Genomic DNA, 57,671 nt, shown 5'->3' with positions numbered 1-57,671 from the left:
CGAGGACGTAAACGGGGACTTGCTGGTGTTATTGCAACACAACGTTTGGCTAAGCTTGCCAAAAATGTTGCTGCTGAAGCTTCAAATTTTTTAATAGGTCGGACTTTTTTAGATATTGATATGATGCGTGCGGCTGATCTTTTGGGGATGGAGCGTCGTCAAGCGGAAATGTTTAGAAATCTTGAGCGGGGACATTTTATTGCTTTAGGTCCTGCTTTATCACGACGTCCCTTGCCAATTATCATTGGTTCGGTTGAAACTTTAGCACGCTCTTCTAGCCCTAAATTAATGCCACTTCCAACAGAGCACATAGATGCAAAAGAACTCGTTTTTACGGCTTCACCAGAGGAAATTTTAACGCCATTTAAACAAATACGAGAGCCTGTGAGAGAAAAATCAATGCACGAGATGTTAGAGGAGGTGGTGCATAAAAAACAAGAGGACTTAGAAGAAAATCTAAGTTTATTTCCTGAACTTTCTGATGTTGAGCGTAATAGTCAAGCAGAACATGTTATTCGGGAAATTCTTGAGGATCCTGAGGCTTTTTATCGTTCAACAGCGGTGCTTTATCAAGATTTTTCGGTTCGTTGCCGTATCCATGGTATCTCTAAGGTTCCTTTTAATCTCTCACAATTTCGGCGTAAATTGGCGATTGCTCAAGCTTTTGTTGATGAACAAACAGCTGTAAGTGAACATTGGAAACATATTTTGCAGATATCAGAAAGTCTGGAAGATGATGTTCAAGGAGTCTTCTTAAATGTGGCACAGGCCGCATTGGACGGAAAGCCATGCCCATCCGATGCATTTTTAGCCCGTCTTTATGGGACACACTCTTTAAGCCGCGCACGTCGGCTTTTAACCTATTTTGAAGAGCGTGGCCTCATTGTTATCCATACACATTTTAGTGGTCAACGCATCGTTGCATTCCCTGATCTTGGCGTCGAAACGGCACCAGGGGATCCTAAAGCACCCCTTTAACCAAATAGGCTTGAGACAGATTGTTCTGCTGCTGTTCTAGCGATTGCCTCGCCAATCAGGTCGGAAATCGGTAAAACACGAATATTATGGGCTTTTTCAATGGCCCCTGTCGGCATAATCGAATCTGTAATAACCAATTCTTTCATTTCTGAGTTAGTAATACGCTCAATAGCATTTCCAGAAAGAACACCATGTGTGATGTAAGCTGTGACACTATTAGCACCGTGTTTTAGGAGAGCACTTGCTGCATTGCATAGTGTTCCACCGGAATCAACAATATCATCAAGCAAAAGACAATCTTTTCCAGAGACATCTCCGATGATATTCATAACTTCTGATTCACCAGGACGTTCGCGACGTTTATCAACAATAGCGAGCAAACTATTTAAGCGCTTAGCAAGAGAGCGAGCGCGTACAACCCCCCCAACATCTGGTGAAACAACAATAACATTTTCAAGCGAGTAATGCATTTTGACATCGCGAGAAATAACTGGAACAGCATAGAGATTATCTGTGGGAATATCAAAAAAACCTTGAATTTGTCCGGCATGAAGATCCAATGTTAAAACACGGTGGGCTCCTGCTTCGGTAATCAGGTTGGCAACAAGTTTTGCAGAAATCGGGGTGCGTGGTCCAGGTTTACGATCTTGGCGCGCGTAACCAAAATAGGGGATGACGGCTGTAATACGACGCGCCGAAGAGCGGCGAAGCGCATCAATCATAATGAGCAATTCCATCAAATGATCGTTGGCTGGATAGGATGTGGATTGTAAAACAAACACATCTTGTCCACGGACATTTTCATGTAATTCTACAAAAATTTCTTGATCAGCAAAGCGTTTCACGGTTGCTTTGCCTAAGGGAATATTTAAATAATTTGTAACATCTTCAGCAAGGCGTGGATTAGAATTGCCGCAGAAAAGCTTCATAGTGGAACCTCTGAGTCGTCACGGTAGAATATGATAAGTTTTTTAACTTCTTATTATCAGATTGCAAGGATAACAATTACAAAAACTTTACAATTTTATCTTTATCTTATAAAAGAGCTCTGTGTTTTATTTTTTCTTTTATTCTATAAAACAATGTGGATATAGTTTTCTGTATAAAAGGAATAAAGCAAAGTTCATGTTTAAAATTGTTTTAATTTTAGCCATCACAGACAAATTTTGGAGAATAAGAATAGTTAGTTCTTTCATACTTTAGTTTGTTAAGAAAATATTTTTGATAAAAAGCACAATGTTTGAGAGTGTTTTTTGTTTCACTGTGAGCAAAAATTTTGCTTTGCAGTTTTGCTATTCTCTTTAGATGAAAAAAGCCCTATTCATCTCGTTAACATAATCGCAGAAAATTGTCGTCCATCATCCGGTTCATTTCGGAGCGTTGCACGCCGATAGGAGAAAAAACGCTGTTCATCTTGGTAGGTGCAAAGTTCTAAACAAGAAGCACTAACCCCTGCTTCTTTGAGTTGATTGAGATTGAATGCCCACAGGTTAAAGTGAAAGTGATTAACTTTATCTGTTTTTAAAAAATATTTTTGAAATTTACTCTCGCACTTAATAAATTGGTGGTAAAATTCGTCTGTGACTTCGTAGTGGCAAGGACCAATACAAGGACCAAGAACTGCTGTTATTGATTGTCTTTTGGCGCCTTGTTTTTCCATAACAGTAATTGTTTTTTCTATAATTCCCTTTAAGCTTCCTTGCCAGCCAGCATGTGCTGCAGCGATGACACCGGTTTGTGGATCTGCCAATAAAACGGGGCCACAATCTGCTGTAAGAATGCCGATGACGAGTCCTGGTATGGTGGTAACGAGAGCATCTGCTTTGGGAACTTCACCCATAAAAGGTTGATTCACTACGATAACTTCAGAAGAGTGTATTTGATTGACAATGATTAAATTTTGTACCTCAACACTAAAGTAATCGGCGATCAAAAGGTAATTTTGCGCAGATTGATCATTTAAATTTTGTCCAACATGAAGGCTTGGAAAGAGACTTTTTGAAATACCGCATTGGCGTGTGAAAAAACCATGTTTTATCCCGTGTATGTGTAAGGCAGAAAGCTCTTTTGCAAGGATAGGAGGTGAGATAGGCTTCATTAAACTTCCTCATAAAGATGGTCATTTCCAAGGAGAGAATGGTGTATGAAATGCGCGTATTTGTCAATATTTATGGGCATCAAAATCTGGGAGGTACAGGTATGTTTTTATCACTCATATGTAAGACTTTAAATAATTTTCCCATTTGATCTGGGCCAGCTAATCGCTCGACATCTTGGCGGATTTTGTGTTGCAATGGAGCATTTTTATTCGACCCAAGCTGTTGTGCGCGTTCTAGAAGTCCCATTTTTAAAAGAAAGTCTCCTTGTTCTGATATTTCAGCAAAACAACCTTCTTTAAGCGCTATTTTTTTTAAAAAGGAAAAGCCAACATGGGATGTTAAATCATGTTGACCTGGAGCCTCAAAAATATCACGAAATTTATGTCTTGAGAGTGCTTGTAGTGTATCGCCAAAGGCAAGATCTCGAGCACCATAATCGATGAGCAAAGCAGAACCTTGTACTTGTACTAAACGCTTGCTGATTTGTTGTATCAATTGATGGCGTGAGGGTGCATGTTCAAAAATTGTGCCATCAGGCATTTCAGAACAATAGGATTGTAAGCAAGAAGAGGAAAGTTTATGTGGGGCGGCAATAAAGATGAAATCTCCCTCTTCATTGACTGTAATGCGGCGTTCTCTCCATTCTCCATTGATTTTAATATATTGATTGATGGGGAGTGTGTCTAAAAACTCATTCGCAATTAAAAAAAGTGGTTTTGAAGGAATTTGGTCAAAACTCTTAATGCTATGGATTTTTTTTTGATAAGGTGAGAGACATTTCTTTTGTTCTTTTTTGAGCTTTTCACTTACTTCAATAAGAAAGATTTCAGCTGCATTAAATGCGGTTGAGGATAATTTTTGCATGGTACGCAAAATGTCACTCATTAAAGTTCCACGTCCTGGGCCTATTTCAGCAATAATGAAGGGGTGAGGGCAACCATGAGCTTTCCAATTTGCAAGAAGCCAAATGCCAATCATTTCTCCAAATAATTGGCTTATTTCAGGGGCTGTTATGAAGTCACCAGCGCGTCCAAAGGGCTTTTGTGTTTGATAATAGCCAAACTGAGGGTCTGTGAGCGCTAACGTCATATATTGACTAACAGGGATTGGACCATGAAGGGCAATGATTTTCTTAATTTTTTCTTTCAGGGTGGACATTTTCTGTAGATTTGTCTTTGCAAGCTTGAAAAAGGAGATAGCCCCCTAAAAGGAGCATAGGAAGGGATAGAGCCATACCATAGGTGAAGCCAGTAGAATGAAAAAGGCTGGAAAACCATTCTGGATCTTCTTGGGGAGCACGGTAAATTTCTGAAACACTACGTGCTATTGCGTAACCTATAATAAATATTCCTGATACGGTGCCAGAGCGTTTTAATGCTTTGAAAGCAAAAATCACAGTGGATAAGATGACAAAAAGAAGAAATCCTTCCATGAAGGCTTCATAAAGTTGGCTTGGATGGCGTGGTAAATAGTAAGGGTCTAGGGGAAAACAAACTGCCCAAGGCTGGGCGGTAACATTGCCCCATAATTCTTGGTTAATGAAGTTGCATATCCGTACAATACCGATACCAATAGGGGCACCGGAAGCAATGATATCAAACATTGCGCGTATCTTGATATTATTTTTACGGGCAAACCAAATCATTGCAATGATGATGCCAATGAGTCCGCCATGAAAGGACATTCCTCCATCCCATACTGCGATGATAGCGCTTGGATGGCTAAAATAATAAAGGGGGTCCCATACAAGCACTTGTCCTAAGCGTCCACCAACAACAACACTGATCGCAGACCAAACAACAAAATCCCCTATCTTTTGCTTATCCATAGGAGGTTGTTTAGCGGACCATAGAGATTGTTTTTCTAATAACTTCTGTGCATACCACCAAGCAAAAAGAATGCCCACTACATAACCAAGTCCATACCAATGAAGAGATAAGGGACCTAAACGGACAATTACCGGATTAAAAAAATCTGGAAAAGCAATGGCTGGACAGACAAGATTGTTCATGAGTTAAGCATTTTTTCTTTTAGGTTATATGATGGTCAGGAATGACAGATGAATGTATAATGGTCAAGCGGGGAGAGTGGTAGATTTCCACTGGTTTCTCCTGTTAAAATTTTATGATGGTAAAAAGAGTGTAAAAGACTTAAAACGAAATCTGCATGGAAAAATCTGGATGGTAGGGCAAAATCTACAGGGCAAAAGGAACAAATACAGTATCTAAATGTTATGAAAATACGCTATAATGCGTGCGTCAATAATTTAAATTTAAGGAAAAACATTATGCGTAATGGATCAAACCGTATTCTTGATGAATTGGCAAAATTAGCAACAGATGCTGCTGATATTGTGCAAGGTATACGACGTGAAGCTGGAACGGCTTTTCGTTTGCAGGCTGAAAAAATAGCAAATAAACTTGATCTTGTTTCACGCGAAGAATTTGAAACTTTTAAAGAAATGGTGCTCAAAGTAAATGCTGAAAATGCGGATGTAAAAAAACGTCTTGATGATCTGGAAAAAAACACAGACACGAAAGAAGTAAAATAATTTTTATTAGAAAAAATATCCCCAATTTTTCAGTAGGATTCCTGAAACTAAAAAATGCTTAATCTTGAGTCTGTTAGAGAAAAGTATCCATTTATTTTTGTTTGTTTTTTGTAAAAAAAGACATTTTTTTAGATTGGGGGATTGGCGCTGTAAAATTGTATCAATACACTGAAAAAGCTTGATGATTCGTTTTATGATTATCAGGTTCACTTTTGAAGCGTGATTGAGTTTCGAGTACTTGTGTACTGTCGATGTTTTTAATGTGTATTTGTTTGGTGTAAAGGCTTTGATTGTAACAAAATGTTGTTACAGTTGAGGTGGTTTGTATTCTGTTGAAATGTTTTAATATGATTGAGGATTATAATGAGGCTTGCATTTTGCGCCACAGAAAGAGAAGAGCATCCTGTTGACTTTATTGAACAGATTGCTTGTAAATATGATTGGTCGTTTGAGCGTGATGCACAAGATGAAATTCGTGTTTGTGTAGAAGGAAAACGGACCAATTATCGCCTTGCGTTTTCATGGATGGAAGAGCAGGAAGCGCTTCATTTGGCTTGTGCATTTGATCTTTCTATTGAAAATGCTCAAACGGCAGAAATACATCGCTTATTGCTGGCAATTAATGAAAAATTGTTACTGGGGCATTTTGATTATTGGCGAAGTAATAATTCGGTTATTTATCGGCAAGGGCTTTTATTGGCTGGAGGGGTTCATCCATCTCATATACAAGTTGAGACATTGTTGATACACGCACTAAAGGTCTGTGAAAGCCATTATGTTGCATTTCAGATGGTTGCTTGGCGTGGCGAAAGTGCTTACAAGGCACTGCAATATACTTTGTTTGAAACTGTGGGAAATGCCTAAATTACGACAGTTTGTTAAGCGTTTTTTTTAACGATTTGTGAAGTTTTGCTTATAGGGGGATATCAATAATAGCGCGCAAGCCCCCTAGTGGGCTATCTTCTAGTTGAATGTTTCCTCCATGGCTACGGGCTATATCTTGGGCAATAGAAAGGCCAAGTCCCGTTCCACTTGCATCTTGGTTCCTTGCTTTGTCGAGTCTAAAAAATGGTTTAAAGACTTCTGTACGCATATTTTTATGAATTCCAGGTCCATCATCGTCTATCATTAATATAAATGATTCTTGGTAAGATATAGCTGTCAGTTTGATAGTGTTGGCGTAGTAAAATGCATTTGAGACAAGATTGCTTACAAGGCGTGTGAAGGCGCGGGGACGTACTTGTATTTGTGTAGGACCTTCAATGGTGTAGGAAAATTGACGTTTGTGAAGATGTGCATCGGTGGAAAATTTTTGCATGAGAGTGTTTAAATCAAAGGTTTTAACGCTTTCATTTCCTTCACCACGAGCAAAAGCAAAATAATCTTCTAACATGTTTTGCATGTCGCTTATATCTTGCTCAAGGGGTTTAATATCAAAGTCAGTATTTGCTAGGGCGAGCTGAAGTTTAAAACGTGTGAGAATCGTTCTTAAATCATGGCTTACACCTGAAAGCATCATGGTACGTTGTTCAATTTGGCGTTCAATACGTTCACGCATGCGTAAAAAAGCAATGCCAGCACGACGGACTTCATCTGCTCCTTGTGGTTGAAAGCCCTCAGGTAAAGGGCGACCACGTCCAAAACTTTCTGCTGCTTCAGCCAATTGTTGAATTGGCTTGATTTGGTTGCGCAGAAAATAAATTGCTATCAGTAATAAAAAAAGCGCTGTTCCTACCATCCAGCTTAAAAAAATAGCAGTATTGGAAGCATAGGCTTGGCTACGTGGTGCAAATACTCGTAAGATACCGTGTCCAAGGTGGATGCGGATTTCGACAAGATCAGAATCGCCTACTGTATCAATCCAGAAGGGACGATTAATTTGACGGGTGATTTCTTCACTGAGAAAATAATCAAGAATTGCGAAAAATGGTTTCGGACCTGGTGGAGGAAGAGGCGAAGGAGGTAGGAGAGCTATGTTTAATCCCATACGTTGTTGTGCAATACGTTTGATGTCTTCGTAGTTATCTTGTTGCGGATATGTTTCAATGATATCGATAATAGCTGAAATATCATGGACAACAGCGGTAGAAAGGCGCTCGGTCACCATTTGCCAGTGACGTTCCATAAAAACATAAGCAATCACTGTTTGTAGGAGGACCATGGGAGCAATAATGATGATCAAAGAGCGCACATAAAGCCGTTTGGGCATCTTCTTTGTCAGCCAGCGGACAAATTCTCTTACAGGTATGATCATACTATGCTTGTTCAATTGAAAGTTTATAACCTATTCCTCGTACGGTTTGGAGCCATATCGGGAGTGCTGGATTTTCTTCGATCTTACGGCGAAGGCGGTTGATTTGTACATCAATTGCACGTTCGCCAATATTTTTATCATCCATTGCAAATTTATGGCGTGGAATGATATCTCCTGCATTTTCGGCAAAAATAACCATCATTTTTTGTTCGTTATCTGTCAATTTAATAATTTCTCGTCCTTTCTTGAGTTCGCGCCTTGCAATGGAAAAGATATAGGGTCCAAAAACAATTTGCTCGATTTTAGGCTGTTGTAGTGGAAAACCACGTCGTAAAATGGCGTTAATGCGAAGGAGAAGCTCACGAGGGTCAAATGGCTTAGCAAGATAGTCATCAGCCCCTGCTTCTAGTCCATGGATGCGATTGTCTGTTTCTGACAAAGCTGTGAGCATGAGGATAGGAATGTCTCTTGTTTGACGAAGTGAGGTGGTGAAATCAATGCCGTTTTGTCCAGGCATCATGACGTCAACTATAAGAAGATCAAAATCTAAGCTTGCAAGTTGCCGTTTTGCTTCATCAGCATTAGATGAAATTGAAACACGAAATCCATTTTTAATGAGAAATTGCAATAAAAGATTACGAATGCGGGTGTCGTCATCAATCACAAGAAGGTGAGGAGCATCATCACACAAAACTTGAACGTGATCGGTCATTCTTCAAAACCTTAACAAAATGGTGTTTTTATAAAGTTCAAGTTTACATAAGTTGCATAAAGCTGTCGAGCAAGCTATTTTACTCTATAAAGAAGGAAATTCTCTCTCATAAAGTTGAAAAAATTTACTTTGAAAAGGATATGATGAGCAATTTTAGTACACATATTATCCCGGTTACACCTTTTCAACAAAATTGCACTTTGCTTTTTGATAATGAAAAAAAAGTGGGGGTTTTAGTGGATCCTGGTGGTGATTGGCTTCAAATTCAAGAAGTTATCCAAAAGATGGGCGTTGTCGTTGAAGCTATTTGGATAACACACGGGCATTTTGATCATGTGGGAGCGGCAATGCAAGCAAAAGAAGCTCTTGGTGTTAAAATTATCGGTTCACATCAGGGTGATAAACCTGTGATGGATGCTACGTTTGAGAGTGCAAAAAGCTACGGTATTACTGATGCACGCAATTGTGTTCCTGATCAATGGTTGGAAGATGGTGATACTCTTCGTTTTGCTGAACATGTGTTCACTGTTTTTCATACACCTGGTCATTCTCCTGGTCATGTCATTTATTTCAATGAAAAACAACGTTTTGCTCTCTTGGGTGATGTGCTTTTTCGTGGTTCTATTGGACGGACGGATTTCCCTTTCTGTTCTCATGAAGCGTTGATGAAATCACTTCGAGAAAAAGTTTTGCCTTTAGGCGATGATGTCCGTTTCATCTGTGGGCATGGACCAGGTAGTCACTTAGGCTATGAGCGGCAATGGAATCCTTTTCTTCAAGAACTCAATGCATAACGAAAAAAACACTTTCAAGTGTTCTTTTCGTTACTTAATTTTTTTAGCAAAGTGTAACGGGAATTAATTTAATGGGGCATAACAAATATATTCTTGGCCATCACGCCCCCGAAAAGTCCCTGTTTCTGGATTGAACGAACGGTATTTTTTCTTGCAATATTGAAGCCAATTGTGAGTGTCTGATTGCTGAAGGGGCTGATATGTTGTTGATTGAACTTCATAAATAACCTGATTTTGTAGAACTGGTTGATAGACGACTTGAGGAACCTCTTGATAAATTACTTGGGGATGTTGTGGGTTTTGATAGATGATTTGTGTTTGTGGCTGTTCTGGTTTTTTGAAAACATTATTAAGAACTACACCTGCAGCAAAACCAAGAATGCCTGCTGCTAAAGCCTCTCCTGAGTTGCTACGCGTTTTATAATGTTTATGGGTATGATGATGATGGGTTGTCGTGTTGCGTTCACTATAATGATATGTCCTGCGCTCAAAATGACGATGTTCACCCCCTGTATAGGCTACATGTTGAAGAGGACGACGATGAGGAGAAGAATGAGAAGAGAAGTGGGAATCAAATTCTCTCTTCATACGATTCATGCGATCATCTATTTCCTTGTCTACACTCCTCATATGATCATTTATTTCTTTCTCTACACTTTTCATATGCTCATCTATTTCCTCTTCTATACTCTTCATTTTCTTCGTGGTAGTCTTTTCTTCATAACTCCATGAGGTATCTGCAAGCGTTGTGCTTAATGGCATAAAAACAGTTACATTTGTCATTGCTGATAATACCGCTAATTTGATTATTTTTTTCATAGCGATGCTCCTTATGTATGTAAATTCGCATTTTTCCCCTATTTTAAACGTATCAAACTGAACACAACCTGAACGGTTTGTGATTTGTTTTGATAAAACGAATAAAAAGCTCTTTGGGTGAATATGAACATAAAATCATGACAAAAGTTTGCTTTAGAGAAATATATTCTGCTTATTTTCATTTATAATATTGTATTGATCGTTATTAATTTTTTCTTTGTGAATAAAGTGTTATGTAAAATCATCTTTTTTAGCTTTCTTTTATTTTAAAAGACTGCAAGAATGAACGAAAGCAGCATGAAAAAAGAGAGCATTCTTGCTATCGGGTGATTATATTGTTATGATATAAGTCTTATTTTATTTGCACCTTTCATAAGAATATTCTCTTGTGTTATGGCATATGGGGAGTTTGGGAGATGTGAAAGAGATATTTTTTGATTTGGTTGTTACTGCTTTAAAGTTTAGAAATATTTTAGCTAGATGTATAGCCTTCTTATAAAAAGATCATTATGAGAAATATTTTCTTACACTATTTCTTTTTTACTTTGTTTGCTTAATTGGAGCAGTATTGATATTGAGATTATTCATTTATGGAATGGTGTTATTTATTAATGATATCTTATTAAGATATTAGAGAAAAAAGATTTATTTTGAAAAGCTTAACAGCTTTAGATTATTGATTGAGTTAACGTTTTCTTGTGTTTTTTGTTGTTTTGTTAAGAGTATTTTTTGAGAACTTTTTTACTTTTCGATTTTCCAAAATACCAGTATCCATTGTTGGCCCCATGTGATCAAGATCTGGCTTTGTAAAAAGATTTGCTTGTATCATGGGTTCAGGGATAGATTGTTCACTATGATGTGTTAAAGGATCGTTTGCTAATGCGAGTTCTATTTTCTGTAGTTCTTTAATTTCATCACGAAGTCGTGCTGCTTCCTCAAAGTTCAGATCAGCGGCTGCTTTACGCATTGATTTTTCGAGATATTGAATATGGGTTGTTAAATTATTGCCAACCATATTATTCTGCCTAATAAAATCAGGAAGTTTTCTAGGTGTATGGTGAGTTTCTCCTCCTGAATTGAGAATATCGTCGATATTTTTTCTGATACTGGTGGGAGTAATATGATGTTCTTCATTATAGGCTATCTGTTTTTGTCGACGTCGTTGTGTTTCTTGTAATGCTCTCTCGATAGAGCCAGTAATGGTATCAGCATAAAGAATAACGCGCCCGTCTACATTGCGTGCAGCGCGTCCGATTGTTTGGATGAGCGAGGTTTCAGAGCGTAAAAAACCTTCTTTGTCTGCATCTAGAATGGCAACAAAACCGCATTCTGGAATATCCAAACCTTCTCGAAGCAGGTTGATGCCAATGAGAACATCAAAGGTACCAAGCCTGAGATCGCGAAGAATCTCAATACGCTCTAATGTATCAATGTCAGAATGCATATAGCGTACTCGAATAGCTTGTTCGTGGAGATATTCTGTCAAATCTTCAGCCATACGTTTGGTCAGTACAGTGACTAAGGTACGGTAGCCTTTTTGAATTGTTTTACGAATTTCGTTTACAACATCATCGACTTGGTTAGAGGCGGGGCGTACTTCTGTTGGTGGATCAACAAGCCCTGTTGGGCGAATAATTTGCTCAGCAAAAATGCCGTGAGATTGTTCTATTTCCCAGCGTCCAGGTGTGGCAGAGACAGCAATGGTTTGTGGGCGCATAGCATCCCATTCTTCAAAGCGCAAAGGGCGATTGTCCATACAGGAGGGCAGGCGGAAGCCATATTCTGCTAGAGTAGCCTTTCTGCGAAAGTCGCCTCGATACATACCACCAATTTGAGGAATTGTTACATGGCTTTCATCGATAAAAACAAGAGCGTTGTTTGGAATATATTCAAACAAGGTTGGTGGTGGTTCGCCAGGCTGTCGTCCTGTTAAATAGCGTGAATAATTTTCAATTCCGGCGCATGAGCCGGTTGTTTCTAACATTTCTAAGTCAAACATTGTGCGCTGTTCTAAACGTTGTGCTTCTAAAAGGCGTCCTGCTGCATTCAATTCATCAAGACGTTGAACCAACTCAATTTTAATGGCTTTCATGGCTTGATTGAGTGTTGGCCGTGGTATGACATAGTGTGAATTGGCATAAATTTTAATAGATTGAAGAGCTGCTGTTTTTTGTCCTGTGAGAGGATCAAATTCAGTAATTGTTTCTACTTCATCGCCAAAGAGCGAAAGTCGCCAAGCACGATCTTCAAGATGGGCAGGAAAAATTTCGATGGTGTCTCCTCGGACACGAAAAGAACCACGAATGAAGTTTATGTCTTGTCGGTAATACTGTTGAGAAACTAAATCAGCTAGGAGTTTTCGCTGATTGATTTTATCTCCTTTTTTTATTTGTAAAGTCATGGCTGTATAGGTTTCTACCGAGCCAATCCCGTAGATACAGGACACAGATGCTACAATAATGACGTCATCACGTTCTAAGACAGCGCGTGTTGCAGCATGGCGCATACGGTCTATTTGTTCATTCGTAGAGGATTCTTTTTCAATATAGGTATCAGAGCGTGCAACATAGGCTTCTGGCTGATAATAGTCATAATAAGAAACAAAATATTCAACAGCATTATGAGGAAAAAAGCTCTTAAATTCTCCGTAAAGTTGTGCGGCAAGCGTTTTATTGGGGGCTAAGACGAGAGCTGGGCGTTGCGTTTTTTCAATGACTTTTGCCATTGTATAGGTTTTTCCTGAGCCAGTAACCCCTAAAAGCACTTGGGTCCGTTCATTTTTTTCAATTCCCTCAACCAGAGTCTTAATGGCTTGTGGTTGATCTCCCCCTGCTTTAAAGGATGTTTCGAGTTGAAATGGAATACCACCTTCAGATTTTTCAGGACGAATAGGGCGGTGAGGTGTCCATAATGCCCCATTCTTAAAAAGAGGATTACCTGAAGCAATCAGAGCAGAAAGAGCTTCTACAGTTGCAGTAACACCATTTTTCATTGTTGTATCCTTTGATAGAAAAGTTCTGGTGATTTTAAAGGGAATACTAGTTTTTACAATTTCATTACGATAGCAGCAAAATGTTATTGCACAGGTTTGTTGTGGTTTACTGACTTTTTCATGAGCATATTAATAAAGTTTTTTGTGAGATGAACTCTTCAAAATGTTTCCTTGGAGGAGACATATTTATGGTCGCTCGTGGGACACTATTGCATTCTTGCCATGATGATCTTCAAGAAGGCATAAATTATCATGGCTGTTATGGAGAATAATCATGTACGGCCTGTTTTGGAACTAAAGACATTGTGTAGGTGTGATAAAGCTCATTGCCATCTTTAAATGAAAGATAACGAGATGATACCCAACCTATTTGAGCGTTGTGTCGGATATGGCACCAATTTCCTTCACAGTTTTTAACAAAAACCAATTCTCCAGCAGAGATTAAGCCGCAAACTGCATACTGGGTGCTGGGTCCTGTTCTAAAATTAAGATTTGTTGTCACAAAGGCATCTGCTGCTTTAGATGTTGTTGTGGCTAAAAAGAAAGAGCCAAACACAAAAAAAATGACGATTTTTTTCATTTTTCTGCAAAAAACTTTTTTAAAAATTATCCTTCTCTCTTTAACATTTCATAGGGTTTCTTTTTCTAGACTATGATAAAATAAAGAAAATTACAATTCTTTCTTCTTTATGAGATTTTAAGGAGGAGAGCGAAGTTTAACGTTTTAAGCACCAAAATGAGATGTTTTAAACACTATTAGTGCATGTTTTGTTCTCTTTATTTATTTTTATATGGAAAACAAGGATACTGTGCTATATAATGGAAAAGATCGTAGTTTTCGGATTCCAAAAGTAATTTTGGAAGCCGTTTTTTGTGTTTTTATTAAACCTTCCGTGTAATAGAAAGGGACGGATTATGGAAAAAGTTCCGATGACTACAGCTGGCTTTGAAAGTCTTAAAGAAGAGTTGCGTTGGCGTCAACAACAGGAACGTCCACGAATTATTGAAGCAATTTCTGAAGCGCGTGCCCATGGTGATTTGTCAGAAAACGCCGAATATCATGCTGCTAAAGAAGCACAAAGCCATAATGAAGGTCGTATAAATGAGCTTGAAGATTATATAGCAAGGGCAGAAGTTATAGATGTGTCTCGTCTTTCAGGCGATAAAATCAAATTTGGAGCGACTATTAAACTTTTAGATGAGGATACTGAAGAAAAGAAAGTGTATCAAATTGTAGGGGATCAAGAGGCTGATGTAAAGATTGGTAAAATCTCTATTTCTTCACCGATTGCACGTGCACTCATTGGCAAGCGAGAGGGGGATGTAATTGAAGTGAATGCCCCCGGTGGTGCGCATAATTACGAAATCATTAAGGTTCAATACATCTAAATATATCAATAGTTATGCGTATGTCTTTGCAAGAAACTGAGGTTATTGCTCCTCACTTTAAAAAACGTTTGTCCGGTGTGACATCTACGGTTATTCAACTCGTTCCATTGCAGCGAGAACAAGGGGTGCGTATATCTACTTTGGGGTTTGGGCTTCCAGAGAATTTGCCAGCTCTTGGTTTTCGGGACCTTTTCGGACTTTGGAAAAGTCCGAAAGGTAAGCCGTTTCGTATTTGGCATGCAAGGCGCAATATTGAGATGCTTTGTGGGATCTTTTTGCGCGATATCTTGAAAATGAAGCTTAAACTTGTTTTTACATCCGCTTCTCGGCGTAACCATAAGTCTTTTACCAAATGGTTGCTTCGGCGTATGGATAGGGTGATTGCTACTAGTGTACAGACAGGATCTTATCTAGAAGTGCCCTATAGAGTTATTATGCATGGTGTGGATGTTAGACGTTTTTCTCCACCTAAAATTCTTGATGATCGCTTTTCTTCTTCAGGAATTCCTGGAAAATATGCTGTTGGGTGTTTTGGCCGTGTGCGTTATTTAAAGGGCACTGATTTGTTTGTGGAGTCAATGATAGCGTTGCTACCACGTTACCCTGAGTGGACAGCACTTATTGCTGGTCGAACGACAGAACAACATTATAAATTTGAAAAAAAATTACGCCAAAGGATTGCTGATGCCGGTTTAGAAGAGCGCATTATTTTTCTTGGTGAGCTTCTTAATACACCTTTGTGGTATCGCCGCTTGTCGCTGTATGTAACACCTTCGCGTTTGGAAGGCTTTGGTTTGACGCCCTTAGAGGCAATGGCATCACAGACAGCTGTTGTTGCGAGTGATGTAGGAGTTTTTAAAGAATTGGTGGTAGAGGGAACAGGAACAGTTGTTAAAGCAGGAGATGGTTTGGCTTTAACCGCAGCAATTGAACCCTATTTTGCTGATGTAGAAAAAACATTGGCAGCTGGAAAGAAAGCGTTAACCCACGTCCGTACGCATTTTCCTTTGGAAAAAGAAGCAAGCGAAATTGAAAGTGTTTACGAAGGACTGTTTGCGGAAAAAATACTTTAATATTATATCGAAAATCTTTTTAAGCAATGATAAAAAGTGCTTTCCTTAAGGTTATTTTGCACTTATCAAGAAAATAGCTCAAAGATATAAATGTTATTTTATAAAATTTATTTTTTCTTTAGTTGAATGCTATAAGAATTTTTCAAAATTTGGATAAAAAAGATTAAAAATGTATACGCTTGAGAGCGATATGAGACTTATATATGAGAAAGCATACGAGAAGGGAGGAAAGCTATTTTTATTCTCGTGATATTTTAGAATAAGAAAACGATTCTTCACCTCAAATCTTATAGATCTATGGACTATCTTAACAGTTTTGTACTGATATTTTTTTGTTTTGTAAGACTTAAATAGAGAACAAAAAAGTGTTTTCTTCTCTTAAAAAAGATAATGATGGTCTCTCCATGGATAAAATAGTTATACATAATTTTAATAAATTCATAATAAAACAAATCTAAGATTAATATATTGATTCATATAGATAATCTACCTTTGCAATTCGCATAATATCTTAAGATTTTTACATGTCAAAGTTGTTGCTATTAAATCAATGAGAGCTGTCTTCTTACACATCAAAATTGGAAGAGGGCATTGGTGGATAAAAATTATTGAAGACAAGCTATAAAGATGACTTTTATACATTGTTTGAAATACAAGCTGTTGCAACCTTGACAGAAAGGAAATAATATAGTGGTGTTAATTTATATCTTTTTTGTGGTACAGACTTGCACCTTATTATTTAAATAAAAGTAATAATGCCCATTTTATACCTTTTGTGAGGACTTCCGTGAAATGGGGGAGGTGAGTACCGTGAGGTATTTTTTATAAGACCATGACTTATTAGAGAAAAACATTTTTATCATCAAATATTCATATTTTTTGCGTGAGCGATTATTCGTAAAAAAGGATGTTCTATGGATCCATTTTGTTTGGTAAAGAAGCTCAAGAATGTAATGTAAAGTAGCTATACGTTATGGCTTTGAAAGCTGTTGGCACTTAATTATTTATAGGATATTTAAAATTTTATGAAATCTTCCGATTTAAGATTGAATATTATTCTGCGTATTGTTCACGCCTTTTTATCTTGTCAATTTTTTATCATAGTAGAATAAAGTACTCTATGCATTAGAATTATTCACGCCAGAAAGCGGGAATAAAAAGGACGAATATTGTTATGATTTCAAGGCGTCCAGCTAACATTAGAAAACTTAAAATCCATAAAGCATTATCGTTGATTGTAGAGAAGTTCCCAATGGGACCAATAATATCTCCAAAGCCTGGTCCAACATTTGAAAGTGCTGTTAAGACTCCTGTAAAGGCAGAGGTAAAATCAAGACCGGTTGTAAGCAAAAGTGCAGTGCCAATAACAAGGCAGAACATATAAAGACAGACAAAAAACAAAACGGCTTGAGCAACATCGTTTGATATATTTGAGTGATCGTAGCGCGCTTTTACAACAACATTAGGAGAAAGAAGTTTTTCTATATTTGTTTGTGTAATACGCCAAAGAATAATGAGGCGATTGATTTTCATGCCACCAGAAGTAGAACCAGCACACCCGCCTGTAAAAGAAACAATTAAGAAAATTCCAAGCGCAAAGGGCCCCCAAAGTTGATAATCTTCAGCGCTGTAACCTGTGGTGCTAATAATGGATGTGATATGAAAAATGACATCAAGAAAAATCAAGTGGAAAGCGCGATGATCATGAAACCGTAGCCACGCTGCTAAAGCAAAGCTGAAAAGGATAACGATATGCAGAAAAACAATCACTTGTGGGTCAAGGAAACGTTTTGAGTGTCCAGGAAGGATTAATTTAACATAAAGTACGAAGGGTAAAGCAGAAAGCAACATAAAGATTGTTGAAGTAATTAATATGGCTGGTGTATCAGAAAAATAGCCAAAAGAAGCATCATGCGTTGAAAAACCAGCAGTTGCGACTGTACTCATTGCATGGTTAATGGCATCAAATAAATTCATGCCCGCAGCAAAATAAGAAAGCATACAAGCTAATGTGAGTCCAACATAAGCAATGATAATTCCGTTAGCAATTTGATTGATACGAGGCAATATTTTTTCAGATTTATCAGATGATTCCATATGAAAAAGCCGCACGCCACCCACACGGAGTGAAGGCAAAAGTAAGAGGGCTAAACCGATAAAACCAATGCCCCCAATCCAGCATATGAGAGAGCGCCATAACAAAATACTTCGCGATAAATGATCAAGACCAGAAAGGACTGTGGAGCCTGTTGTTGTAATTCCCGAAACAGATTCAAAAATGGCTCCTGCTAGAGAAATGGGAAGAGAGGAAAGATAAAGAGGCAAAGCACCTACAATGCTTCCTGTAAGCCAAAGACAAACAGTGAGCATAAAGCCAAGTCGTGCTGAAAAACGACAAGTAGCCCCCTTCGTTGCTAAAAGAATTAGGGTTGCTAACATGGTGGTTATGGCACAAGAATAGAGAAAGATTATCCAATTACGGTTATTGTCATGCAAATCCACCAAAATTGGCAAAAGCATTGCTCCTCCCATGATCAACGCAAAACGTGCACAGACATTGATAATAAACTGAAAAATGACCGTTCCCTATCTTTATATCTCTTTTTACTATGGTTTTGTGCTCATAAGAATTTACGTTCTTTTCTTTATAGGATGAAAATTAACCTTTAACATTAGTATGCTTTGATGAATTGATAACCAGACCTTTTCATAAAACTTGAAAAGGAGTATATATAACATAATTGAGCCTATTGAAAAATATTTTTTAAAAGACTTACATTCCATTAGAATTTATAGAATTATTAAGTTGTAAAATAATTAAATTGTAAAAAATAAAGGGAATTTAATGGAACAATCGCATATTCGTCTGCTGATTATTGGTTCTGGTCCAGCTGGTTATACAGCGGCGGTTTATGCGGCAAGAGCAATGCTCCAACCGGTTTTAGTGACAGGCTTGCAGCAAGGGGGACAATTGACAATCACAACGGATGTGGAAAATTATCCAGGTTTTTCTGACCCCATTCAAGGACCATGGTTGATGGAACAAATGGCAAAACAAGCTGAGAATATGGGGACAAAAATTGTCTATGATACGATTACAAAAGCAGATTTATTGAATTATCCTTTCGTTTTATATGGGGATTTAGGAACACAATATTCTTGTAATGCACTGATTATTGCAACAGGAGCCCAAGCGCGCTGGCTTGGTTTAGAAAGTGAACAGACTTTTATGGGCGGTGGTGTTTCTGCTTGCGCTACATGTGATGGCTTTTTTTATCGGGGTAAGGATGTTATTGTTGTAGGGGGAGGAAATACGGCCGTTGAAGAGGCCCTTTATTTATCGCATATAGCAAAAAGTGTAAGTGTGGTTCATCGGCGAGAACAGTTTCGGGCAGAGAAAATTTTGCAAGATAGGTTACTTGCTTGTAATAACGTACGTGTTCTTTGGGATCATGTGGTCGAGGAAATTGTGGGGCTCCCAGCTCAGGGGAGAAAGGGCGCTGTTGTAACAGGGGCACGTTTGAAAAATGTTAAAACAGGTCATGAGATGAAAGTGGAAGCAGAGGGAATATTTATTGCCATTGGGCATGATCCTGCTGTTTCTCTGTTTGAAGGGCAACTGAAACAAAAACGAGGCGGCTATTTATGGACAAAACCGGATTCAACAGCAACAAGTATTGCTGGTGTTTTTGCAGCAGGAGATGTAACAGATGAAACATTCCGCCAAGCTGTAACAGCCGCAGGAAGGGGATGTATGGCTGCATTGGAAGCTGAACGGTTTTTAGATATGCTTAAGCGTTAATAATTCATTGAGAATATAGAAAATTTAGAGGCAGGATTAATTGTGGCGCCACCGTTGGATTGGGATAAATTAAGGGTTTTTCACGCAGCAGCAGCAGCTGGATCTTTTACACATGCTGCTCAAAAGCTTCATTTATCTCAATCAGCAGTTTCCCGACAGGTATCGGCTTTAGAACAAGAGGTTGGGGTATCTTTATTCCTGCGTCATGCGCGTGGTTTGATTCTTACAGAACAGGGAGAAACTCTTTATCGTACGGCTCATGATGTTTTGATGAAACTTGAAAGTGTACGTTTGCAATTAAGTGAAAGCTATGCAAAACCAACGGGGCATTTACGTGTGACCTCGACCTTTGGAATGGGGGCTGGGTGGATTGCAGAGCGTATGCCAGAATTTCTTAGTCTTTATCCTGATATGCAGGTTCAGCTTTTACTTTCTGATGAAGAGCTTGATTTGACAATGTGTCACGCAGATTGTGCTGTTCGTCTCCATCAACCCCAACAACCCGATCTTATACAAAGAAAACTCTTTACAATCCATATGCATGTTTATGCTTCGGAAAAGTATATTGCAAATTATGGAAAACCGGAAAAATTGTCTGAGCTCGATGAACATCGTATTATTTCGTTTGGTGAACCTGTTCCTCCTTATTTGTCTGGTTTAAATTGGTTGGAAAAGGCTGGTAGAAGTGATGGATCATTGCGTGTTTCAGTCCTACAAATCAACAATATTATTTCAATAAAGAATGCACTTATGCGTGATCTTGGGATTGCTGTGTTGCCTGATTATATCGTCAATAATGATGAGCGCTTGGTACGTCTTTTTCCTGATATGGTTGATATTCCTTCTTTTGATACTTTTTTTTGTTATCCTTATAATTTAAAGAACTTGGCAAGGTTGAATGCTTTTCGAGATTATATTTTTTTAAAAGCCCGTCAGTGGTCTTTTTAATATTCATGCCTTAATTTATAAGCAACAATTAATTGTTTTGCACCTTAAGGCTCTCCATAATATTCGTTTGTTTCAAATTTTCCCACATTGAATCAATAAAATCATTTGTTGCATGATGCTGTAAGTATACAACTTATCGATTTATAATAATATAGCGTTATTCATATTGAATTAGAAGCTTGAGTACCTTAAGCTTTTTTCATTCCAAATCTGTTTATATCGAATCAATCAACTCATTTACGAGCACATCATAAGCGGGTAAGACACGTGGATAAAAATTGTACAAAAAAGCATGCCTTTTGTGAACTGCTTCAAGTACCAAGGACAGTCGAAATACTTAAGGCTGGTAAAGTGTTGTTTAATAGTGGCGGTTTATACTCCTTACACAAGTGTAAAGATAGAGGAATTTAAAGGCCTTATCGTTATAACATTCACACGGCGCTATCGTGAGATAGGAGGTGAGAGTCTTGAGAGATGTCTCTTTAAAACAAGTGTGCCTGTTATCCTACAATAATTTTTTTGTTAGAGGTTGTGGTTACTTTTCTGATAGCTGTATGTCAAAGTATATAGAAAAAATAAACTTGAAACTTGTTTGTATGGGTTTCACTTTATTTTACGGGATTAGCTTGCTGAAAAAATCGATACCTCTTATAAGGTTGCTCAAACCATTTTAGCTCATAAGGTGGAAGGCGTTTGTGTGGATAAATATTTTTACAAAAAGGGATAAAGCGTCTTTTATAAATGCGTTCAAATATGAAGGCTATTATAACATTAAAAATTAGACAATCGTATGAGGATGATCTCTTCCTATTTAATTAAAGAGATACAAGATTGAAAAAATAAAGCTATGTGTTTATTGCATAGCAGATACGCTTAAGTCTTTATTGTGCTTCTAATTATAAAATGACATACAATGTTATCTCTTGATTATGTTGCCTCCCATTGCATTTTCTTGAGTGTTCCCTTATGAAGGTCTGTCAGATTGATTTTATCTCTGAGGATTTTCTAAATTTGCCGGACATTTGTCCGGCTTTTTTTTATTCCTAAAAGAGCACCTAGAAATTGTGATGCATGGGAAGATGGATAAGAGAAAATTTCAAAACTTATGAATATCCAACAAATTTTTTTAGGTATATTAAAGCTCAACGAGGAATTTAAGAGAGGTTTATTCTATTGTACCATAAAAACACTGTCTTTAGGAGCGTGATATAAAACATGTAAAACTTTATACATGAAGTGTTTTTTTATGAGAGTATGAGGATGAATAGTAAAAGATTGTCCATAAAACCTATAAAGTTAATCAAGTGGTTAATAGCAAAAACTTAAATTGAACTATTTACACAACAGAGAAGATAGACTCTTCTTCATTTTCTGGCAAAAAGAAAGCTGAGAAATAGAAAATGTTTCATTCTATAGGGCGATTATGTTGAAAAGTACGAGGTCTTTTTTAGTGTTCTAAATTGGATAGAGAAGGAAAATTTTATTAATTTGTGTGCTTATTTAAAGAAATATTGTTCAATGTGCCCAAATGTTCTGATACCCGTGAACAGTATCACGTAAAAGTTTTGATAAAATGGTATAAGATTCTCTATATAACTATTTTTACACTTATAAAAAAGCAGATTGAGTATGTTCATTCTTTATCAGCTTTCAGTCAGGTTGTTTTTACCTTTGAGAAGGGGGATATTTTTTACTCCTTTCTTTAGTGTTTTATAACACATTAACCTTGCTTATTGATATGTAAGACAATGATATTAAAGGATCTCAGATAGGAAGATTTGAAATAATAGAATCTTACAAGAGGATAATTCAATTTAAGAATCCAAAAATTATTATAAATCAATATTTTTCTGTATATCATTTACTGTAACTTAAGTGATTATAAAGTATAATATGATTTATATTGCGCCTAGAGAAAATAAAGAGAATCGAAGTTCAAATCAGTTCATTTTCGTAGGAGGATGAAAGGTCTCTATAGACTTTCAAATTTGCGAGAAAATATTATACGACATAAGTTTTTCTTGGAAGACTTTGGTTTATAATTTCTTATATGAAACATATGTCCAAAAACAATAAAAACAGCTAAATTTTTTAATGTATAAGGATGTCTATTTTCTAGAAATCTCTCTTTATATGGAAAAATATTGATTATAATTCAACTAAAACTTGCAAGAATAATGCTTTTTGCCTATAAATGAAAATAAAATATAGATATAATAAGCTTTATCCAAAATTCCATTTTTTATCGTATATTTATAACAACGAATGCATCGCCCCTTTTTAAGTGAGAAGAGGACAAACAAGATAATTTCTTAATGTGGATTTCTTCGCTAAGCTTGAAATTTATATTTTCCGATAGAGAAAGCTCACCAAGTTTTTCATCTCTCATGACAATAGACTGATTTATTTATTTAATCACTGAACTTTTTTGATTTTTATCTGCAGCTTCTATTTTTTCGTTATGTTTATTCATGAATATTTTTGCTGAATCAATAGGCTTTGTCCTTAATATATTTTATTGGATAGATTGATATTCGACAAAAACAATCACAAGAGATGAGGTTAAAAATTTTAAATTAAACTATTACAAAAACGTTGGATACGTGTGCAAGCTTCTTCAAGTAATTTTTCTGATGTTGCATAGGAAATACGAAAAGCTGATCCAAGTCCAAAAGCAGACCCTTGGACGACAGCAACAGCTTCTGTTTCTAGAAGTGCTATAGCAAAGTCTTCATCATTCCTAATACATTGGCCGTTTGGTGTTTTCTTGCCAATAAGTTCTGCGCAAGAAGGATAAACATAAAAAGCACCTTCAGGTGTTGGACAGTGAATGCCAGGAGTTTGGTTTAGCATGGAAACAACGAGATCACGGCGTACTTGAAAAATACTTTTATTTTTAGTGATAAAGTCTTGAGGTCCATTGAGTGCTTCGACAGCAGCCCATTGTGAAATAACACTCGTACCAGATGTTTGCTGACCTTGAATAATATCCATCGCTTTAATGAGTTCTTGTGGGCCACCTGCATAACCGATCCTCCAGCCCGTCATCGCATAGGCTTTGGAAACACCATTCATTGTGAGTGTACGCTCATAAAGCGCTGGTTCTACCTGAGCGGGAGTAACAAAGGTAAAACCTTCATACGTGAGATGTTCATAGATATCATCGGAAAGGATAAAGACATGAGGATATTTTACTAAAACATCTGTGAGTTTTTTCAATTCATGATATGTATACGCGGCCCCTGATGGATTTGAAGGAGAGTTGAAGATAAACCATTTTGTTTGGGGGGTAATGACCGCTTCTAGCTCTTGTGGTTGGAGTTTATAGGAAAATTCGGCTTTTGTTTCTAAAAAGACAGGCGTACCATCGTTAAGTGCGACCATTTCTGGATAACTCACCCAATAAGGGGATGGAATGATGACTTCATCTCCTTTATTCAAAGTTGCCATCAATGCATTAAAGAGAATTTGTTTTCCACCGGTCCCAACAATAATTTGTTCTGGTTGATAAAAAAGGTCATTTTCCCTTTTAAACTTTGCAGAAATAGCTTGGCGCAATTCTGGAATTCCAGATATAGGAGGATATTTTGTTTCTCCCCTTCGAATAGCTTCAATGGCCGCATTTTTGATGTTGTCTGGGGTATCAAAGTCTGGTTCTCCAGCACTTAAAGCAATAACATTGCGCCCTAATGTTTTTAAGTGACGTGCTTTTTGAGAAGCAGCAATTGTTGCAGAAGGTTTGATACGAGACAGCTTGTCGGCAATAAAAGCCATAATTTAAAATCCTTATATTATATCAATAAATGATCATTGCTTTAAGAATATTCTATAAGAGATTATATTGTATGCAATAAAAAACTTCTAAAATACTCTGATATGGGTTTTTATATTGTTATTTTTTGAGAATTTTGACAGAAATTCTTCTCTTAAGGATTATACAAATATTAGAGGAAGGATAGGAATATTTTGATAAATTGTGCAAAATAGAGAAGCAGAGTTTTCTTTTATCAAGATCAATTTTGCTTTACACAAAATAAAAAAAATCTTCGTCGTTATAGACGAAGATTTTTAAAAAGAATATTGCAGAATTTAAACTTTAAAGAGCTGCAAGGTTGCCAGCGGCAAATTTTCCTGAACGACGATCTTGAAGAACATCATAAGAAATTTTTTGCCCCTCATTAAGATTGGTAAGACCAGAACGCTCAACGGCGGAAATGTGTACGAATACATCTGCACTGCCATCACTAGGCTGAATGAATCCGAAACCTTTTGTTGTATTAAACCACTTAACTGTTCCTGTAGACATAGGAAACTCCTTAGATATATAATTATATTGTATACTGAAGCTATAATTCTTCAATACGGTTGTAGATCGAAATTAGGTGGGAGAAGTTTCGTCAAAAGTGCAGAACGCACAGGAAAGAAAGTCACGTAACCGAAAATTCGATAGAACTCGTATAAAAGCCTTTAGCATAAAAAGCAAGCTTTAATTGCTATTTTATACAAAGAAAAAATCAAGAAAGACTATCAAAAAGCGTGAGCTTTTCCACATAGCAAGAAATTCAGCTGAAATAACTTTGCAGTGAACGTACTTCGAGGCACTTTTTTTTGAGTGCTTTGATCGCTTCTACGACAGCTTCGGCTCCGGCTATTGTTGTATAATAGGGGACATTTTGCATGAGTGCTGCATAGCGCAATGATTTGGAATCTGAGATGGCACTGGGCGTACTGGTTGTATTAAAAATCAATTGAATTTGGCGATTACGAATAGCATCTTCAATATGCGGGTGCCCTTCCAGAACTTTGTTGATTTTTTTTGCCACAATATGATGTTCAGTGAGAAATTTTTGTGTTCCACTTGTGGCAACAACAGAAAAGCCAAGCTCTGTTAAACGTTTTACAGGGTTTAAGATACGTTTTTTGTCTTCATCTCTTACAGAAACGAATAAAGTTCCCTCCTTAGGGAGTTTTACACCAGCTCCAAGTTGTGCTTTAGCAAAAGCAAGTGCAAACTCATAGTCAAGTCCCATAACCTCACCAGTTGAGCGCATTTCTGGACCAAGAAGTGTATCAACACCTGAAAAACGGGCAAAAGGAAATACGGCTTCCTTGACGGCAATATGGTGTTTTTTCTGTGAAGAAGGTAATCCACCATAAGCTTGGAGAGCATTGTGCAGCGTTTCTCCTGCCATAATACGTGCAGCCATTTTAGCAATAGGGCAACCAATTGTTTTTGCAACAAATGGAACCGTCCGTGAAGCACGGGGGTTGACTTCCAAGACATAAATAGTATCATCTTTAATGGCATATTGTACATTCATTAAGCCACGAACATGAAGTGCTTGTGCTAATGCTTTTGTTTGGCGCTCTAATTCAGCGACGATGCTCTGTGAGAGCGTATGGACTGGTAAAGAACACGCTGAATCACCGGAGTGGATCCCTGCTTCTTCAATATGTTCCATAATTCCCACGATCAGTGTTTCTTTGCCATCACACAGACAATCAACGTCTACTTCAATGGCTTCTGTTAGATAAGTGTCAAAGAGAAGAGGATTTTTACCAAGCAGTATATTGATTTGTCCTGTTTTATCGTTGGGATAACGAGCTTTGATATCTTCTGGAATTAATTCAGGAACACTTTCAAGTAGATAATTTTGCAAGCTTCGCTCGTCACGGATAATTTGCATAGCACGCCCCCCCAAAACATAAGAGGGACGTACAACCAATGGGAATCCTAACTCATGGGCAATGAGGCGTGCTTGCTCGATAGAGTGGGCAATTCCATTCTTAGGTTGTGTTAAGTTAAGTTTAAATAACAGTTTTTGAAAGCGATCTCTATCTTCTGCTAAATCGATGGCGTCAGGTGAAGTCCCTAAGATGGGAATATTGTGTTTTTCGAGAGCGCTTGCCAATTTCAATGGTGTTTGTCCGCCAAATTGCACGATGACTCCAACGAGATCGCCTTTTTCCTGTTCTGCTTCTAAAATAGCGATAACATCTTCTGTTGTTAAAGATTCAAAATAAAGACGATCAGAGGTATCATAGTCAGTTGAAACGGTTTCAGGATTGCAGTTAATCATAATGGCTTCAAAGCCTGCATCACGAAGGGCAAAAGCCGCGTGGCAGCAACAATAATCAAATTCAATTCCTTGGCCAATGCGGTTTGGACCACCACCTAAGATAACAATTTTTTTGCGTTCAGAAATCTGTGCTTCTGAGTGTTCTATCCCGGCAAAGGGAACTTCGTATGTTGAATACATATAGGCTGTAGGAGAAGAAAATTCAGCAGCACAAGTATCAATTCGTTTGAAGACTTGTTTAACATTTAGTGATTTTCGTAAAGCGGCGATATCATCGGGTTCTTTTCCGGTAAGGGTGGCTAATCGCGCATCTGAAAACCCCATAGCTTTTAACATACGTAAATTATCTCGATCTTGAGGTAGTCCATGGATACGGATACGCTGCTCCATTTCAATGATGGAGGCTATTTGTTCTAAAAACCACGGATCAATTTTGCTGATTTGGTGGATTTCATTTAAGGGTAAGCCTGCGCGCATAGCTTCAGCAATATAGCGTAGACGGTCAGGACTTGGTATAGCAATGGCTGAGCGTATAGAACTTTTCTCATCACCTTCAGCATGTTCTGGGATGATAATTTCATCAAGACCAGTAAGACCAGTTTCAAGTCCACGGAGTGCTTTTTGTAATGATTCTTGAAAAGTACGTCCAATGGCCATGACCTCTCCTACAGATTTCATCGCAGTTGTGAGGACAGGTGATGCCCCAGGAAATTTTTCGAAAGCAAAACGAGGAATTTTTGTCACGATATAGTCAATAGAAGGCTCAAATGATGCTGGTATCGCACCACCTGTGATATCATTTTTCAATTCATCAAGGGTATAGCCAACGGCTAGTTTTGTGGCTATCTTGGCAATGGGAAAACCCGTTGCTTTTGAAGCAAGTGCTGAAGAGCGAGAAACGCGTGGATTCATTTCAATAACAATGAGACGCCCATTTTCAGGATTAACAGCAAACTGTACATTGGATCCTCCTGTTTCAACACCAATTTCACGCAAGACCGCAATCGAAGCATTGCGCATACATTGATATTCCTTATCGGTTAAGGTGAGAGCGGGGGCTACAGTGATCGAATCACCGGTATGAATACCCATCGGATCAATGTTTTCAATAGAACAAACAATGATACAGTTGTCGTTCTTATCACGAACAACTTCCATCTCATATTCTTTCCACCCTAAAACACTTTCTTCAATTAAGACTTCTGTCGTAGGAGAAGCTTCAAGCCCTCGTTCAATAATTTCATAAAATTCAGAGCGATTATATGCAATTCCACCCCCAGTTCCACCAAGGGTAAATGAAGGACGAATAATAGCTGGAAGCCCAACAACATCAAGCGCTTGAACTGCTTTTGCTGTTGCATGGGCGATATAATGCTGTTTGCGATCAGCTTCGGTATGTCGCCAATTGCGTTCAAGTTCTTCGAGGGCTTTTTCAAGGGCTGCACCAGAAAGTTTTTCTTTAAATTCAGCACGCGTTTTTGCATATTGCTGGCGATTTTCTTCTTTCAGTTCTGTAGCATTGGCTAACATCGACCGTGGTGTTTCCAAACCGATTTTTGCCATCGCTTGGCGGAATAAAGCACGGTCTTCCGCTTTATCAATTGCTTTGGCATTGGCCCCTATCATTTCAACATGATAGCGGTCTAAAATTCCCATACGCTTTAATGATAAAGCAGTATTGAGAGCTGTTTGTCCCCCCATGGTGGGCAAAAGGGCATCGGGACGTTCGTGGGCAATAATTTTAGCAACAATCTCAGGTGTAATAGGTTCTATATAAGTTGCATCAGCGAGATCTGGATCTGTCATAATTGTGGCGGGATTAGAATTGACCAAAATAACTCGGTAGCCTTCTTCTTTTAATGCTTTACAGGCCTGTGTACCTGAATAGTCAAATTCACATGCCTGACCAATGATAATAGGTCCTGCTCCGATGATAAGAATAGATTTTATATCTGTGCGTTTGGGCATGGCTTTTTCCTATGACAAATATCCGTACACGATTGTGGCAAGAAAAATATTTAAGTTTTGAGGCTACAATCATTTTATAAGTTAAGTGACAAAGAAAGTAAGTACTAAAATGCCTTTTCCATGCTTTTTTTTCATGAAATTGAAAATAAATTCCTTTTTTGGGTTGAATAAGCTCATCAGTATATCAAAAGGATAACCTTTTATAAGAAAATAAGAGTGTTTCGAAAAATGAGAATATTCAAGAATTCGTTGGGAGTAAAACATAAACTATTATGCTTTGATGAAGTTTCGTAAAATGAAATGAGCAGTTTATCTTTTTGTTTTGTAAAACACTACTGTTTAGAGCGGTGATATAGAGTATGAAAATTACAAATGAGGTATTTTTGTTTAGAGTATGTAACAAAATTTAATCTAGGATTTGTCAGGAAAGTTTATGAAGTGAACTATATTGAAGTGTTTGACGGTGAAAACTGTGAGAAAAAAGCTGTTTCATTTAAAGATTGGTCTGGTTGCAGTCCTAGTTCTTTAGGGGAAGAAGAAAGCTAATCTCTGTCTTTTTTCAGACCATAAAATAGTGAGGATGTATTTTAATACCATAATGAAGAAGATAATTTCAGGATAATCATATTTGAGTTTAAAAGATAGTAAATATTCTCCCTTTATTTTATAGGCTATGTTCAAAACTTTTTAAAATATAGAGAAAGTTAAAATGCTGAATATTTCGCAAAAGAAAATATTCTGTCTGGAAGATGTGTCCATAGGAAAACTTTTGGTGGCTAAATCTCAAAAGGGGATTTGTTATACTGCGTTAGGAGATACCACAGAGCAATTATTACAGGAGTTTACAGTACGCTTTGGTGACGTACAACAAGTTGTGGGTGACAATGCATTTAAGAAAGAGGTTGCGCATATTATAGCCATGATAGAAACGCCTAAGTTGGTAAAAAAATATAATTTTTCCTTAGATATAAATGGTACAGTTTTTCAACGACAAGTATGGACACAATTATGTGATATACCGTGTGGTGAAACAATTTCTTATAAAGCATTAGCGCAATACATTGGTATGCCAAATGCTTTTCGTGCAGTTGCGAATGCATGTGCACGTAATGAATTGGCTATCATTATTCCTTGTCATCGTGTTGTACGTAAAAATGGTTTTATTTCAGGGTATCGTTGGGGCGTTAAACGGAAACAGATTTTGTTACAACGGGAACAAACAGAAGAAATTAAAAACAAACTTAATTTTGTGTGATGGGCATTATAATCGTTACCGTTGTTCCTTTCATTTCTTTTGAAGTAATTTCAAGTTTCCCTTTGTGTAGTTCTAATAAGGAGCGTGAAATGGCCAATCCAAGACCTGAGCCTGTATGGGATTTCGTAAGCTGATTTTCAACTTGTTCAAAAGGTTGCCCAAGTTTTTTGATGGCAGATTGCGGAATACCAACGCCTGTATCAGTAATTTTAAAAATAAGATTATCTTTTTTCTTGAAAGCGCAGACATCAATATTTCCACCAGAAGGTGTAAATTTAACAGCATTAGAGATGAGATTAAGGAAAATCTGTTTCATGGCACGCCCATCAACTTCAGCATGAAGTTCTGGGGTGATGTTTGTTGTAACAGTAATATTTTTTTCTTGAGCCTGTGGTGTAAGTGTTCGTACTGCTTCACTAATGATGGGCTCAAGATCAGTATTTTTACAATCAAGCGTAAATCTTCCGGCTTCGATTTTTGACATATCAAGGATATCATTGATAAGAGTTAGAAGATGCGTTCCTGAATTGTAAATATCATGCATATATTCCTTATAGCGCTGTGAACCAAGAGGACCAAAAGTCGATTGTAACATGATATCTGAAAAGCCGAGAATAGCGTTCAGAGGTGTGCGCAATTCATGAGACATGTTGGCTAAAAATTCTGATTTAGCCTTATTCGCACTTTCTGCACGCTCTTTTTCTGCTTTCAGACTTTTATTCAGTTTTTCCACTTCTGTTGCACGTTGTTGAGCACTCCCTCTAGTGCGTTTGAGTTCTTGAATAAAAGAAAAAAGACGCCTTTCACTGTCCTCAAATTTTTCCTGTTGTTGTTTGAGTTCAGAAATATCAGTACCAATACAAACCAATCCTCCATCTTGGGTTCGCCGTTCATTAATTTTAAGCCAACAACCATCTGCCGTTTGGCGAATACTGGTTAAATTACCGGTACCATCATCTTTGAGGGGATATTCACTGAGCGCAGGGCGAGCCATGGCTTCGACGGTTGCACGTTGGATCCCTGATTGTAGAATTTGTTTAGGAATAGCAGCATATTCGCAAAATTTGCTATTGGACATGACTAAACGTCCCTCAGCATCCCATAAGACAAAAGATTCTGAAATATTTTCAATCGCGTCACGGATACGAAGGTCAGCTTGCGCTGTTTGTTCAGCTAATTGTTGCTGTTCACTAATGTCGAAGGAAATACCAACTAAATGGGGGTCTTCTTCTTCAGTAACTTCGGCGCGAAGTCGCATCCATACATAATGGCCATCAGCATGCCGCATGGGAACATTGATATCGATATGCTTTTTTTTGCCTCCCATTAATTCTTGAGCAAGGTTAAAAAAATTAGCATCATTGGGATTGATAATGGCGCTAATTTGAGAAATGGAGAGCAATGCATCTTGAGGGACATAGCCAAGCATTTCATACATTGCTCGTGACCAATAGACACGTCCACTTGCCATATTCCAATCCCATAATCCACAACGCCCACGCATCATTGCCATATCAATACGGTTTTGAGTTTTTTCAGAAATAAGATCTATCTTACGTGCTCGTAAAAGTTGATTATAATAAGCATAAAGAAGGGCAAGAATAATACCGCTTGTTCCAATAAAGAGGGTTACATTAAGCGAAAAAAAATTGCGCCATTCCATAGCACTATCTTGCATCTTTTCGCTAATGAATACGCCATATTGCCCGTTTTTTGTTTGATGAAATGAAGCAAGGGCAGGGGTATCCTTGCCTATTGTAATTTTTATAACTCCAGCCTGTTGTCCAAGAGATTGTAAAGCAATGCTCTCAGAGATAAAATCTTGCAGAGGCTTTCCTAAGACGATCTCTGAACTGGACGAAGCCAAGACATTGCCTTTTTGATCAACAATGGCGATTAAAGTGTTGCGATTAATAAGATCTTGATTACGAGAAATGGTGAGGATATTTTGCAAATGATTATGAGAAAGGGCAGAAACTTTTCCTTTCTGGGAAATAACCAATAAGTCACGATCAATAGTATTGGTAATATGAGATGCTAAGAGAGCGAGGGTAAAACGCGTGCTTTTATCAATTGTATTGCGCCAATCATAAATTGATACAAAACGAATGACTGCAAGAACAATGAGAAATGCGACAATAACAAATGGAATTGAGCGTCGTAACCAAGGTTCAATAGAGAGAAGCTTTTGATAAGCAGAGCCATAAAGCAGATGAATACGCTTCGTCTGCGCTTTATGACTTTGAGCGCTTGATTTTGAATCAGCATATATTTCCGTTGGCGCATGATATGCGTCCAATTTAGTCATCTCTTGTTCCTTTAATTCCGGAATGATATGATTTAAAAACTGCTTTGATCTTCATGAGTAAACCCCATAAAGTGCAGTGAATCAAAACAGGAGTCTTCTGTCCAGTCTTTTTTTAAAAAAAAGTATTTTACTTTTACGGATGTGGAATATGAAAAGAAAAAGTATTTGAAACATAACCGATAAACAGACTTGGATTGCCTGTTTATCGGTTTAATGGTGATCGAGATGTTTTTAAAATTTATTTAAAAATATTATAATAAATTGATTTAAAATATTTTTTTGTTTCAAGTAAGCAGACGATTGATGATATCAGAGACATCGCTTGATAATTTTGGTGCAGCAGCGATTGTTTTTAATTCAGTTTCAAGTTTTTGTTTCCGAATGGGTTCTAATTGCCGCCAAGAACGCATCATGGTTAATAATCGTGAAGCAAGCTGTGGATTTTTTTTGTCAATTTCTAAAATGATTTGGCAAAGAAAATGATAAGATGCTCCATCCATTCTGTTGAAACCTGTGGGGTTATGAGAGGCAAAGACACCGATCAAGGACCGTACACGATTAGGATTATCCTTTGAAAATAGGGGATGTTGCATGAGCTTTTGAACATTCTCGAGTGTTGATGCGCCAGAAACTATTGCTTGAATAGAAAACCATTTATCCATAACCAAAGGGTCATGCCGATAGCGGTTTTCAAAATCACTTAAAGCATTTTGTGCCTGCTCACTTTCATTAAAACGCTTTACGAGAATAGCAATACTCGCCATTCGGTCAGTCATATTATCAGCTATTGCATATTGTGTCGCAGCACGATTTGGGACAGCCTCAGCAATGGAAAGATAATCCAGGATGATATTCTTGAATGCTCGTTTTCCAGCTTGTTCAGTATTTGGTGAATAGGGTTCTTGGCTTTGCATTTGTTCATAGAACTTTGCTAGGAGCTCTTGATGTGTTTTTGCAAGTGAAGCTAAAAACTGATTGCGAACATGATGAATACGATCTGGGTCAACATTTTGACCGATTGTATGAGCAAGTTCAACCTCACTTGGTAAATTTAAACAGAAAGCACGAAATTCAGGCTCTAAGCTTTCATCTGTTAGGATCGTTTCAATCAGCTTTAGCAAAGTAGGGGGGAATGTTGCTTTTGCTTGTGTTTTATCTTGAATACTTTCAATCAAAGCTTGTGTCATTAATTGATTAAGAGACTGCCAGCGATTAATGTGATTATCATCATGTTTTGCAAGAAAAATAAGTTCGCTTTCATTGAATGGCGTGTGTAGAATGATTGGCGCAGAAAAATCACGCAGTAGTGATAAAACAGGTTTTTCACGCAAGCCTTTTAATGTAAAGGTTTGGCTTTCTTTGGACAACAGCATAACCTCTGATTGAATATCTGTCTCTGCTTCATGAGCGAGGCTTTTTCCATTAGATCCTAATAAGCCAAATGCAATAGGGATAAGCATAGGCTTTTTTGTATTTTGTTGGGGTGTTGCGGGAATATGTTGCTTTGCATGAATTGTTAAAACACCATCATGATAATGACTGTCGATTTCTACGTTGGGGGTTCCAGCTTGTTCATACCACAGCATGAATTGAGAAAAATCACGGCCAGAGACTTCAGCAAAACAGGTGATAAAATCTTCAATGGTACAAGCTTGTCCATCATGTCGTTGAAAATAAAGATCCGTGCCTTTACGAAATAGGGAGGGACCTAAAATCGTTCGTATCATGCGGACAACTTCAGCACCTTTTTCGTAAACCGTTGTGGTGTAAAAATTATTAATTTGGTTATATTGACGAGGACGGACAGGATGAGCAAGAGGCCCTGCATCTTCAGCAAATTGTGTAGCCTTTAATGTTTTTACATTTTCAATTCGCTGTAGGCTGCGTACATTTTGATCTGATGAAAATTCTTGATCACGATAAACAGTGAATCCTTCTTTTAAACAGAGTTGAAACCAATCGCGACAGGTAACACGATTACCGCTCCAATTATGGAAATACTCATGAGCAATGACGCGTTCAACATTTCTATAATCCTGATCGGTTGCTGTTTCAGGATCGACAAGAACATATTTATCATTAAAAATGTTAAGACCTTTGTTTTCCATTGCTCCCATGTTAAAGTCTGAAACAGCAACAATATTGAAAACATCAAGATCATATTCGCGCCCGAAACATTGTTCATCCCAACGCATGGAACGTTTGAGCGCATCCATTGCATAAGCAGCGCGTTTAGTTTTTCCTTTTTCTACATAAATACCAAGCTCGACACGTCGTCCAGATGCAGTTGTAAAATGGTCTTCTAACTTATCAAGATCACCACCTACCAAAGCAAAGAGATAAGATGGTTTGGGATAAGGATCTTCCCAAACGGCAAAATGGCGATTATTTTCTAAAGTTCCTGTTTCCACGAGATTACCGTTTGAAAGTAAGATTGGGATTGTTTGAGAGTCTGCTTCAATTTTCACTTTATAGGTAGAAAGAACATCTGGACGGTCGTAAAAGTAAGTCATACGACGAAAACCTTCTGATTCGCATTGTGTGCAATAAACACCATTTGAAAGATAAAGTCCCATAAGTTGGTGGTTGCTTTCAGGATTTACTTCCGTAACCAATTTCAATATAAAAGGAACTGCGGGTGGCGTTGTAATTTCTAAACGTGAAGGCGTAACGTGATAAGTATTTGGGGCTAATGTCTCATCATTAATTGCAACAGAAATTAAAGTAAGGTCATCACCTGAGAGCACAAGAGGTATTAATTCTTTTGTTTCGTGACGGGGTTCAATAGACAATATAGCTGTAATATAAGTTTTTGTTGGTGCCAATTGGAAAAAAAGTTGTGTTTTGGGGATAGCATAAGGGGTTGGCTGGTAGTCTTCCAAATTATAAATAGATGTTACTGGCTGTTCCATAGTTTCTCCCATTCCTATTTTTAGAGTTAAAGAAGGTATTTAATTTTAGAGTCAAAGAAGATTAAAGAATTAAAAAAGGTTATCGAGGCGATTTTTTACTTCTAAGAAGTCTATCCATGTAAGCTTCTTTTGACTAGGGGTTCTAAGAAGGTAAGCAGGATGGAAAGTTGGCATAACAGGTATTTTTATATTATCCTCACTTTCATAAACATGCCATTTCCCTCGTGTTCGGATAATCCCACTTTGAGATCCGGTTAGAAACTGTGCAGCAACGCCTCCCAGTGCTATAAGCACACGAGGACGTGCTAAATAAATGTGCCGTTCAATAAAAGGGCGGCACAAGGCAATTTCTCTTGGTGTTGGTGTACGATTTCCTGGTGGACGCCAAGGAATAGTGTTGGCGATGTATACATTATTTCTTGTTAAGCCAATTGATGCGAGGATTTTATTCAATAACATTCCTGCTTTACCTACAAAAGGAAGTCCTTGTATATCCTCTTCTCGTCCTGGAGCTTCGCCTATAAGCATCAAAGGGCTTCCTGCTGTTCCATCTGAAAAACAGGTATTTTTGGCTGTTAATTTTAATGAACAGCCATTAAATGCAAGAAGAGCAGACTTTAATTCATCAAGTGTCTTTGCATTTTTGGCACTTTCTATAGCAGTAGGTTCGTTTTGTATAGCCCTCGAGTTATGGAGTGGATGATGATTTAATTTTACGATTGGAGATGTTTTGGGGGATGTTTGTTGATTATGAGAAATGTTCACAACAGGTGTTAATTTTCTCTCTGAACAAGCAGACTGCTTAAAACGATCAACCGGTAAATCTGTCAGAACAGCATCTGCACCACTCTCTTTATAAAAGCTTAAGAGTTCTTCATAGGAAATTGGGTACGGCGTTTGGTTTAACATTTTATTTTTTCTAATGATCTAACAGTTATAGATCAAAAAAATTATCCTTCAAGAATTGGCTTAGATCCGTTATTTTAGCTTTTTAAACAAATTAATTTCCCTATGGTAAAAGAACTTTCACTTTTATGCAAGTGATTAAATAATAAAATCTTGATCATTATATTTATATTTAATAATGAATAAAAATTATATTATATATTATTTTAGAATAAATTTAATTATAAAAGTAATATTTTATATTTTATTAATATTAATACTATATGTATAAATAAAATAAATAAATATTACTTTTATATAAACTTATATTATTTAAAAACTGTTTTTACAATGGGTTAAAAGCAATGTGTGGGTGTATGCTTTTGCTTTTTTTACAGCTGAAATAAGTGATTCATTGAGTGCTAAATGGGCTGCAATAGCACTTGAGAGAATACACCCTGTTCCACGCATTGTTCTTTTTAAACGTGGAGCAGAAATATTGATAATTTCCACTTTGTCAATGAAGCTATCAATTGCAAGAGGTCCTTCAGCATGCCCCCCTTTTACTAAAATAGAACGAGCGCCCAATGACAAAAGTTTTTTTGCTTGTTGTATTGTCTCTTCATGATGAGATGCCAGTGGGGTTTGACTAAGAAGAGCGAGTTCATTTCTATTGGGTGTTAAAAGAGTAACATATGGGAGAAGCTGATTGATCATAATTTCTATGATTTTTTCCGTAGTTAGTTTTCCTCCTGACGAGGCAACCAGTACAGGATCAAGAATAACGGGAATATGGGGATAATCTTTAAGCACATTACAGATTGCTGCTATAATTGCTTGATTTCCTGTCATGCCAATTTTTATTGCACTGACTGGATGGGCTTCTAGAGCACAGCGCATTTGTGCGGCAACAAGTCTTTCACTCATTGGAACAATTTCAGCAACGTGATGATCATCTTGTACGTTAACACAGGTAATGGCTAAATTGGCTTTTATGTGAAAATATGCAGCTGTTTCTATATCACGAACAATGCCAGCCCCTCCCGTTGGATCGGTGCCAGCCACAATAAGAATAGAAGGCTTTAACGCCATGGCTGTGTCACCTTGAGCCATTGTTCTACTCGCTCTTCGGGTTTTTTATGGAGGATAATATCGGTGACAACAGCAGCACTATTAGCCCCTGCTTTCAAAACATCTATTGCGCGTTCTGGATTTAAGCCACCAATACCAACAAAAGGTAAAGCACCAATCCGTTTTCTCCATTGTTTGATTTTTTCTAATCCTTGAGGTTGCCATTTCATTTTTTTTAAGATTGTCGGATAAATAGGACCAAGAGCAATATAGTCAGGATGAACAGAGAGGGCTATATCCAATTCTCGGTTATCATGGGTGCTAAGACCAAATCTTATACCATTTTTGCGAATTGCAGGAAGATCAGCATTACGTAGATCTTCTTGTCCAAGATGAATAAAATCGCATTTTTCATCAATGGCTATACGCCAATGATCATTAATAATTAACTGTGCTCTCCATTGATCACAGATGTTTTTTGCGCGCTTGATATGTTGACTGATTATTTGAAGGTCTTTATTTTTCATACGCAATTGTATGAGTTTGACACCAAGAGGAACTAAGTGTTCAACCCAATCAGCATTGTCAACGATGAGGTAGAATGGATCCAATTTCATCAAAATACCGCTTTACCAATAACGGGTGTTGAAGGAACCGCTACGTTGCGTGCTTCGAGAATACCTGCTTTATATCCCATACGTCCTGCCTGAATAGCTTTAGAAAATGCTTCAGCCATTAAAACAGGATTACCTGCTTTAGCAACTGCGGTGTTAAGAAGCACTGCGTCATAGCCCAGTTCCATAGTAACTGCCGCGTGGGATGGACGCCCAATGCCAGCATCAATTACAAGAGTGATATCAGGAAGGTAAGCACGGATAGAACGCAGTCCATCGATATTATGAGGGCCTTTAGCAGAGCCAATAGGAGCGCACCAAGGCATAATGACTTGGCATCCAACATCGAGAAGCTTTTCAGCCACAATGAGATCATCAGTTGTATAGGCAAAGATTTTAAAATCTTCACTGTTTAAAATTTTTGCTGCTTCAATTAAAGAAAAAACATTGGGCTGTAAGGTATCATGATTACCAATAATTTCGAGTTTAATCCAAGAGGTTTTAAAGAGGTCTCGTGCTAAATGGGCTGTCGTCACCGCTTCTTTAACAGTGTAACAACCTGCGGTATTGGGAAGTATCGTTATATCGAGCTCTTGAAGAAATTGCCAAAACTGTCCCCCTTGTTTTCCCCCCGCGCTTTCTCGACGTAATGAAACGGTTATAATTTCTGTACCAGATTTACAAATAGCATCACGCAGAATTGCAGGGGAGGGATATTGTGCTGTACCTAACATAAGACGGGACGAGAATGCACGTCCATAAAGATTCAACATAAATATTAGCCTCCTTGCATTGGGCTTAAAACTTCAATTTTATCTCCCTCATGCAAGACAAATTGGCTTCGCTCACTTACAGGAACAACTTCCGCATTAACAGCAGTTGCGAGCCAATTTCCTTCATACCCCAATTCCACAAGTAAGAGATTGAGAAAAGTGGCTTCTGTTTGAATTTTTTCACCATTAACAAAGATTTGCATGTTTTATTCCAATGCCAATTTCACCGCGCGTTTTGCTATTTCTGGAGACAAAAGAAAACCATGTCTATAAAATCCATTTATAGAAATATGATTACCATATTTGTATACAGAAGGGAAGTTATCAGGATAAGCGGGACGAACCCCAATACCAGATTCAACAATTTCTGCTTCAGCAAAAGCAGGGTGCAATGTATAGGCAGCGTTAAGCAATTCCATCATTGATCTCACGGAGATGGCACCATCAAAGTCACTTTCAATCATCGTTGCGCCAATCATAAAAATATTATCTTGTCGCGGAACAATGTAGAGTGGGATGCGTGGATGAAGAAGACGAATTGGGCGAGAAAGTTTAATATCCCTACAGCGTATGAGCAGCATTTCACCTCGAACACCGCGGATATTTTTGTCTTTTCCCAAACGAGCTATGCCTGTTGCATCAATGACCATATCAAAATTTATTTCAGATGTTTTGACATTAACAAAACATGCACCGTTTTTTATCAGGTTTTCTTTTAAAGCAATGAGCGCTTTACGAGGATCAAGATGGGCTTCATTTTCATAAAAAAGCGCATGGTTAAAACGTTCTGCAAGATCGGGTTCAAGACGCGCTATTTCTTCACCGTTTATAATTCTATGATGATGTGTCCGCGCTGAAAATCGTTCGAGTTCTACCTTATCTCGTGCTGGTGCGACAACTAAAGTTCCTTTTCTTATGACAAGATCTGGAAATATTCTGCACCACCATTGTATGGCTTGTACACCGAGATCTTCAACTATTTGCTCAGCATTTTCTCTTTCACAATAAGGCGCTAGCATTCCTCCTGCATACCAACTTGCCGTTCCTATAGGAGAAGAAGGAGAAGCCGATACAGTAACATGAGCGCCTTTTTGTTGTAACATAAAAGCAACCGTTAAACCACCGACCCCTGCACCTTTGATAAGAATATTCTTCAACTGTTGACTCTCTTTTTTTGAGGTGCTTCGACATAAAGGTCACCGCTTTCTTGATATTTTTCAGCCATAGCAACCATACCTTCACCTTTTGTCTTTTGGAGTGATGCAGCATCACGAATATCATGAGAAATACGCATAGAACAGAATTTGGGTCCACACATAGAACAAAAATGCACCAACTTATGCGCATCTTTAGGCAATGTTTCATCATGAAAGGCACAAGCCGTTTCTGGATCAAGAGAAAGGTTGAATTGATCATACCATCTAAAGTCAAATCGTGCACGTGAGAGAGCATTATCGCGCAACTGTGCTCTGGGCAAACCTTTTGCAAGATCAGCAGCATGAGCGGCAATTTTATAAGTGATGACTCCGGTTTTGACATCATTTTTATCGGGAAGCCCTAAATGTTCTTTAGGTGTTACATAACACAACATAGCGGTTCCAAACCATCCAATCATAGCTGCACCAATAGCAGATGTAATATGGTCATAACCAGGAGCGATATCAGTTGTAAGAGGTCCCAAAGTATAAAAAGGGGCTTCATGACAAAGATCAAGTTGCTGTTCCATATTTTCTTTAATTTTGTGCATTGGAACATGCCCTGGTCCTTCAATCATAACCTGTACATTTTTTCCCCAAGCAATTTTTGTCAATTCTCCTAAAGTCTTAAGTTCAGCAAATTGTGCTTCATCATTAGCATCAGCAATAGAGCCAGGGCGTAATCCATCTCCTAAGGAAAGAGAGATATCATAGGTGCTTGCAATATCACAAATTTCATCAAAATGTTCATAAAGAAAGCTTTCTTTATGATGATGAAGACACCATTTCGCCATAATAGAACCACCCCGTGAAACGATACCCGTTATACGATCAATGGTCATCGGAATAAATGGTAATCTTAAGCCAGCATGAATCGTAAAATAATCAACGCCTTGTTCTGCTTGTTCTATAAGGGTATCACGGAAAATGTCCCATGTTAAATTTTCAGCAATACCTTGTACTTTTTCGAGTGCTTGATAAAGAGGAACAGTTCCGATGGGTACAGGAGAATTTCGAATAATCCACTCACGGATATTGTGAATATTCCGTCCTGTCGAGAGATCCATCACTGTATCTGCACCCCAACGAATAGCCCAAACCATTTTATCAACTTCTTCTGCCATTGAAGATGTTACGGCAGAATTCCCAATATTGGCATTAATTTTAACACGAAAATTGCGTCCAATAATCATTGGTTCACATTCTGGATGATTGATATTCTGGGGAATAATGGCGCGTCCGTTTGCAATTTCATTCCGAACGAATTCCGCAGTATAAATTTCTGGTATTTCTCCATTCAATGGACTTGATTGCGCTTGTTGTTGATCATTTATGGCTAACCCTTCATTTTCTCGTATAGCGACATATTCCATTTCTTCTGTAACAATACCTGCACGCGCATATGCCATTTGTGTAATTTTTTTGCCATTTTTTGCACGCAAAATAGATCGTTTTTTTTCAAAGGCAGGTATAGGAGAGCTCGTTAATCCATTATCTTCAGGTTTAATTGGGCGTGCAGGATAAGGTTCAGTATCATCACGCCTAGAGAGCCAAGATGAGCCAATTGCGGGTAAACCTTTTGTAAGATCAATGATTGCATCTTTGTCGGTATAGAGGCCAGAAGTATCGTAAACATTTAAAGGTTTTTCACCGCTCCCATTGGTTAATAAAATTTCACGCAATGGAACACGCACATCAGAAAAAAGAGGACTCTGTTGATAAATTTTGCGTGAGGCGGGAAAGGGGCTACAACTGATTGATGGAATATTTTTGGGCACAAATTTTTTCCTTCTAAACACAGAGTTCAAAAACTAAGGTGTATGGGGATATATAAATGATCAATTATGTCCTCTTGAATGAAGAAATACTTATAACACTTTATAGTTAAGTGATCTCCAATAAAGCTTAAGAAAATTTATTTTGAAAAGATTAATGCAATATCTAAATAATATCCGCACTCCCCCATATAAACACTTTTGTTAGCATCAGTATGATTGGCTTAAATACGGACATTGTCAATCACAAAGATATTATTTTTAATGATTTTGGTATATTTTTTAAGAATGAAAAGAGGCATTATGAAGTGATAAACTATAATATTAAGAAGTTGTCTTTGATAGCTGAGGGGGTAGAAAATGTTAAATCGATCGAATGTTTTTATCTGAATTGATGAAGCATATAAGTTAGAAAAATAGTTTGAAGAAGGCTTACTTTGATATCGTCATCAATTAAGGAGAACACCAATAATTGCGTGATTATGTTCAGAAGGATTTATTGTTCTTGCAAAAAAAATATACCTGTAATAAAATATATATGTAGGGAGAGGGCTGTTCTAAGTGAGGGAGGAGGACAGGCGGTTACAGGCTGTTGGCTTTTAAAAGAATCGACGAGATCTATTCATAAAAGCTTGGGGGGAAGTGTATTTCTTATCCGGATCGGATACAACTTTTAGACTTGAGGAAAGTCTGTAATCTTTCCTTAGCATTTCAGTTCACTGAAGGAAAGAAATTATCATATCAAATATATTCTCTATGATACAGTGAGGCTGAACAGAAGTCTGTTCAAAAAAACATTGGTATTGATCTCGTAACACAAATTCAGAAATAAATTGAATGAATAGGGTGTCTGCGTGTAATAAAAACATAATGAGGCATGCAAAGAATTTGAAGCTAAACTTTTGAGTTTTTTAAATACAAATGATAGTCAAAAAAAAGATTTGACGTATTGAACAAATAAAACGTTTCATTAAAAATTTAAATCAGCAATTTTCTATGCAGATGACAAATTATTGCATTTAATAATGGTTATATGAATCCATAGTAAGGAAAAGTTTGAACAGTATTTGTAAAACTTTGCAACAAGATCCAAGATTTTAAAATACAACTATATAACGATAGACAAAATAAAATACCAAATAATATCAAGTGAGCTGCTACATTACGCATTAGAAATGGAATCATTAAGATTGATATTATGAAAAAAGTCTTATGAAATTAGCTTATTAAATTGAAAGGAGTAAAGAGAGAAAGAATGCATAAAATACAGATGGTCAGTGGTTATGATGTACCAATGTGGTGACATATTTTAGAGCACAGAACGAGAAATTATTAGAAAAACGATGAAAATAATGGGGGATTTATAATGTCTAATATTTACGATTGGTCGTTAAAGGCTGATGAAAATGCTCATTCAGATAATATTATTAATTGGTCAGAAGGCCAGCCACCTAGTTCTGTCAATGATAGTGCGCGGGCGATGATGCAGCGCGTGCGTGAATATCTTGCAGATAATGGTGGATCTATTGAATCAAGCTTTATGATCAATGCGGAAGATAAAACAACATTAATTACCTTAAAGACAGTTTCACCGATAAAGAAATATAACAATGATATCATCATACGCTTTAAGTCCCATGGCGTGAATATTGGCACGACGACAATAAAAGTTAATAGCATGGGAGAAAAACCTATCTATAAAGCGACGAATACAGGTGTTATACCGTTAGAAGGGGGAGAGCTACAAACAGACGGTATTTATGAAATGGTATATAATGGCAATATTCTAATGGAGGGTCGAGATGGTTGGTATTTATTAAACCCTACACCACCAAAGATAGAATTTTTTCCGGCTGGATTCATTGCAACATTTGCTATGCAAGAAGTGCCAACCGGTTGGCTTTTATGTGATGGTAAGGCCTATAAGCGTGAAGATTATCCGCAGTTATTTAAGGCTATAGGTGATAAATGGGGAAAAGGCAATGAAACAACCTTTAAAGTTCCAGACTTTAGAGGTATGTTCTTACGTGGCTTTGATAATGGTCGGGGCTTAGATGGTAATAGAAAATTTGCCGATGAACAACAAGATAGCATAAAATCGCATACGCATATTGGTATCATTGAAGAATCAGGTGAACATACGCACAATTTTCAGTATAAAGGCGTTGGATGGCCAACTGGTAATATTGGGAGACTCCCGAATTATTATACCTATAATGCCACCTTGCAAGGGACAACAGATTCTGCTGGTGCACATACACACAAGATAACTCTTGCCCATACGGGTGAGGCTGAAACGCGCCCTGTTAATACAACAGTCGTCTATGCTATAAAGTCATGAGTATGATTGGGAAATACAGAATCTATGTCATTTGATAATTTTGTTAACGCGGAATTACTCCGCGTTATTTTTATATATAAAGATGGAACCTATACGGTTCATATGATACTTAAGAGAGACAAAAAAAATTTTAAATAGAGAAAGAAAAATGTGATCATATTTGATATTCTTATTGGCTATAGAGAGTGGTAAATGATTATTATAAATCAATATTTATCTATTGATAAAAACAGCTAAAGCACATGGTTATGAAAAGAATAATGCCACTAAAACTACAAATAAATCTTCTATAGATTTAGAGAAAAGAGTTCATTAAAAAATAAAACAGACTCTTGGATATTGCGTGTTTTATTTCTCTCAAGGATTTTAATTTTTAGATTGAAGCGGATAGCTTTGTGATCTCATTTCATAGGGGGACGCTGTTTGAGGGAGTACAAACGGGACATCTTCTTTAGGCAATTCAGAAACATTTAAGAAACAATGGTAAACATCGTGGAGATTTTGTGTTGTCAAAACAGCAGAAGAATTTCCTTCACAATAAATCTCGCCCTTCTTGAGTAAGATCATGTTATCTGCATAATGTGCTGCAAGGTTGAGATCGTGAAGAACAGCAAGAACGCCACCACCAGAATGGGCAAATTGTTTTGCAATGTCCATAACGATAATTTGATGTTGAATATCGAGGCTAGCAATAGGTTCATCTAATATCATCCAACGAGGAATTCCATTATAAATAGGTTTCCAGATTTGGCAAAGAACACGCGCAAGTTGTACGCGTGCTTGTTCTCCACCTGATAATTGATGATAATACAGGTTACCGTAATCAGACAGGTCAACACGTTCTAAAGCTTCTTGGATAAGATTTTGCAATTCGGCTTTGGCAATAGTAACTTGGTTTACAGAAAGTCCAAGCCCCACAACTTCATGAACTAAGAATGGAAATACGAGCGTTGTTGATTGTGGTAAAACGGCTCGCATTTTTGCCATTTCATAAGTTTTTGTTTGGCGGACATCATAACCATTTAAAGTTATTTTTCCACTGTAAGGAATTTCTCCACTTAATGCTTTAACAAAAGTACTTTTCCCTGATCCGTTGGGACCGATAATGATGGTAAAAGCGCCACTTTTAGCTTGAAGGTTAACGTGATTAAGAATCTGTTTCTTTCCGCGCTGAACGCAAATGTTTGTCGCCTCAATCATGAAAAGTTTGTTCCTCGTTTGCATATAAGGATCCACAGGAAGAAGGGAGCACCGAAAAGTGCTGTTACGATTCCTATTGGCAATTCTGCTGGGGCAACAATTAAGCGTGCAAATGTATCAGCAAAAATAAGTAATGCTGCCCCTAAGAGAGCAGAGTAAGGAATGAGATAGCGGTGATCAGGACCAATGAGCTGACGTAAAATATGAGGAACAATAATTCCAATAAAACCAATACCACCACTGACAGAAACAGCACTTCCACACATAAGAGCAACAAGGGGAATAGCAATATTTTTAACGCGTTGAACAGAAAAACCGATATGACCAGCAACGGCTTCACCAAGCGCAAGAGCATTCAGAGCTCTTGATAAAAAGGGGGAGAAAAGAAGACCAACAAAGACGAAAGGGAGAACAAGCCATACTTTCAACCACGTTGCACCTGCAAGAGAGCCAAGACTCCAAAAAGTGATATCGCGTAATTGTTGGTCATTTGCGATAAAAATCAACGTTCCGACAACTGCACTGCTTAAGGCCCCAAGGGCAATACCGGCAAGCAACATGGTTGCAATAGAAGTAAAGCTATGATGGGTAGCTATTATGTAGAGGACAATCGTTGATAAAAGCCCCCCAAAAAAAGCACCTATGATAACTTTATACGGTTCTAGAAAAGGTGCAAATGAAATAGGAAGGGAAAACCCTACAACAATTGCTAAAACAGCACCAAGACCGGCTCCTGCTGATACCCCCACAATTCCAGGGTCTGCAAGAGGATTACGGAAAAGTCCTTGCATCAGAACCCCAGAGACAGCTAAAGACGCTCCGATCAATAGCCCTAAGATAACGCGAGGAAGCCTTATATCAATAAATATGAGATAATCACGTGTTCTACGACTAACAGAAAATTCTTGCGTAAACATGCTATAAAGAAAATCAAAGAGTGAAGTATTTGAAGCACCATTTAAAAGCCCGCTTAAAATACTAAAAACGAGGAATATTATGAGACCGAATAAGAGTATTTTTCTTAAATTTTCACGCTTTATTTTTTTCTGTTTTTCTGTTTCAGATGCATAAATCATGGACAGCTTCTCTACCAATTCTATCCGTTTTTATCGTTTTTGTTTGTACCATAAAGCATATGAATAAGTTCTCTTGATGCATCTGCAGTGCGTGGACCAAATCCTAAAAGGTACATAGCATCCATTTGTTTAATAGCGTGATTTTGGGCGGCAGCTGTTGCTTGAATTGCTGGTATAGCTAAAAGCTTTTCAAGATTAACAGATTTTCCACTGTGTGTTATAAGCAAAATAACATCAGGATTTGCTTTCAATAACGCTTCGTTATTGAGAAGTTTATACCCTTTATAATCAGTAATGGCATTGAGACCACCTGAAAGTTTTATGATACCATCAGCGGCTGTATCTGTTCCAGATGCCATAACGCGTCCATTTTGCACAGACAAAATAAAAAGGACTCGCTTTTGTTTTGTTACCTTTGCCAAAAGAGCATCATTGTCTACAAAGTCACGGCTTACTTTTTGAATTAATGCAGCGGCTTGCTCTTCACGATGGATGGCTTTTCCAACGAGACGAATTTTTTCTATAACACTTTCTCGAGAATAGCTTTCTGGTATAATCACGATAGGGATTGATGTTTTTTTGAGAATTTCAATTGTTGAAGGAGGCCCACTTCCTTCAATGAGCAAGATACCTTCTGGAGCAAAAGACAGAACACTTTCAGGTGAAAGAGCACGCATGTAACCAAGTACAGGAAGCTTGAGGGATTCTTTGGGATAAACACTTGTACTATCACGGGCAACAAGTTGATCTTGTGCACCTAATGCATAAACAATTTCTGTCAGAGAACCACCAATAGAGACAATTCGTGCATTTTTAGAAAAATGCGTAGTAGGTTCAGCAATGACACGTTGAGAAAAGAAGCTAAGAAAAAGCAGTATAAAAAGAAGAAAAAAATTTAAGTGTCTGCGCAAAAGAAGTATAGGCATATTTTATCTTTCTAAGCGACGACTAATTTTTGATAGGGAGGAAGAGACTTCAATAAAGAACGCCAATCCTCACGCTCTTTTTGACCTTCTTTGCGCAGCCCAAAAAATTGAACAATCATACCATCATTTTTATCGAAAACTTCAAGTGAACTGATATAACCATCACGGGTAGGTTTGCGGACATGCCATACACTAGCAATTCCAGACGTAAGTAAATGAAGATCAAAGCTCGGATCAAGAACATTAAGCCAAGGTCCCATTTGCTTAATATTTTTTACAGTTCCACTAAAAATTTGAATACACCCTTTATTCCCAACAAAACACATAATGGGCAGTCCTTGTTTTGCGACTTGGTTCAGCATTATTTCAACAGCATCTACCTGTAATTCATCGGCAAATTCATTGCCAGCATATTTTACAGCATGATGCCGATTAATTCTAAATTCGGAAATAATTTTATGAAGTTGGTGTACATCTGTCATTTTACGCCAACGATCCCGAAAATTCTCAATATCCAATTCTGTTATGTCACACTGAACTGGAAGGGAAACAGGAAGAATGTTAAGAACAGAGGACTGATCTTCAAGAAGGAGATTTTCAACAAGTTTATTCCACTCTTCCATGTTGGTCATATCTTTAGAATAGATTTTTAAAATAGCAACGCCATGCTCATCAAAGAACTGTAGACTTTTTGCAGGCTTTCCAAGGATAATGACATCATATTCAAAACCAAACTTCCATTGTTTTGTAAAAATACGCAAATCAATTTCACCCAACGTAATAGGAATATGTTGATTTTGAACAATTTTTTCAAAACATCCTGTTATTTCGTGAACAGCATATTCATTGCGTGTTAAGACCATGACTTTTCCAAGTCGCGGAGCACTTTCCAAGAGAGTAGCAACATTAGTTTGTAGTCTTTTTGCTTTTCCAATGGTACAATAGGCCGCAATAAGCTCCGCTTCGGATATACCAATCGAAACCGCAAAATCGCGGTTTCGCATTTCTTTTTTCTCTTCACGTAAACGAAGAATCATTTCAGCTGTATATGCCATGGACTTTACCTTTATGTTACTTAACTCAAAAACTAACTTTCAAATTTTATAATTCCAAGGCAATAGATTAAATTCTTTTAAGAGTTCAATCTATCACAAAATAACGCTTTACCGCCAACAGCTGAACAATCAAAAAACGATAAAACGGAAAGAATTAGGGCTTTTCTACCAAATCTTTGTAATTTTAAAGATATTAGAAACACAATAACTGATCCTTTTATCGATACGACTTTTGATCTAATCGTTAACAGACGTGACTAAAACTTTTGTACGAAAGACACCTTAAAGTTACGACCAGGCTGGCTATAATAATCCTTCGGAGCTATATTTTTATTCGCAATTGCATTTTTACCGGAAGGAAGATCTGATGCATTCCAATATTTTGTATTGAAAAGATTATAAACACCAGCTCTTAAGATAGGTCCTGTTTCACCGAATGGTTTCCACCACCCCGTCATATCAACAACATGGTATCCTGGAATTTTTTGATAATCAGATTCTCTAGCTACTTTGTCACGTTTGGCTGCCAAAGTAAGAATAATATCGCCCCCCCAAACCTCTTTTGCATATCCTAATCCGATAACGGCTTTCAAAGGAGGAATCGAGTTAAGATATTCCTTTTTGTCAAGATCTTTTCCTTGTAAATAGACAAGAGAAACATTGCTATGAAAATCATTTTTAAGAACTAAACGCGCCTTTGTTTCAACACCCAAAATTCTCACGCGTGAACGATTTATATAATGCAGACGTTTAAACCTGAATTCTTCTGACGGCCCTTTATCCTCGATATCTATGAAATTTTGATATTGGTTGATAAAGGCATTGAAAGAACCACCAAAACTTGCATTTCCATACCGTAGACCAATATCATACCCATTGCTTTTTTCTGGTTGAAGATCAGGATTTCCCTTTGCGTAATAAGCAGAGGGTCTAATATAAGAAACGTAAAGTTCTGAAATACGTGGTGCACGGAAAGCTTGTGCCCATTGAGCATAGAGCGTTATTTGATTACGAATATCCCACTCCATGCGTAATTTAGGAGAAAAGCGAGATCCATTTCTTTCTGGAGGAAATCTATCAGAAATTAGAGCTTTTTCATAAGCGGAGCTTTTTTGCGGAACATATTTGTACCAATCATACCGAACTCCTGATGTTATACGAAAACGATTATCACTCAACCCAATTTCATCTTCAAAAACAAAACCTAAATTATAACCATTTGTGTCTGGTGAATCTGACCGATTAGCAGGCATCATAGAGCATCCACGCGCATTTTCTTCTAAATGGCAATTGTCTTTACCGAACAAATAGTGATGAAATTTAGATGACGAAACATTAGCGGCAATCTTGAACGTATGGCTTACAGTGCCAAAATCGACTTTTTTAAGCGCATCTGCATTGAAACCATAATTGGTATTACGCAGAAAATTATCTCTCAAATAATCCCCTTTGGGTGCTCGAATACGAACACCAGTCATAGTGTCACGATCTGACTGCCTTTGCCAATAAAGCTGCCCACGAAAAGCATCAACAATCGCACCGCCATCACCATTATAATTATAAGAAAGAGAAAGACGTTCACGGTATTTATTGTCCTTATTATAAACAGAACCTGGGACATACGCAGTAGGAGCAAGAGCGGAGAATCCATTCAAGGAGTGCGTATTTATATCATAATTAAAACGTTCTGCAGTAAAACCAAGCCGATGATTATCACTCAAATATTGATGAATTTTAAAAAGTAAGTTATTCCTGTCAAACTGAGAAGGGTTTTTACGTGTACGCTCTTCATATCCTCCCTCAGTTCCCATATTCTTACGTTCATTCCCCCCCACATAAGATCCTTGTAAAAGCAAGAATGTTCGATAATTGCGCACAGCAAAAGCTTGATTGATGCGCCAGCTGTTATCAACAGAGTTATAACCACCTTTTATAAGGCTCCCCCAATTCTTTTCTTCAGTTATAAGGTCTTCAGGATTAAGGGTACGCAACGCAATTACTCCCCCTAAGGCGCCAGAACCATAAAGACTAGAATCTGATCCTTGAATAGTATCAAACGCAGAAAGAGCGTTGAAATCAAAAGTGGTGTTTCCACCACCACCACCACGCAGTACATCATTAAACCAAGGAAGAGAAATACCATCCATTGTCGTAAGAACACGGTTCGCATCTAAACCACGAATAACAAAACTATTATTTTCTGAGTTATAAGAGACAGAAGGATTAAGACGACTCACGTCATACTCATCAGTTACTTGTTTTTCATCAATATTCTCGTTGGTTTTACGATCAGTTAGAATGGTTATTGAATTTGCAGCATCTTCTATTTTTTTTCCTTTAATAAGGATTGGTTTGAGCTCAGTCACAACATCCTTATCACTGTTTTGCGCAAAAACAAACGAAGGTATACAAACCGACAACGCACCTAAAATCACACAGCTCTTATGGATATTTTCTCGTCTTATTCGCATAACACATTATAACCTTTTTTTAAAACATCCCCTCTCTAAGCTTGAAACTTTACATAAAAACGCCTGACTTAACCCTATCAAAAGTTAACCAACCAAGCAGGAATGATTTAACAATATAAAATCACAGAGAAACCATATTAAACATGATAAAATCAGTCAAGAAAAAAGTTGCAATTTCAAAATAGCTTGTTTTAATGAGATGAAATACCAATATTGCACGTAGAATAGCGGCGGGAGAAACGATGAACTTTGCAAATATGAAGCAGCTATCAGCTCTTTGGATTGGTGCATTTGTTGGCGCCCTTTCTTTGCATATAGTATTGGGCGCACAGTTTTATTTTCGAAAGACTGGTGTCAGTAACGGTACGCTCTCTTCGACGGTTATGCTAACTCTTGCCCAAGAGAGTCTCTATCTGGATGCTGATATAGATTCGTCGAATCCAGATCATGATACAGACTTATCAAGTGTCAGTGCAAAATCAGAATTATTACAACCAGATCTTGCTGAGCAAGAGCCTGAGATATCGGAGAGGGTGGATGAAACTCAACCAGAAGAGCCGCAGCAGACTGTAGAAAAAGATGATTTTATAGAAAAGTCTTTGGAAGAATCTCTTCCTTATAAAGTAGAAGATAAAATATTTGAAAAAAAAACGAGACCAAAAACAGTTATCAAGCTCCCCCTTGTGAAGACTGCACGTTCGTTTACTGCTAGACAGAGCGGCAGTACAGCAGGGTTTGAAGATATGGTGTTGATGGAGTGGTTAGCAAAGGTACAGTCGCAATTAGAAAAGCAAAAAAATTATGTTGTAGGACAACGTACCAGTCGGGCAAAAGGAACGGTGAAGTTAGAGTTTAGGGTACACGAGCGGGGGAATATTTTTTCTAGCCGTGTCGTCGTTTCTGCCGGAGATCCAGAACTTGATCGGCTGGCTATGGCAGCCCTTCAACGTGTCGGCTCTTTTCCACCCCCTCCACCATCAAAGATAAACAAAATGATTAGAGTATCCTTGATATTTAGCTGATTTTTATGAAGGTTTCTGTTTAGATAATATATTGGTTTAGAATGATTGCTCATAATTTCATAATGTGAATGAAATATAGTTTTTTCTAGTTTTTTTTGACGTTGAATCAATCAAAACCATTCGCTTAAAGAGACGTCACAAGGGAGAACATGGGTAAAAAGTTTGAGGAGTGAACATATTTCTTATGAATGCTCTAAATGAAAAGGCTGTTGCAATATCAGGTATTAGGGGAGATGGTAGGCGCATCACTCTTATCTCATTAAAAGCGATATATCTAATCGCTATACCATTCGAGAGAGATTTTTCATAAGTACTTTTCATATTCACCGTTGTGAAATGAACTTAAGAGCATTAAAAAATACCTTTTAAAATAAAAATAGGCATAAGAAATACATACTATTTGGGACAGATATTTTATTTTATATAAAGGGGGTGATCTTATATGTGAAAATGAGAGAAACAAAAGGTAAAGCTTCATCTTTATTGCTAAAAGATATGAATATGTTTAAAAGTTGTAAAGATGAATGAAAAGAGAAGGTGCAGGAGGATATTTTTTTATCTTTAAGGTTGTCTTACTCAATGAGTTTATCTTTTTGCTTTAGAGATGATCCAAACAGCTATAGTAGTGATATCTTACCCCTATGGGGGATAGAAATATTGTAATCAGAAAAAACGTGTTGTTGTACAAGACTTGAATGTTGATGAATAAGAAACAGTAAAAGGATACGCTATTCGTTTCACTGTTTTTACATTGATAATTTCTATGTTATTATCATTTATATCTTGAGAAGAAATGAAATATTTGTGCAACATGATGATTGATAATGATCATTCATTATTTTATATTTGGAATGAAAGCCCAGAATAGCGTAGAATTTTCCTATCTCAGCTCTATTGATACTGAATCAATTAAATCACTTAAACTTGTACGTTAAAAGTGAGGCTGTATGTGGGTACTTTTTTAGGAAGGAACAAAGTCCTCTTAAGAGCCTACTCGTATTTGAGAAGATATATTATTTCCATCGACCAGAAAGAAGGTCGGTTTTTATATCTATTTTTCCAGTGAGTCTTGCTTTGTAGACGCCGTAATTTTCCATAACGCGCATTACGTAATTCCGTGTTTCTGTATAAGGAATGCGCTCAATCCAATCAACGATGTTATCGAGAGATTTTCCTCGAGGATCGCCATAACGTTTTATCCATTCATTAACTCGACGGGGCCCCGCATTATAGCCAATGAGCGTTAGGATATAGGATCCATTAAAACGTTCCAATTGTTCATTGAGAAAATGAGCACCTAATGTCACATTATAATGAGTATCACTGCTGAATTTTTTATGAGACCATGCGATTGAGTATTTTCTTGCTAGTGCTTTTGCTGTTGTAGGAAGCAATTGGAGTATACCTTGTGCACCTGCTTTTGATATGGCTGTTGGATTAAATTCGCTTTCTTGGCGTGCAATAGCATAAATAAGTGATTTTTCTTCTACAGAAATATGTGCAGAAGCTGGTATAGCGCCCAGAGGATGAGAAAGTGCCCCGACATTTTTCCCTTGAAAAACAGCCATTTTCCCGATTTTGAGGCTGGTATAATAGTCACCATTTTTTTCTGCCATAACAGCCAAAAGGGCTAATTCACCAGGGCTTTCTATTTTTTTTCCAAGCTCTCTATAAAAAACTTTAGCAAAATCAGCATAGCCAGCTTCTTCAAGACGTTGAATTGCTTTAATAGTTTTTCTTGCACTAAAATGCTGTCGTTCAGCGGTTGTTGGTTTAGGAAAGGAGATGTTAAGCTTTTTTTGATTGAGTCGTGCAGCGGCTAATTGACCATAATAAGTTGTACCAAAATGAGCAGCGCGATGAAAGTAATGTTGGGCATTTTTGTGTTCTCTTAGCGTTTCTGCTGTTCGTCCCATCCAGTAATATCCACGTGATGCAGAAAAAGGTAAAGAAGAAAGTTGAGGAATGCGTGAAAAGTGCTGCATTGCTAATTTAGGGTTATGAAGAAACCGTAGTGCGTACCATCCTGCGTGAAACTCAGCATCAACAGCTAATGCAGATGTCAAGCCAGTGTGCATTGCAACGAGTTGATAAGCCATTTGGGGTTTGTTTAAATCGAGCATTTCGCGAGAAAGGGCGCGTTGTTCTTTCCACAATGAATGAGGGTTCATAAGATGGAAGGTATCTTTGGATGTTTTCATCATGAGTGTTGCTGCGGCATCATATTGCTCTGTTCGCCGAAGATGACGCATTCGAGCAAACTGGAAGAGAGGATTTTTTTTCCATGTTCTCTCTATAGCTTGTAATTTTTGTGTCGCTCTAGGATCATTTTTTTCAACAGCTACAAAAGCATCAAAAAGAGATTGAGCATGGGCTAATTTTGCAACGCGTGCCGCTGAATCAAAACGATGTGCATACAGCATAAACTGCATGCGTTTAAAATGATCTATAGGTTTTAAGGCAGCACCTGCATTTTTAAGAACAAACATTTCTTCTTTTGCATTAAGCGGTGTTTTATGCCACCATGGCGCAATAATATATTGGGCACGGGTGATTTGTCCCATTGCGATAAGTGCTTTAGCAAAGAGAGCCATACCTTGTGCGGTAAGAGGAGGATGATGCAAAAATTTTTGGATGATGGCGCGTGTGACATTTGTTTCGTTAAGAAAAGCACGCTCAGCATTGCGTTGCATCGTTTCTATACCGGGCCATCCTTTTAGCATGTTGATTGCGTTATATATTTCAGAGCTTGGTATATTATCTTGGTTTGACATCCCTAGCGCCCATGTCAAAATATAACGATCAAGGCTATGTTTTTCCAGTGAATTACGAAGACTTATTGTTTTTGCAATATTGTTGTTTGCAAGGGCATCTAGTCCAGCTTTTAGATGTTTGAGTGTCACAGTATTGTGCGAAGTCGTGTGTCTGTGTTGAAGAAGCTTTTGAGCTTCTTGTTTAAAGGCAAGGGGGATCGGACGGGTCGAAGGGATTGGTGCTTTCCCATGTAAAAGAGGTGTTTGTGCATAGGCACTTGAAAATAAAATTCTTATTGCCAGTATAAGTGCAGTAAAGGTTGATACGAAAAGAGAGGTAGAAAACACACGCATAGAGAAAAGACCTTGAGACCTTGCTTTTTGTAAGAAACTTAAGGTCTTATAGAACACAAGCATGAAAAACGCGTTAATACGGATGGCTTATTTTAAAGAAATGTTCAAAATTTAAGGAGGGACATCTTCATTTTATGGAAGCTTTTTTTGAAATTCATCTTGCTTCAATAATAGAGCAAGATTATGCTTTATTTAAAATTTATAAAGGCGATTATTAAAAAAAACAAAAGCGAACATTATAGGGAGTTTATCATGCTCAAGGGAGCTATAACTGCGCTTATCACACCGTTTGATCAGAAGGGTGCAATTGATGAGAAAGCGTTTTGTGAATTTGTTGAATGGCAGATCACGCAAGGGATTAACGGTGTAAGCCCTGTTGGAACGACAGGTGAATCAGCAACTTTAAGTCATGAAGAACATAAGCGAATTATAGCATTGTGTGTTGAGCAGGTCGCAAAGCGTGTTCCTGTTGTTGCTGGAGCAGGATCCAATAGCACAAGTGAAGCTATAGAGCTTGCACAATATGCGCAAAAAGCTGGTGCAGATGCCGTTTTGGTTGTTACGCCCTATTATAATAGACCCAATCAGTCTGGTTTATATAAGCATTTTTCTTCTATTGCCAAAGCTGTTTCTATCCCGATTATAATTTATAATATTCCAGGGCGTTCTGTTATCGATATGACTGTGGAAACAATGAGAGGCCTTTATCAAGACTTTAACAATATCATTGGTGTTAAAGATGCAACGAGCAGAATTGAGCGCGTGAGTGAACAAGGTGAAAAATGTGGCAAAAATTTTGTGCAGCTTTCTGGTGATGATTGTACAGCATTAGGTTTTAATGCCCATGGAGGTGTCGGATGTATTTCAGTTTCCTCCAATGTTGCTCCAAAACTTTGTGCAGAGCTTCAAGCTGCTTGCTTTCATGGTGATTATAAAACAGCAAGGGAATTAAATGATCGCCTCATGCCTCTCAATCGAGCTGTGTTTATTGAACCTAGCCCTGCAGGGATTAAATATGCTGCTGCAAAATTGGGGTTTTGTGGTGAAACTGTGCGTTCTCCGATCGTTCCATTAACAGAGAGCACCAAGAAGATTATTGATGCAGCCCTTATTCATGCGGGTCTTTTAAAAGCATAAAATGATATTGATAAAACCATGAATAAAAAAAAGAACACGCCTGCACGGAAAATAATTGCTGATAATCGTAAAGCTCGTTTTAATTTTGAAATTCTGAATAATCTTGAGGCGGGTCTTGTTCTCCAAGGAGCGGAAGTGAAGTCTTTACGTTCTAATCATGCTAATATTGCTGAAAGCTATGCCAGTTTTGAAAATGGAGAATTATGGTTAGTCAACAGCTATATTCCTGAATATACGCAAGCCAATCGTTTTAATCATGAGCCGCGACGTTTGCGTAAATTATTACTTTCAAAACGTGAAATGGCACGCTTTTTTAATGCAACATCCCGTGAAGGAATGACACTTATTCCTCTCAAACTTTATTTTAACGAACGTGGGCGCGTTAAGTTAGAGATTGCTCTCGCCCGTGGGAAAAAACTTCATGATAAGCGTGAAACGGAAAAAAAACGTGATTGGGGACGTGAAAAAGCAAGACTTTTAAAAAGATATGGATGATCGGCTTGGATATGCTTTATTGATTTAGCATTGATCTAAGTATGTTTTGGCTGCTTGAAAAATTTGGTGAAACATAGCATCTGTCAAGCGGCCGGTATTCGTATTATAACGAGAACAGTGATAGCTGGAAAAGATGCGTAATCTACCAATGTTATTGATTGTGCCATGTCCAAAAGGATGCGCTAAAACTTTTGCATTAAGAGCGCGTATGGTTGAATGGTGTGCAATGGTGCCTAAGGTAATAACTGCTTTAAGTTCGGGAAGATTTGTTAAAAGAGGCGAGAAGAAAGAGCGGCACGTGTTAATTTCAGCACCGGTGGGTTTATTTTCTGGTGGAACACAACGAACAGAGTTAACGATTGCAGCATCGATCAGTTCAAGAGTATCGTCTGCTCTTTCTTCGAAGGTTCCTTGGGCAAATCCGAATTTTTTTAAAGTGGAATAAAGTAAGTGTCCAGCATAATCACCCGTAAATGGACGCCCAGTTCGATTAGCACCTCGTAAACCGGGAGCAAGACCAACAATGAGAAGACGCGTTGTGTCTGCTCCTTTATAGGGAAAGAAAGGGCGTACCGGTGCGTTATGCCAACGTGGTTCTTTCACACGCCAGTCAGCAATAAACTGATGAAGCCTAGGGCATAAATTGCAATTTTGGGGTGGCTCTGGGTAAAGTGATGTTAATGGGTTATTCATGGCGTTAGGCATTAATTGTTTTTTATTCTTTTAAGTCTTTTATGGCGTGTACGATGGATCATGTTTTGATAAAAAAATCAGAATATCAATAAACTTTTTTAGAAAAAGTTTAATATAAACTTATGGCGAATGATGATGTAACAAGAAGCAATCTTTCAGTTATTTATTCGATGAATAAGAGTGTAATATATATGATGTTTAAAGAAAAAAATTATTTTTCATAAATATAGTATCATAAAAAATGTGCATAAAGCTTTTGTTATTGGAAAGGATTTTTAAGAGCTTGTATTTCTTTTAAGAAAATAAAGACTCCAAAGAGATATTTTGTCAAGAAACACTTTTCTTTCCTCGAATCCAATCCATTGGAATTGTTTGAAGCACAGCTTTGATAACGAGCATGAAAAGAATATACATTTTTCTATAAAGTTACCAAGAGTTTTCTCAAATAAGTTCTTTAAGAAAAAAATATAAAAGTTTATATTGTTTTCTTGTGTTTTATTTTGACTACTGTATATACTCCTCATATCCGCTATTAAATTTTTATTTGAGAAAGAGACATAAATGGCTCGTGTAACGGTAGAAGATTGTATTGATAAAGTTGATAACCGCTTTGAATTGGTACTTTTAGCAGGGCATCGGGCGCGTCAGATTTCACAAGGTGCGCAGATTACAGTTGATCGTGATAATGATAAAAATCCAGTTGTTGCTTTGCGTGAAATAGCAGAAGAAACATTGTCTCCTGCTGATTTAAAAGAAGATCTTATTCATTCGCTGCAAAAGCATGTGGAAGTAGATGAACCAGAAATGGCAAGTGAGTTCATTACCCATTCAAGTGAAGCTGAAAGTGTTTTTAATACATCATCGCAAGAAGAAGGAGCTTCATTTGATCAAATGTCAGAA

At 37.6% G+C, this 57,671-nt stretch carries 43 protein-coding genes (2 of these 43 cut by a window edge); 14 read left to right on the top strand and 29 right to left on the bottom strand.

Features of this window, described 5'->3' with window-relative positions; genetic code table 11:
• Positions 1 to 978, top strand: partial view of an ATP-binding protein gene (locus PVV59_RS02935; RefSeq protein ID WP_273754456.1) — the 3' portion only. Its footprint begins 522 nt before the window's first position; only the last 978 of its 1,500 coding nucleotides appear in the window; its start codon lies off the left edge, out of view; it ends in the stop codon at positions 976 to 978.
• On the opposite strand, the gene PVV59_RS02930 is transcribed toward PVV59_RS02935, so the two are convergent.
• The 4 genes from PVV59_RS02930 to lgt form a co-directional block, all read right to left on the bottom strand.
• Positions 975 to 1,907 carry a ribose-phosphate pyrophosphokinase gene (locus tag PVV59_RS02930; protein ID WP_273754455.1) on the bottom strand — a complete coding sequence of 311 codons (933 nt, stop codon included), beginning with the start codon at positions 1,905 to 1,907 and terminating at the stop codon, positions 975 to 977. The genes PVV59_RS02935 and PVV59_RS02930 overlap by 4 nt on opposite strands.
• A 392-nt stretch (positions 1,908 to 2,299) precedes the next feature.
• Positions 2,300 to 3,076, bottom strand: coding sequence for a peptidoglycan editing factor PgeF (gene pgeF, locus PVV59_RS02925; RefSeq protein WP_273754454.1), 777 nt, complete (start codon positions 3,074 to 3,076; stop codon positions 2,300 to 2,302).
• Positions 3,077 to 3,155: 79 nt separating this feature from the next.
• Positions 3,156 to 4,235, bottom strand: a complete 1,080-nt coding sequence (locus tag PVV59_RS02920; RefSeq protein WP_273754453.1) for a class I SAM-dependent methyltransferase — start codon at positions 4,233 to 4,235, stop codon at positions 3,156 to 3,158.
• Positions 4,210 to 5,088: a prolipoprotein diacylglyceryl transferase gene (lgt, locus tag PVV59_RS02915; protein ID WP_273754451.1), complete on the bottom strand. Its 879-nt coding sequence runs from the start codon at positions 5,086 to 5,088 to the stop codon at positions 4,210 to 4,212. The genes PVV59_RS02920 and lgt overlap by 26 nt, the downstream gene beginning before the upstream one ends.
• Before the next feature lie 276 nt (positions 5,089 to 5,364).
• On the opposite strand from lgt, the gene PVV59_RS02910 reads away from it, so the two are divergent.
• Positions 5,365 to 5,628 (top strand): accessory factor UbiK family protein, encoded by a 264-nt coding sequence (locus PVV59_RS02910; RefSeq protein ID WP_273719799.1) that lies wholly within the window; start codon positions 5,365 to 5,367, stop codon positions 5,626 to 5,628.
• 363 nt (positions 5,629 to 5,991) lie between these two features.
• On the top strand, positions 5,992 to 6,492 hold the full coding sequence (locus PVV59_RS02905) for a YbjN domain-containing protein (protein WP_273754450.1): 501 nt from the start codon (positions 5,992 to 5,994) through the stop codon (positions 6,490 to 6,492).
• A 49-nt stretch (positions 6,493 to 6,541) separates the two neighbouring features.
• Here PVV59_RS02905 and PVV59_RS02900 read toward each other — a convergent pair whose 3' ends face one another.
• Together PVV59_RS02900 and PVV59_RS02895 are read right to left on the bottom strand one after the other, a co-directional pair.
• Positions 6,542 to 7,882 carry an ATP-binding protein gene (locus PVV59_RS02900; protein WP_273754448.1) on the bottom strand — a complete coding sequence of 447 codons (1,341 nt, stop codon included), beginning with the start codon at positions 7,880 to 7,882 and terminating at the stop codon, positions 6,542 to 6,544.
• 1 nt (position 7,883) lies between these two features.
• Positions 7,884 to 8,594 (bottom strand): response regulator, encoded by a 711-nt coding sequence (locus PVV59_RS02895; RefSeq protein ID WP_273754447.1) that lies wholly within the window; start codon positions 8,592 to 8,594, stop codon positions 7,884 to 7,886.
• 143 nt (positions 8,595 to 8,737) lie between these two features.
• Between PVV59_RS02895 and PVV59_RS02890 the strand changes: the two genes are divergently transcribed.
• Complete coding sequence (locus PVV59_RS02890) at positions 8,738 to 9,388, top strand: MBL fold metallo-hydrolase (RefSeq protein WP_273754446.1); 651 nt, start codon at positions 8,738 to 8,740, stop codon at positions 9,386 to 9,388.
• Positions 9,389 to 9,451: 63 nt separating this feature from the next.
• Here PVV59_RS02890 and PVV59_RS02885 read toward each other — a convergent pair whose 3' ends face one another.
• The 3 genes from PVV59_RS02885 to PVV59_RS02875 form a co-directional block, all read right to left on the bottom strand.
• A complete protein-coding gene (locus tag PVV59_RS02885; RefSeq protein ID WP_273754445.1) occupies positions 9,452 to 10,207 on the bottom strand; it encodes a BA14K family protein in 756 nt (251 codons plus the stop codon).
• Positions 10,208 to 10,892: 685 nt separating this feature from the next.
• Positions 10,893 to 13,199 (bottom strand): excinuclease ABC subunit UvrB, encoded by a 2,307-nt coding sequence (gene uvrB / locus PVV59_RS02880; protein WP_273754444.1) that lies wholly within the window; start codon positions 13,197 to 13,199, stop codon positions 10,893 to 10,895.
• A 259-nt stretch (positions 13,200 to 13,458) separates the two neighbouring features.
• Entirely contained in the window at positions 13,459 to 13,779 is a 321-nt protein-coding gene (locus PVV59_RS02875) for an SH3 domain-containing protein (RefSeq protein ID WP_273754443.1), read from the bottom strand.
• Between the two features lie 335 nt (positions 13,780 to 14,114).
• Here PVV59_RS02875 and greA point away from each other — a divergent pair, with 335 nt between their 5' ends.
• Complete coding sequence (gene greA / locus PVV59_RS02870; protein WP_273754442.1) at positions 14,115 to 14,588, top strand: transcription elongation factor GreA; 474 nt, start codon at positions 14,115 to 14,117, stop codon at positions 14,586 to 14,588.
• A gap of 14 nt (positions 14,589 to 14,602) precedes the next feature.
• Positions 14,603 to 15,661 (top strand): glycosyltransferase family 4 protein, encoded by a 1,059-nt coding sequence (locus tag PVV59_RS02865; RefSeq protein ID WP_273754441.1) that lies wholly within the window; start codon positions 14,603 to 14,605, stop codon positions 15,659 to 15,661.
• A gap of 1,131 nt (positions 15,662 to 16,792) precedes the next feature.
• On the opposite strand, the gene PVV59_RS02860 is transcribed toward PVV59_RS02865, so the two are convergent.
• Positions 16,793 to 18,181, bottom strand: a complete 1,389-nt coding sequence (locus PVV59_RS02860; RefSeq protein WP_273754440.1) for a TrkH family potassium uptake protein — start codon at positions 18,179 to 18,181, stop codon at positions 16,793 to 16,795.
• Positions 18,182 to 18,506: 325 nt separating this feature from the next.
• Between PVV59_RS02860 and trxB the strand changes: the two genes are divergently transcribed.
• Positions 18,507 to 19,463 (top strand): thioredoxin-disulfide reductase, encoded by a 957-nt coding sequence (gene trxB, locus PVV59_RS02855; RefSeq protein WP_273754439.1) that lies wholly within the window; start codon positions 18,507 to 18,509, stop codon positions 19,461 to 19,463.
• Positions 19,464 to 19,505: 42 nt separating this feature from the next.
• Positions 19,506 to 20,411 (top strand): LysR family transcriptional regulator, encoded by a 906-nt coding sequence (locus PVV59_RS02850; RefSeq protein ID WP_273754438.1) that lies wholly within the window; start codon positions 19,506 to 19,508, stop codon positions 20,409 to 20,411.
• 2,571 nt (positions 20,412 to 22,982) lie between these two features.
• Here the strand turns inward: PVV59_RS02850 and PVV59_RS02845 are convergent.
• The 3 genes from PVV59_RS02845 to carB all read right to left on the bottom strand — a co-directional run bounded on the left by PVV59_RS02845 (position 22,983) and on the right by carB (position 28,459).
• Positions 22,983 to 24,185: a pyridoxal phosphate-dependent aminotransferase gene (locus PVV59_RS02845; protein WP_273754437.1), complete on the bottom strand. Its 1,203-nt coding sequence runs from the start codon at positions 24,183 to 24,185 to the stop codon at positions 22,983 to 22,985.
• Positions 24,186 to 24,507: 322 nt separating this feature from the next.
• A complete protein-coding gene (locus PVV59_RS02840; RefSeq protein WP_005773801.1) occupies positions 24,508 to 24,717 on the bottom strand; it encodes a cold-shock protein in 210 nt (69 codons plus the stop codon).
• A 256-nt stretch (positions 24,718 to 24,973) separates the two neighbouring features.
• Positions 24,974 to 28,459, bottom strand: coding sequence for a carbamoyl-phosphate synthase large subunit (carB, locus tag PVV59_RS02835; RefSeq protein ID WP_273754435.1), 3,486 nt, complete (start codon positions 28,457 to 28,459; stop codon positions 24,974 to 24,976).
• Between the two features lie 709 nt (positions 28,460 to 29,168).
• Between carB and PVV59_RS02830 the strand changes: the two genes are divergently transcribed.
• The gene (locus PVV59_RS02830; protein WP_273754434.1) at positions 29,169 to 29,714 is read left to right on the top strand and encodes a methylated-DNA--[protein]-cysteine S-methyltransferase; all 546 of its coding nucleotides are present in this window, start codon (positions 29,169 to 29,171) and stop codon (positions 29,712 to 29,714) included.
• On the opposite strand, the gene PVV59_RS02825 is transcribed toward PVV59_RS02830, so the two are convergent.
• From PVV59_RS02825 to thiC, 9 genes are all read right to left on the bottom strand, one after another.
• Positions 29,701 to 32,022: a PAS domain-containing sensor histidine kinase gene (locus PVV59_RS02825; RefSeq protein WP_273754433.1), complete on the bottom strand. Its 2,322-nt coding sequence runs from the start codon at positions 32,020 to 32,022 to the stop codon at positions 29,701 to 29,703. The genes PVV59_RS02830 and PVV59_RS02825 overlap by 14 nt on opposite strands.
• 284 nt (positions 32,023 to 32,306) lie before the next feature.
• Positions 32,307 to 34,934 carry an aminopeptidase N gene (gene pepN / locus PVV59_RS02820; protein WP_273754432.1) on the bottom strand — a complete coding sequence of 876 codons (2,628 nt, stop codon included), beginning with the start codon at positions 34,932 to 34,934 and terminating at the stop codon, positions 32,307 to 32,309.
• A gap of 69 nt (positions 34,935 to 35,003) precedes the next feature.
• Entirely contained in the window at positions 35,004 to 35,843 is an 840-nt protein-coding gene (locus PVV59_RS02815; protein WP_273754431.1) for a uracil-DNA glycosylase family protein, read from the bottom strand.
• Between the two features lie 309 nt (positions 35,844 to 36,152).
• Positions 36,153 to 36,911: a hydroxymethylpyrimidine/phosphomethylpyrimidine kinase gene (locus PVV59_RS02810; RefSeq protein WP_273754526.1), complete on the bottom strand. Its 759-nt coding sequence runs from the start codon at positions 36,909 to 36,911 to the stop codon at positions 36,153 to 36,155.
• The gene (locus tag PVV59_RS02805; RefSeq protein ID WP_273754430.1) at positions 36,902 to 37,507 is read right to left on the bottom strand and encodes a thiamine phosphate synthase; all 606 of its coding nucleotides are present in this window, start codon (positions 37,505 to 37,507) and stop codon (positions 36,902 to 36,904) included. The genes PVV59_RS02810 and PVV59_RS02805 overlap by 10 nt, the downstream gene beginning before the upstream one ends.
• The gene (locus PVV59_RS02800) at positions 37,507 to 38,277 is read right to left on the bottom strand and encodes a thiazole synthase (protein ID WP_273754429.1); all 771 of its coding nucleotides are present in this window, start codon (positions 38,275 to 38,277) and stop codon (positions 37,507 to 37,509) included. The genes PVV59_RS02805 and PVV59_RS02800 overlap by 1 nt, the downstream gene beginning before the upstream one ends.
• A 5-nt stretch (positions 38,278 to 38,282) precedes the next feature.
• The gene (gene thiS / locus PVV59_RS02795) at positions 38,283 to 38,480 is read right to left on the bottom strand and encodes a sulfur carrier protein ThiS (protein ID WP_273754428.1); all 198 of its coding nucleotides are present in this window, start codon (positions 38,478 to 38,480) and stop codon (positions 38,283 to 38,285) included.
• Positions 38,481 to 38,483: 3 nt separating this feature from the next.
• Complete coding sequence (thiO, locus tag PVV59_RS02790; protein ID WP_273754427.1) at positions 38,484 to 39,434, bottom strand: glycine oxidase ThiO; 951 nt, start codon at positions 39,432 to 39,434, stop codon at positions 38,484 to 38,486.
• Positions 39,431 to 41,251 carry a phosphomethylpyrimidine synthase ThiC gene (gene thiC, locus PVV59_RS02785; protein ID WP_273754425.1) on the bottom strand — a complete coding sequence of 607 codons (1,821 nt, stop codon included), beginning with the start codon at positions 41,249 to 41,251 and terminating at the stop codon, positions 39,431 to 39,433. Before thiC ends, thiO begins: the two co-directional genes overlap by 4 nt.
• A gap of 1,363 nt (positions 41,252 to 42,614) precedes the next feature.
• Between thiC and PVV59_RS02780 the strand changes: the two genes are divergently transcribed.
• A complete protein-coding gene (locus PVV59_RS02780; protein WP_273754424.1) occupies positions 42,615 to 43,589 on the top strand; it encodes a tail fiber protein in 975 nt (324 codons plus the stop codon).
• Between the two features lie 366 nt (positions 43,590 to 43,955).
• Here the strand turns inward: PVV59_RS02780 and PVV59_RS02775 are convergent, their stop codons facing one another.
• The 5 genes from PVV59_RS02775 to PVV59_RS02755 all read right to left on the bottom strand — a co-directional run bounded on the left by PVV59_RS02775 (position 43,956) and on the right by PVV59_RS02755 (position 50,317).
• Positions 43,956 to 44,789, bottom strand: a complete 834-nt coding sequence (locus PVV59_RS02775; RefSeq protein WP_273754423.1) for a heme ABC transporter ATP-binding protein — start codon at positions 44,787 to 44,789, stop codon at positions 43,956 to 43,958.
• Positions 44,786 to 45,865 (bottom strand): iron ABC transporter permease, encoded by a 1,080-nt coding sequence (locus PVV59_RS02770; RefSeq protein ID WP_273754422.1) that lies wholly within the window; start codon positions 45,863 to 45,865, stop codon positions 44,786 to 44,788. Before PVV59_RS02770 ends, PVV59_RS02775 begins: the two co-directional genes overlap by 4 nt.
• Before the next feature lie 20 nt (positions 45,866 to 45,885).
• The gene (locus tag PVV59_RS02765; RefSeq protein ID WP_273754421.1) at positions 45,886 to 46,791 is read right to left on the bottom strand and encodes a hemin ABC transporter substrate-binding protein; all 906 of its coding nucleotides are present in this window, start codon (positions 46,789 to 46,791) and stop codon (positions 45,886 to 45,888) included.
• A gap of 11 nt (positions 46,792 to 46,802) precedes the next feature.
• On the bottom strand, positions 46,803 to 47,846 hold the full coding sequence (locus PVV59_RS02760) for a hemin-degrading factor (protein WP_273754420.1): 1,044 nt from the start codon (positions 47,844 to 47,846) through the stop codon (positions 46,803 to 46,805).
• 257 nt (positions 47,847 to 48,103) lie between these two features.
• Entirely contained in the window at positions 48,104 to 50,317 is a 2,214-nt protein-coding gene (locus PVV59_RS02755; RefSeq protein ID WP_273754419.1) for a TonB-dependent hemoglobin/transferrin/lactoferrin family receptor, read from the bottom strand.
• Between the two features lie 242 nt (positions 50,318 to 50,559).
• Here PVV59_RS02755 and PVV59_RS02750 point away from each other — a divergent pair, with 242 nt between their 5' ends.
• Positions 50,560 to 51,339 carry an energy transducer TonB gene (locus tag PVV59_RS02750; RefSeq protein WP_273754416.1) on the top strand — a complete coding sequence of 260 codons (780 nt, stop codon included), beginning with the start codon at positions 50,560 to 50,562 and terminating at the stop codon, positions 51,337 to 51,339.
• A gap of 1,013 nt (positions 51,340 to 52,352) precedes the next feature.
• Here PVV59_RS02750 and PVV59_RS02745 read toward each other — a convergent pair.
• Positions 52,353 to 54,446 (bottom strand): lytic transglycosylase domain-containing protein, encoded by a 2,094-nt coding sequence (locus PVV59_RS02745; protein WP_273754415.1) that lies wholly within the window; start codon positions 54,444 to 54,446, stop codon positions 52,353 to 52,355.
• Between the two features lie 252 nt (positions 54,447 to 54,698).
• On the opposite strand from PVV59_RS02745, the gene dapA reads away from it, so the two are divergent.
• Positions 54,699 to 55,583, top strand: a complete 885-nt coding sequence (dapA, locus tag PVV59_RS02740; protein ID WP_273754414.1) for a 4-hydroxy-tetrahydrodipicolinate synthase — start codon at positions 54,699 to 54,701, stop codon at positions 55,581 to 55,583.
• Between the two features lie 18 nt (positions 55,584 to 55,601).
• Complete coding sequence (smpB, locus tag PVV59_RS02735) at positions 55,602 to 56,078, top strand: SsrA-binding protein SmpB (protein ID WP_273754413.1); 477 nt, start codon at positions 55,602 to 55,604, stop codon at positions 56,076 to 56,078.
• Between the two features lie 24 nt (positions 56,079 to 56,102).
• Here the strand turns inward: smpB and PVV59_RS02730 are convergent, their stop codons facing one another.
• Positions 56,103 to 56,771: a uracil-DNA glycosylase gene (locus PVV59_RS02730; protein WP_273754412.1), complete on the bottom strand. Its 669-nt coding sequence runs from the start codon at positions 56,769 to 56,771 to the stop codon at positions 56,103 to 56,105.
• 561 nt (positions 56,772 to 57,332) lie between these two features.
• On the opposite strand from PVV59_RS02730, the gene rpoZ reads away from it, so the two are divergent.
• Positions 57,333 to 57,671, top strand: partial view of a DNA-directed RNA polymerase subunit omega gene (rpoZ, locus tag PVV59_RS02725; protein WP_120121952.1) — the 5' portion only. Its footprint extends 60 nt past the window's final position; 339 of the gene's 399 nt are visible here — the first part of the coding sequence; it begins with the start codon at positions 57,333 to 57,335; its stop codon lies beyond the right edge, outside the window.

The organism is Bartonella sp. MM73XJBT.G (assembly GCF_028618435.1).
Classification (GTDB): domain Bacteria; phylum Pseudomonadota; class Alphaproteobacteria; order Rhizobiales; family Rhizobiaceae; genus Bartonella.
This window is presented reverse-complemented; position numbering and strand designations above follow the sequence as displayed.

Coding starts and splice junctions, on each gene's coding strand:
- smpB (WP_273754413.1), top strand. CDS start 55,602: ATGAATAAAAAAAAGAACACGCCTGCACGGAAAATAATTGCTGATAAT.
- PVV59_RS02910 (WP_273719799.1), top strand. CDS start 5,365: ATGCGTAATGGATCAAACCGTATTCTTGATGAATTGGCAAAATTAGCA.
- uvrB (WP_273754444.1), bottom strand. CDS start 13,199: ATGAAAAATGGTGTTACTGCAACTGTAGAAGCTCTTTCTGCTCTGATT.
- pgeF (WP_273754454.1), bottom strand. CDS start 3,076: ATGAAGCCTATCTCACCTCCTATCCTTGCAAAAGAGCTTTCTGCCTTA.
- pepN (WP_273754432.1), bottom strand. CDS start 34,934: ATGGAACAGCCAGTAACATCTATTTATAATTTGGAAGACTACCAGCCA.
- PVV59_RS02775 (WP_273754423.1), bottom strand. CDS start 44,789: ATGATTGAGGCGACAAACATTTGCGTTCAGCGCGGAAAGAAACAGATT.
- PVV59_RS02825 (WP_273754433.1), bottom strand. CDS start 32,022: ATGACTAAATTGGACGCATATCATGCGCCAACGGAAATATATGCTGAT.
- PVV59_RS02885 (WP_273754445.1), bottom strand. CDS start 10,207: ATGAAAAAAATAATCAAATTAGCGGTATTATCAGCAATGACAAATGTA.
- PVV59_RS02750 (WP_273754416.1), top strand. CDS start 50,560: ATGAACTTTGCAAATATGAAGCAGCTATCAGCTCTTTGGATTGGTGCA.
- trxB (WP_273754439.1), top strand. CDS start 18,507: ATGGAACAATCGCATATTCGTCTGCTGATTATTGGTTCTGGTCCAGCT.
- PVV59_RS02745 (WP_273754415.1), bottom strand. CDS start 54,446: ATGCGTGTGTTTTCTACCTCTCTTTTCGTATCAACCTTTACTGCACTT.
- PVV59_RS02760 (WP_273754420.1), bottom strand. CDS start 47,846: ATGGCATATACAGCTGAAATGATTCTTCGTTTACGTGAAGAGAAAAAA.
- PVV59_RS02765 (WP_273754421.1), bottom strand. CDS start 46,791: ATGCCTATACTTCTTTTGCGCAGACACTTAAATTTTTTTCTTCTTTTT.
- PVV59_RS02890 (WP_273754446.1), top strand. CDS start 8,738: ATGAGCAATTTTAGTACACATATTATCCCGGTTACACCTTTTCAACAA.
- PVV59_RS02800 (WP_273754429.1), bottom strand. CDS start 38,277: ATGTTGAATCTTTATGGACGTGCATTCTCGTCCCGTCTTATGTTAGGT.
- PVV59_RS02770 (WP_273754422.1), bottom strand. CDS start 45,865: ATGATTTATGCATCTGAAACAGAAAAACAGAAAAAAATAAAGCGTGAA.
- PVV59_RS02810 (WP_273754526.1), bottom strand. CDS start 36,911: ATGGCGTTAAAGCCTTCTATTCTTATTGTGGCTGGCACCGATCCAACG.
- PVV59_RS02865 (WP_273754441.1), top strand. CDS start 14,603: ATGCGTATGTCTTTGCAAGAAACTGAGGTTATTGCTCCTCACTTTAAA.
- carB (WP_273754435.1), bottom strand. CDS start 28,459: ATGCCCAAACGCACAGATATAAAATCTATTCTTATCATCGGAGCAGGA.
- PVV59_RS02920 (WP_273754453.1), bottom strand. CDS start 4,235: ATGTCCACCCTGAAAGAAAAAATTAAGAAAATCATTGCCCTTCATGGT.
- PVV59_RS02830 (WP_273754434.1), top strand. CDS start 29,169: ATGCTGAATATTTCGCAAAAGAAAATATTCTGTCTGGAAGATGTGTCC.
- PVV59_RS02840 (WP_005773801.1), bottom strand. CDS start 24,717: ATGTCTACAGGAACAGTTAAGTGGTTTAATACAACAAAAGGTTTCGGA.
- lgt (WP_273754451.1), bottom strand. CDS start 5,088: ATGAACAATCTTGTCTGTCCAGCCATTGCTTTTCCAGATTTTTTTAAT.
- PVV59_RS02805 (WP_273754430.1), bottom strand. CDS start 37,507: ATGAAATTGGATCCATTCTACCTCATCGTTGACAATGCTGATTGGGTT.
- PVV59_RS02730 (WP_273754412.1), bottom strand. CDS start 56,771: ATGAATAACCCATTAACATCACTTTACCCAGAGCCACCCCAAAATTGC.
- PVV59_RS02930 (WP_273754455.1), bottom strand. CDS start 1,907: ATGAAGCTTTTCTGCGGCAATTCTAATCCACGCCTTGCTGAAGATGTT.
- dapA (WP_273754414.1), top strand. CDS start 54,699: ATGCTCAAGGGAGCTATAACTGCGCTTATCACACCGTTTGATCAGAAG.
- PVV59_RS02875 (WP_273754443.1), bottom strand. CDS start 13,779: ATGAAAAAAATCGTCATTTTTTTTGTGTTTGGCTCTTTCTTTTTAGCC.
- PVV59_RS02755 (WP_273754419.1), bottom strand. CDS start 50,317: ATGCGAATAAGACGAGAAAATATCCATAAGAGCTGTGTGATTTTAGGT.
- PVV59_RS02905 (WP_273754450.1), top strand. CDS start 5,992: ATGAGGCTTGCATTTTGCGCCACAGAAAGAGAAGAGCATCCTGTTGAC.
- PVV59_RS02860 (WP_273754440.1), bottom strand. CDS start 18,181: ATGCTTTTGCCAATTTTGGTGGATTTGCATGACAATAACCGTAATTGG.
- PVV59_RS02895 (WP_273754447.1), bottom strand. CDS start 8,594: ATGACCGATCACGTTCAAGTTTTGTGTGATGATGCTCCTCACCTTCTT.
- PVV59_RS02815 (WP_273754431.1), bottom strand. CDS start 35,843: ATGTTAAACCAAACGCCGTACCCAATTTCCTATGAAGAACTCTTAAGC.
- PVV59_RS02780 (WP_273754424.1), top strand. CDS start 42,615: ATGTCTAATATTTACGATTGGTCGTTAAAGGCTGATGAAAATGCTCAT.
- thiS (WP_273754428.1), bottom strand. CDS start 38,480: ATGCAAATCTTTGTTAATGGTGAAAAAATTCAAACAGAAGCCACTTTT.
- PVV59_RS02845 (WP_273754437.1), bottom strand. CDS start 24,185: ATGGCTTTTATTGCCGACAAGCTGTCTCGTATCAAACCTTCTGCAACA.
- PVV59_RS02900 (WP_273754448.1), bottom strand. CDS start 7,882: ATGATCATACCTGTAAGAGAATTTGTCCGCTGGCTGACAAAGAAGATG.
- greA (WP_273754442.1), top strand. CDS start 14,115: ATGGAAAAAGTTCCGATGACTACAGCTGGCTTTGAAAGTCTTAAAGAA.